Here is a 57,671-nt window from a genome sequence, read left to right on the forward strand (position 1 = left end):
TGAGCCAGGATCAAACTCTCATCTTATAGATGAAAAGCTTTTAACTAGCTCATCAAATTAATTGTTTTTTATAAGCGAATTGACTTCGCAATGTTTAATTTCTTATGATCTAAATCATAAGAATCCTTACACATCATCGATTATCAATCTTGTTCAGTTTTCAAAGATCTACTTATCAGTTAACTGCTTTCAACAAGCAGCTCTTTAATTATATCAGCTTATCAACTTAATGTCAACAACTTTTTATAATTAAATTTTTGAATTAATTTGTTGCTCTTTGTCATATCAACAACGCAACATTAATCATTATGCCATCTTAACAAGTGAAAGTCAACAACTTTTTATAATTATTTTCAATAACTAACTTGTTCTTTTCAACGACATTTATAATAATACCAAAGCTATAAAATAACGTCAATAACTTTTTACAATTATTTTGTTAAATGTTATAAACCAATAACAGCAGATATAATAATACCAATATAAACATAAAACGTCAACAAAAAAGAGCATTCACGTATTATTATGTGAATACTCTTTTTATATTACCTATTTTAATTCAGGAGCGTCTGTTTTATATAGATTTTCAGTATCATTAGTATGCAATTTATTAAGCAAGTCAGAATGCTTCTTTTGATTAGCTTCTTTTAATTGCTTCATTGCAGCAGAATACTTATAATTAAAGTCTTTTTTATCGACTGTATTAAATCCTTTTGGCTTATAAAATCTCAAAAGATCACCCAAAACAACCCTATCTGATAAGGAAAGTTCATTTGTAACATGATCTTGCATAGATTTTATTTCTTTCTTCTGATTAGTGCTAGGATTAATAATTGACCCAGTCTTAGTATTATATATGTTTCCACCAACAACAGTATATTTAGGAGAAACCAAATCACCGTTTCTAAATGCAACTACTTGATTACGATGCTTAGATAGAAGATCATTACCAAATTGGATAGTATTATTATCCTTGTAACCCAATAAGTGTAGCAATGTAGGTAACACATCAATTTCACCACCATAAGTGTGATTAATGCCACCTTTTAAGCCATTCATATGAATCATAAATGGCACTTTTTGGAATTGAGCTAAATCATAACTATTAATATTTTTCTTATGCAATAATTGAGCAATCGCAGGTCTGTGATTATTAGAAATACCATAATGATCACCATAAAGAACAATCATACTATTTTTCATCAAGCCTGTCTTATTCAAGTAGTTAACAAATTCTCCAAAAGCTTGATCTAAATAATGAGCTGTTTGAACATAAGGATCAACCGTATCATCACCAGTCTTAGTTGCTGGGAAAGATTGATTTTGCTTATCAAGTTCATATGGATAATGGTTAGTTAATGTAATTAACTTAGCATAGAATGGTTGTGGCAATTGTTGAATATACTTAGCAGAATCTTTTAGGAATATTTTATCTTTAAGTCCATACCCAACACTATATGAAGGCTTTTCAGTATAATAATCTGAATCAAAGAAATATTGATATCCCCAAGACTTATAAGTATTGTCACGATTCCAAAAACTTGGAACATCCCCATGAAATGCTGCAGTACTATACCCATTTTGAGCCAAAATTGCAGGTGCCGCTTGATAAGTGTTTTGACTACCATAGCTAACCATTGCTGAGCCTTGTGGTAATCCAAATAATGAATTTTCTAGCATCATCTCAGCATCAGAGGTTTTCCCCTGAGATACTTGATGGTAAAAGTTATCAAAAGAAAGCGTACTTTTGTTATTATAAAATTTATTTAAGTTAGGCGTAACTTCCTTACCATCCACTTTATAATTCATTAAGAATTGTTGAAAACTTTCCAAATGCAAAATAAAAACATTTTTGCCCTTAGCCTTACCAAAATATTCCATATTAGGTGAACTACGGTTATTTTTTAGATACTTAAGAACATCATTCATATCAGATGGCTTAGCTTCAGAACGAGTTTTACTTTCTTTATATGTTTGATAACCATTAAATGCAGCATATTCATTTAGTCCTAAATATTTAACAATGTAATTATTGTCAAAAGTTCTAGTTAATAGCCCAGAACGGTTAGCATTTGCAATACCAAACTCTGCAAAAATCAAAACGATAGACAAAATAGTTACCGCAAAGGCATTCTTCTTTTTAAACGGACAGTGATCAACTTTAATTACCTTAAATAACAATAGGATAATTAAGATTATTATGTCCGCAAATACAATAAAATCTAGTGGATGAATAATTTCTGCTAGACTTTTACCAAGATTATTTTGAACATCACCGGAACCTTTAATAACTCCAAAAGATAAGAAGTCAGAAAATTCTCGGTAATAAACAATATTAGCAAACAGCCATATTGATTCTATGAAATTAATAATTAACATTAACCAATATGCCAACTTACCTCTAAAATAGAGCGCTATTCCAAAAATAAGTAATGCAGCTGGTATCGGATTGATTGCTAATAAAAATTCTTGGATTCCACCCTTAGCACCTAAAGTAAAATCCATTCGATATGAAATATAAGTTTTTAACCAGAAAAGTAAAATAGTTAATACAAAGAATCCAAACTTAGTATTAATAAATCTTCTGGTATTTTTAATGTTACTGGACATTATCAATGCCTCCGAAAATAAATTTATTTTTTAGAAATTTTATCTGGTTTAATAAATAATGCTATCGCACCTAATATCATTCCTAAATAGTAAGTCAACAATCGCCAAATTATAAGTGCCAAAACTAGTTTTGTACTGTTAGTTATATAACTTTTGAACAAAGCCTCAAAACTATATTCTGCCCCACCTGCTCCACCAGGAATAGGAAACAAAGATATAATCATAAATATTAAAACATGTAAACTAACCACAACAATAATATTTACCTTACTAAATCCTAGTGACAGCATTATAAAATAAGGGATAAGATAATAAAAAGCTAGTTGGAAAAATGTAATAATAATAATCTTAAACATAAGTTTCCATTGCTTAGCTATCTTTACACTTTCTTGGTGGAAATTATCTACTTTTTCATCAATCATATTCTTAAAACTAACAAATTTATCATTACTAATGAAAAGGCGAACCGGCCTAATAACTATGTCAATCATTTTTTTGGTAAATGAGTACCAATACATAATTAATAGTAAAATCGCGATTACAAATAAGTGAATAATAAATCCAAAAATAACAAAAATAGCAAGATAATGAAGTTTTTCTTCAATATATTGAAATCCAACAATAAGACTCATTATAAAGTTTAATACAATCATCCCTTGGAATATAATAAACTTCATCAAAAGAGCAGAGCTGGCTTTACCTGCATCCACTCCTGTTTGAACCAATACATATAACTGACCTGGTTGACCGCCAGAAGAAAATGGCGTAATACCATTAAATAACTGTTCTACTAAAGGAACTCTTAGAGCATCTTTAAAAGTAAAACGCTTCGACTGTGTGTTAACGATTATTTTAGTAATAACTGCTTCTAGCCCTAAATAAAGTGCCATACACATAAATGCTACTAAAATCCACCACCAATTAATGGTGAAAAAGTCTTGAATCAAAACACTAATTTGAATGTCTCTAATAAAGTACCAAAATATAAATGCACCAAACAGAAACATAATAACAAAAGTGATTGCATTTTTTTTGACATTTTTAACCTTCTTTTGCTTGAGATATGTAAAAGTCATACCATATTGATGCTAAATGTTCCTCAGAATAATATTCAGAAGCTTTAAGCGATTTATCAGATAAAGCTTCTAATTTATTATGATTATTTTTTAATTCTTTAAGTTGAGCATCCATTTCATCAAAGTTGTCAAATGGAACATAATAGCCCTCAATAATTTTCTTGTATAAGTCAAGATGTCTTAACATAACTGGTGTACCACAAGAAAAGGCTTCAAGAACTGACATTGGAAATAGTTCATTATATGAAGGCAATAAAAATAGATCTGCAATATTATAATATTTAAATATCACATTGCGATCAACTATTCCTGGGAAATGTAGATTCTTAGGTGGATTATCAACTAATAATTTTAGTTGCTTATAACCATCAGTAATTTTGCCAAATGAAAATCCACCAGCCCAGATAAATTGAACATCTGGATTAGACTGTGCAAGTTTAGCAAAATCTAAGACACCTTTTCTTGTTTGAACTTGACCTGTACCTACTACTATAAAATCATCTCTATTAAAACCCATATTTTTTCTGATATCAGCTTTCTTTTCATCTGATAGAGGATAAAATTCCTTTTTACTAACAAAATTGGGAATATAAGTAATATCGTTTTTAGATATACCATATTTTTCTAATTTTGGAATAAAGGTTGGATTGACAACTACAATATGATCCATTCTTTTATAAAAAGCAATGACATATTTGTAAAAAATCCATTTAACTAGTTTAGGTAACTTTAAACTTCCTTCTAATGTTTCAGGTAAAAAATGAACATAACCGATTTTTCTCCCGCGTTTAGAAAGAAAAGTAGAAAAATAATAACTAAGATTAATTGTATGATAATGAGTGATTTGAGATTTACCATGCTTATTGATTTCAATATTAAATTCATTTGGAAAATGTTTTTTAAGCATTGAAATCAATTCAAGATAAGCGCTTCCCACTCCCTGACCTTTGACTTTATCAGCCGTAGAAAGCATATTGATATTTAACATAAGCCCTCCTAATCGTTTATTCTAGTCGAGTTTCTAATTTGATTATTGTATTCAATCTGTGCGTTTTTATAAAAAGCTATCACACGATCAGCAAAGTTTTGTGCAGAAATCTCATGAAGCTTCTTAGCTCTGATGTTGTTAGCATCATTTGACTTAAATTGAACTTTATTATCTAAGTACCCTAGTATATCTGAGACAAATTCATCTTCACTTGAAAATGTCATTCCTAAGGCCTTATTATCTAATAAATCATCAGTATATGGGCCAGAAGTAACAACAACTTTTACACCTGAAGCCATTGCTTCAATATAAGTTAAGCCTTGTGATTCAGAACTAGAACAAGAAACAAATAAATCAGCTAAATGGTAATAAGAACTAATCCTATCATTACTAATCTCACCAATGAACTTAACATTATTAGATAAATTCATTTTTTGTACTTGTTGTTCCAAATCTTTTTTAGCTGGTCCATCACCAACAATCATTAATTGTGTTTTTGGTTTTTCATTAATAATTTTAGGCATTATATCAATTAAGCCAGATATATTTTTTTCATATGCTAATCGGCTAACTGACAACAGTATTTGAACATCTTCTTTATAACCTAGCTCACTTTTAAGGCTCTTTTCTGGATTAACATCAAATTTATTAATATTAACTCCAGTTGGAATAATTCTAATTGGACTCTTTATTCCATATCTAACTAAAGTGTCCAATACACGTTTACTAGGCGCAATCACCCCTGACATATTATGACAAAAGGCCAAAGTTGCTTCTTTAACATGCACCGGTTTTAATAATTTCCCATTAGCAACATAATGTAGATAGTCTTCATACATAGTATGATATGTATGCAAACAGGGAATTCTTAAAAATTTAGAAACAAATTTTCCTATCATTCCCATGGAAAATTCTGTCTGTGTGTGAATTATATCTAAATTTAATTTCTTAGCTATTTGATAAGCTTGAAACATTCCCCTAACAGCTATTCTACGATCTGTAAAAGAAACAAATGGAATACTAGAAAATCTAAATATATTTTTTTCATAAGTATTTTTGGATACATGCGGATCAGTAGTAGTAAAAATATAAACTTGATGACCATTATTTTCTAATTGATCTTTTAAAGTTTTAATTGATGTTGCCACCCCACTGACTTGCGGAAAATAAGTATCAGTAAATATTCCAATGTTCAAAATACCACCACCTCCTTTTAAGCTTTCAATTTATTGTAATTATATGTTTTTGGTCTTGCCTTTGCAAACAGTCGAATAAAAAAAGAGCTAAAGAATTATATTTACAAAGCATTCTTTAGTTCAAAAAGTGATTAAATTTTTATAAATCGTTGTTCTATTTTAATAACATCCTTAACCGTACATGCATTTTTAATAATTTCTTCAGACATTTTTTGCATTAAACTATAATCTAATAAACTAAGTAAGGCCTTAACGTCTAAAGTAGAATTAATATTCATAGACAAATTTTTAAAACCCATCCCTATTAAAATAGGTAAAGCATATCGATTACATGCCATTTCACCACAAAGAGAAATATCCATCTTATATGCATTAGCAACATTAACAACTCTTTCAAGCATTCTTAATAAAGCTGGATTTAAAGGATTATCTAAAGCTGCAACCGTTGGATTTCCACGATCGGCAGCCATTACATATTGAATTAAATCATTAGTTCCAATACTCATAAAATCAACATTTTTAGCAAATTGATCAGCCATTATAGCAACAGAAGGTACTTCAACCATAATTCCTAATTTAGGATTTTTATAAGCAATGCCTCCATCATCCAATTTTCTCTTTTCTTCATTAATTATCTTTTTAACTTTATACCATTCATTTAATTCAGAAATCATTGGAAACATGATAGAAAGATTTCCATAAATAGATGCACGCAATAAAGCTCTAATTTGAGTTCTAAAAATAATTGTTTTAGACAAACTAAAACGAATCGATCGATTACCTAAAAAAGGATTTCTCTCACTACTATCATTATTATCTAAATATGGAACCTGCTTATCTCCACCAATATCTAAAGTTCTAATCACTACTGGTTTATTATTCATTGAAGAAAGAATATTTTTGTAGACATTAAATTGTTCATCTTCGGTAGGTAAAGAATAAGAATCAATGTATAAATACTCAGTTCGATATAACCCAATACCATCAATCATATAATTTTTTATCAAGTTAACTTCTTTAGGGCTAGAAATATTTGCATTAATCCCTATTTTTTTACCATCTTTTGTAAATGCATTTCGTTTTTTTAATTTATCTAGTGGCTTTTCAGTTTGATTATACTTAGTTATCTTAAGACTATATTCTTTAACCAGTTCATTACTTGGATTAACAATTACCTCGCCAGACATTCCATTAACAATAATTAAATCATCGTTAGAAACATTCTTACTAATATTATTTAAGCCAAATATGGATGGAATATTTAAAGATTTTGTCAAAATAGCGGAATGTGAAGTATTTGTACCTAAGTCAGCAATAACCCCTTTAACATTTTTATTACTTAATTGAATAATGTCATTTGGTGTTAAATCTTCTGAAACAACAATCACAGGTGACTGAATCAAAGCTAAATCAGACATGTTCTTATTTAATAAATAAGCAAGCAATCTTTTTCTGATATCATCTATGTCTTTGATCTTATCTAACACAAATTTACCATTACCAGCATTCTTAAGTTTACTAATCCTGCGCTCCAATATTTCACTTACAGCAGTTTCAGCATTAACTTTACTATCGATAATAACGCTAGAAACTTCATTAATAAAGTTTGGGCTTGAAATAAAAGTTGCTTGTAATTTAAATATTTCTGAAGAAGCCGATCCCATATTAGTAATAACTACTTCTTCAATTTTGTTTAAGTCATTGACAGCTCTTTTAATAGCATTATTTAAACGCTTAACTTGTTTACTAGGATTACCAATTTTCATTGTAGAAAAAGACAAATTGGGGTGCACTAATTTATATGCGTTAGCAATTGCATACCCCTTGCTGGCTGCAATTCCTTCATAATTAAGCATTCTTAATCAATTAAACCTTCTTTTTTAAATGATTCTGAAATTGCATTAATTGCGTCTTTTTCATCGTCACCTTCTGCTGAAACAATTATATCAGCATTTTGGCCTACTCCTAATGACATTACACCCATGATTGATTTTAAATCAACTGACTTGTCTTGATAAGTCAAGCTTAATTCAGACTTGAATTTACTTGCAGTTTGAACTAACAATGTTGCTGGACGTGCATGAATTCCTGTTGCTGAAACTATTTTAAATTGACTTTTTTCCATTTTAAAATCTCCTCTTATTTACATAATAATTTTAGAATATCAATTAATTTTATAAAATACAAGATTTGTTAATTATCAGAATTATTATCAGACAAGTAAGTATAAGTGATTATTCCATTTTCACTCGCTTTGCCAGAAACTCTTTTTCTAGTATCAAAATTCATGAATGCAACTTGAAAATCAAGAAATTCATCTGGTTTTATCACTAATTTACTAATTTCATTATTTTTTAGTTGATTTAATAATTCAGTATATTTTTGCTCATTGATAATAATATTCCTTCTTTCTTCTCTATTATATATGATTGTTTAATAATAAAACATATTAATGCGATAAATTTGTATATTAATTAAAAATTATAGGTAATTGAAAAGTAAAAATTAAACTCTCATATGTTATTATAATGTATGGGAGGGATATGCATTGTTTAAAATATTTAAAAAAATTATAAAAAATAATTTTCAAAGAAATAATTACAAAAAAACAAATTTAAATAACGAAAGCCAAAAATCAGAAAACACCCTCCCACTAAATGCAATGAAGGTACATTGTATAGATGAAAATGGTAAGAAACTAGCAAAAGATGAAATATTTTATGGTCCTAAAAATACAAGACATAGTTATATAATTCCTAGTTTCAAAAATTATGTCATCTATAATATAACCGGCAATTTAAAATATTTTGTAGATAATAATGAAGTCTTTATTGAATATCAAAAATTATATGGAAAACCAGTTAGTGTATTCTTTATAAATATCGAAAATTATTTATTACTTAAATCTCCTGAAATTAAGACTGGTAAAATAAACAGTTTATACCAAGTTAAACCTCCCAAAATAAATGGATATAAAAATATATCTCATAGTGGTAATTTAAATGGAACATTTAATAATAAAGTACAATCTGTAGTATTATATTACAAAAAATATGACTGGTTGCAATTAACTAATGTAAATTTCTATATTAAAACTAGTCAAATTACTAAGGTATTCGACAATGCTGAATTATCAAAACTCATAGGATTTATTCCACAAAATAGTACTTGGAAGATTTTTGCTAAATTACAAAAGAATGATTCCATCTGGCTAAATATTGGAAGTGATCAATGGATCATAGATAAAGAATTTACCCAAATTTATTATCCTTTTGGTAAGAAACTAACTAATACAAATAATTGGAAATTTCAAAAAATGAATGCAGCAGCATTTTTAAAAACAAAAAGGACTCAAATATTTAACTATCCTGGTGGAGAAATTATTAACGATCATGTAAAAAGCAAAAAAGTTATGATTACTCATTCGATATTAGACAATGAAAATATTCTTTGGTATGAAATTAACAATTTATACTATATAAAATCAAGTGACATACAAAAAGCCTAATCTTAAAAGATTAGGCTTTTTTCTTTATAATTTTGAAGTTAATTTAACATCTGGGTATTTATCTGCAAACCAACGTTCAGCAAATTTATTTTCAAATAAGAATAATGGTTCATCATTAGTATCTTTCACTAAAATGTTTCTAGAAGAAGACATCTTTTCATCTAGTTGTGATGGATCAATCCAACGAGCAGTTTTATGTCCCATTGGTTCCATTACTACTTCCGAATTATATTCATTTTGCATTCTAAATTGAAAAACTTCAAATTGTAATTGACCAACAGCACCAAGAATATAATCACCAGTAGTATAAGCAGTATAAAGTTGAACGGCACCTTCTTGTACTAATTGCTTAATTCCTTTATGGAATGATTTTTGCTTCATAACATTCTTTGCAGAAACCTTCATAAACATTTCAGGAGTAAATTGTGGCAACTTAGTGAATTCAATCTTTCGTTTGTCAGAATAAATGGTATCACCAATTTGAAAATTACCAGTATCATATAAACCGATAATATCACCAGCAACCGCATTTTCTACATTTTCACGAGTATTAGCCATAAATTCAGTAACATTAGATAAACGCAACTTCTTTTGATTTCTATCCAAAGTAACATCCATACCTCTTTCGAACATTCCAGAACAAACACGAACGAAAGCAATACGATCACGATGTCTAGGATTCATATTAGCTTGAATCTTAAATACAAATCCAGAAAATTGTTCATCATCTGGCTTAACATCAACATCATTTGTAGTTTCATGCTCACTTGGCTTAGGAGCAAATTTTAAATATGCATCTAAAAATGTCTTAACCCCGAAATTAACTAAAGCTGAACCAAAGAATACAGGAGTTTGTTCACCATTTCTTATTTTATCTTCATCAAATGGATTTCCAGCCTCAGTAATTAAATCCATACTTTCTTTAGCATCTTGGTAAATAGTGTCATCAGTAATTGGATCAGGTGATAATAAATTGCCATCATCATCTAGTGGTAGATAAGGCTTGTTTTCATCCTTTGGACGATATAATTCAATTCTCTTATTGTATCGATCATATAGTCCCTTCAATATTTTACCCGAACCAATAGGCCAGTTCATAGGATATCCTTCAATTCCTAAAACATCTTCCAATTGACTAATTAGTTCCATTGGATCTCTACTATCACGATCCATTTTATTCATAAATGTGAAAATAGGAATTCCACGCATCTTACAAATTTGGAATAACTTTTTAGTTTGTGGTTCAATCCCCTTAGCGGCATCAATTACCATAACAGCAGAATCAACTGCCATTAGAGTACGGTAAGTATCTTCTGAGAAATCTTGATGTCCAGGAGTATCCAAAATATTAATTCTTTTACCTGCATAATCAAACTGCATAACTGAACTAGTTACAGAAATACCACGTTTCTTTTCGATTTCCATCCAATCTGATTTGGCAAAGTTACCTGACTTTTTAGCCTTAACTGTACCAGCTTCTCTAACAATTCCCCCAAACAAAAGTAATTGTTCAGTAATTGTTGTTTTACCAGCATCCGGATGAGAAATAATCGCAAAAGTTCGTCTTTTATCTACACTTTTGTCTAAGCTTTTATTACTACTCATTTTTTTGAATCCTTCCGTATTTAAAATAATATATAATTTTAATTGTAACATATAAAAAACATCCCTAGAATATAATATCCTAAGGATGTTTCATATTATTTATTTAGCTTCCCATTTTTTATCATCATTAAGACCTAAGTCATGCTTGATTTTAGTGGTTGAGATACCTTCAGTTCTTGGTAAATAAACTACTTCACAATAATCTTTTAGAAAGTCAAACTGACCTTTCCAATCGTCACCCATGACAAAGATGTCAATATTATTATCCTGAACGTCTTTAATCTTTTGATCCCATCCCTTTTCAGGGATAACATGATCAACATATCTAATTGCTTCTAATACATATTTACGATCTTCATAAGAAGTATATGCTTTTTTACCCTTTTCAGCATTAAATTCATCAGTTGATACACATACAGTTAAATCATCACCTAATGCCTTTGCTCGTTTTAATAACCTTACATGACCCTTATGTAATAGGTCAAAGGTTCCATAAGTAATTACTTTTTTCATAAAATCTCCTGTTTCTTAGCATGTGTGCTATTCTTTTTCTCGTTGTAATAGCCATATAGAATATACGTATTGAACGATTACTTTAACAACCGCATATAATGGAATGGCTAAAATCATCCCTAACAAGCCAGAAATATTACCAGCTGCTAATAAAATAATTATAATGGTTAGTGGATGAATATTCAAAGATTTTCCAATAACATTTGGATAAACTAAATTACCATCAATTTGTTGAACAATTAAAACTACTATCACTACAGCAATTACTTTAGTGATATCTTCGGATAAGGAAACAAATAATGAAGGCATAATTCCAATATAAGGTCCAACATAAGGAATAATATTACATATTCCAGCAAAGCATCCTAATAATAAAGCATATTTTTGTCCTATTAAGATATATCCAATTGATGTAAATACTCCAACAAATAGACATTCAATCATTTGACCACCGATATAGTTAGAAATAGTATTGCTCATTTTTGTTAATAAATCTATTGTGTTGTCACGACGTTTAGGTGGTAAAACCTTTGCAATCCCTGGTAATAATTTGTGTCCATCTTTTAACATATAAAATAACATTACTGGTACTGTAATCAAAACAACCACTGTTGATGCCGCCATTGAAATTACAGAACCAATACTACTCGTTAATCCACTTAAAAATTTCTGAGCATAAGAATATATATAACTTTGAAATTTATTTACATAGTCACTTAAATATACATTCTTCATAAATCCCTTGTGTGAATAACCCTTTAGATAGTTGGTTGTATCATTAGCTAGTGATGGCAAATTATTAAATAAATTAGTCACCTGGGTAATAATTCTAGGCATAAGAGAATATGTAGTATAAAAAATTAATAAACCTAATAATACAAAAACAAGTATTATTGCCATTAGTCTAGACATATTTCTTTTACCAATATGAATTTTCATTAACAAATTAACAACTGGATTCAACATATAAAATAAAACTCCAGCGATTAATATAGGAATAAATACCGCCGAAAAGAATGTCCCAATTGGCGAGAAAATAAAATCTAATTTAGTACATATAAAGATAATACTAACTACCAACAATAACTCTATCGTCCATAAAATTAATGATGAACTTTTTATTTTATTAATCATACATAAATTAACTCCTTCTTTAGGATAAATTATAACATTTTAAAAATTATTAAGCTTGGAATCTATAAAGTGATTAATATCATCAATATTAAAGCCTTTGCGGTAAAGTGACTGCTTAGTTTTTAAGCTTCTTTTTTGATTATCGTATTTTTTATTGCGTAACCAAAATTTTTCACCTTGTTCTTCCAATAAATTTTCTTGTTGTTCATCGTCAGGTTCTAAAGCTAAAGCATCAATTGCAGATATTACGGTATCAGTACTATATCCTTTTTTTATTAAATTCACTTTAGTTTTCTGGACTCTGTTTTTAAATGCATCCCGCTTATGTTTATTAAAAATCTTTTTAGCTTGGACAATACAGTTGTCCATTGCATCTTCATCACTATAAAAATTTTCAATTGCATTTTGAATTTTATCTTCACTAACTGACTTAGATTTTAATTTAAAAAATACATTCGAGGGACCCTTATCTTGTTTTTTAACTTCAGTTCTAACATAACTATCGGCATAATTTTGATCATTAATTAAATGTTGGTCTTTTAATTGATTAATTACTGTTTCAATTTCAGAATCATCTTCAGTAAAATTGCTTAGCTTTTTTACAACTTCGTTCTCAGTTCTTAATTGATGCGACAAGAAGTCGATAGCTTTACTATATAATTTAGAAATATTATCAGCATTAATTAACTCATGCTTAAGTTTCTCATCTACCTCCATACCTTTAAATACTCGATACTTAATCATTACATTTTCACTAATTGGAAAAGCATAATGATCATCGATATATACGTTGAAACGACCTTTACGTTTTTGTGAAGAAATTTTAGTTATCTTTGGGTTCATAGTTTTTCACTTTCCTAGTATAATTATTATATGAATGTTTAAAATATTTGATTAATATTTAGAAGGGATCGATTAAAATATTGAAAGCACATGTTGTATTTGCAACCATAACTGGTAATAATGAAGATTTGGCAGACATTGTTACTGAAGGCTTAGAAGATTTAGGTGCTGAAGTCAAGGAAACTGAAATTTCACAAACTGACACAGAAGAATTATTAAATGCTGATATTTGTGTAGTTTGTGCTTATACTTATGATGAAGGTCACCTTCCTGAAGAAGGTCTGGATTTCTTTGACGATTTAGCAGATATGGATCTTTCGAATAAGGTCTTTGGTGTTGCTGGATCAGGCGATGATTTCTATGAAGATTCATACAACACATCCGTTGATAAGTTCATTGATCAATTCAAAAAGGCAAATGCTATTCAAGGATCAGAAGGCGTCAAAATTAACTTAGAGCCTGATGAAAATGATATTAAAACTCTTGATAAAATGTCCAAAGAGTTAGTAGATAAATATAATAATCTTAAAAAATAATCGTTGACTATTAATCAACGATTTTTTATTTATTTTTTCTTTGAATTAAAGACTTTAATTTAAAGCCTTGGCTTTCAATTTTGTCATTAAAACTATTTTGAAACGAAGCATTAATAACAGCACCAATTATTAAAATATTGCCTATCATATAAAGCCATAACATTAAGATGACAAAAGCACCCAAAGTTTTATAAGCATCCATACTTTTAGCAAAATAATGCAAATAGATTGAAAAGCCTTTGGAAAGAACAATCATTCCAATTGTTACAACTGTTGATCCTAGCCATACATAACGCCATTTAGTATTAACACTTGGTACAAAATAATAAAGAATTAATATTAACAAAAATATTCCTAATATGGTTAATGGCATTCTTAGTATTATAAACAGATTAGTTATAACATGCGACAAACCAATAAAGTTCGCTGAATATGTAATAATAACTTTACCAAAACCAAAGAATATTAAAAATATACCTAGAGAAACAATTAACAATAACATCCAAATAAAAGAAACAATTCTATTCATAAAACTACTAGTTTCATAAATACCATAAGCACGATTTACGGTTCTTTGAAAAGCAGCTAATGCCCGACTAGCAGACCAAATAGTCAAAATTAACCCAATTGATAGATTATTACCACTAGCCCCATTTAAAGCTGATGAAATAATTGGCGTTATCGTATGCAAAATAGTTTCTGGTAAAAGTGGTGCTAAATAGTCAACTATTTCGTATTGATTAATATTAAACAGTTTCAATAAATTACCAGCAATAATTGTAATTGGAAATAATGATAACAAAGCATAAAAGGCAATGACAATAGCAGAATCTCCAGCATTTGATTTTTTATATCGATTCATAACAATTGATATTAACCGTTTTAAATAATTTTTATACCTATTAATTTCCATTACTTTCAACACCTGATTCTTCGTTAATAAAAGTGTCTAGTGCTTTTAAAATACGATCTGAGGCTTTACCATCACCATATGGATTTTTAGCATGAGACATTTTTTTATAAATATCTTCATCATCTAATAGTTGTTCCATACTTTCTTTAATTTTTGTTGAACTAGTACCAATCAATTTAAGTGTTCCTGCTTTGACCCCTTCAGGCCTTTCAGTATGCTCTCTTAAAACTAGTACCGGTTTTCCTAGAGAAGGTGCTTCTTCTTGTACCCCACCAGAATCCGTCATTATAAAATAACTTCTAGCAGACATATTATGAAAATCAACTACATCTAAAGGATCAACAAGATGAATTCTTGAACAACCATCGAAAACTTCATGAGCCATTTTTTGCACTACTGGACTAAGGTGAACTGGGTATACTACCTCAATATCTGGGTGCTTAATGACCTCTTCTTTAATTGCAGTAAATGCACGATACATGGGCTCTCCTTGATTTTCTCGACGATGCATAGTTAACAAAATAATACGATGATTGTTATCAATATCATCTAAAACATCATGATGATAATTCTGATCAACTGTTTGTTTTAACGCATCAATCGCTGTATTTCCAGTGATATAAATTCTATTGTCGTTAAAGTTTTGTTTTAGTAAATTACTTCTACTTAATTCAGTAGGCGCAAAATAAATATCTGACAATGTATCCGTCATTTGACGATTCATTTCCTCAGGATATGGCGAATATTTATCCCAAGTTCTTAAACCTGCTTCAACATGCCCCAGTGGTATCTTATGATAAAAGGCACTTACTGAAGCTGCAAAGGTAGTAGTAGTATCACCATGAACTAAAATAACATCTGGATTAGTTTTATTAATGATATTATCTAACTTATTTATTACTGAAGTGGTAATTGAACTTAGGGTTTGCTCTTCTTTCATCACATGTAGATTATAGTCAGGTACAATGTGAAAAATATCCATCACTTGATCCAACATTTCTTTATGTTGACCGGTTAAAACCGTAATTGGTGCAAAGTTTTCTTTTTCTTCCTTCATCTTTAAAATGATTGGTGCCATTTTAATAGCTTCAGGACGTGTACCAAAAACAGTCATTACTTTAATTGGTTTTTTCAATTTAAATCCCCCGAGAAACTTGTATTCATTAATTTAATTATAACAAAATAATTTTAAAATGACGATTTTATGCTTATGTACAAAAATTTATAAATATATTATTTTTTATATACAAACATGAAAATATTATTCATTATGGTAAAATAAAATTAAATTGTTATGGAGGTTTATAAAGTGGAAACTATTGGTTTAATTGTTCCTTGTTATAATGAGGAACCTTCAATTGAGTTATTTTATAAAGAAGTAGAACGTGTTTTTAATGAAATGAAAAAAATAATTTAAATTATAATCATGAATATTGGTTTGTTAATGATGGTTCATCTGATAATACATTAAATCTTATTAAAAAATTAAATGAAAAAGATGAAAATGTGCATTATGTATCTTTTTCTAGAAATTTTGGTAAAGAATCTGCAATGGCTGCTGGGTTAGACAATGTTGGTGGTGATTACGTTGCTGTAATGGATGTTGATTTACAAGATCCACCCGCACTGCTTCCTAAAATGATTAAGTACATAAAAGATGATGATTATGATGTTGTTGGTTGTGTTCAAAAGACAAGAAAGCAAAATCCTATAAGAGCATTCCTTTCATCAATGTTTTATAAGGTAATTAATAAGATGTCGGACGTAGAAATCAAACAAAATGTACGTGATTATCGTTTAATGACTAGACAGTATGTTGATAATGTATTAAAGCTTAAAGAATACAATCGATTTACTAAGGGGATCTTTAGTTGGGTTGGCTTTAAAACTAAATACATTGAATACGATGGTGTTGAAAGAGCAGCTGGAACCTCACATTGGTCTTTATACCAATTATTGGAATATTCTTTAGAAGGAATTGTAGATTTTTCAGATGTTCCGTTAAAAATTGCTACTTGGGTTGGTGGAACATCATTCTTCTTATCTATATTAGGATTAATCTTAGTTATATTTAGAGCCATCATATTTGGTGGATCCGTTGCTGGATGGCCTTCATTAGTATCCATTATTTTATTAATTAATGGAATTCAACTATTCTGTCTAGGAATTGTAGGTAATTATATTGGTAAAATTTATTTAGAAACTAAACACCGTCCAAAATATATTGTAAAAGAGAAGAAATAAATTGAATAATCTAGTCAAATTATATAAAAAGAACAAAGAAGTTATCTCATATCTTTTTTGGGGAGTGTTAACAACACTTGTTGATTTATTAGTCGCATTTTTATTAAATCAATATACTTATATTGATAGTTTTTGGAATACAGCAATTGCTTGGTTAGCTAGTGTAATATTTGCATTTTTTACTAATCGTAAATGGGTATTTCACTCAAGTGCTAATAATATCAAACAATTTTTTACAGAAATGGGTTCTTTTACCTTTGGTAGATTTGCATCTTTAGTTTTAGAAGAAATTGTTATTTGGATTGGACAAACATTAATGCATGGCAGTTTCAATGTTGTTAAAATATTAGCACAAATAATTGTTATTCTCTTTAACTACTTTTGGTCCAAATTCGTTGTTTTTATAAATCATAATAAATAAATAAAGCTACCAATCATTTAAAATGATTGGTAGCTTTATTTTTATAATATTAATGAACAAATATACTTAAAATTAATACCATCAATAATCCAATTACAGAAATTAAGGTTTCTAAAGTTGTCCATATCTTTAAAGTTTGTTTCACATCTAAATCAAAGTATTCTTTAAACATCCAAAATCCAGCATCATTAACATGAGATGCTGCCAATGAACCGGCACCAATGGCAAGTGCCATTAATACAGGATTAACACTTAGAGAATGCATTAATGGTGTGACCAATCCAGCGGCAGTCATGCCTGCTACTGTAGCTGATCCCAATGATACACGTAATATAACCGCAATTAACCATCCTAAAATGATTGGAGATAAATTAGCATGTGACATCATATCTTGAACCGCTTTACCTACTCCACCATCAATTAAAATTTGTTTAAAAGCGGAGCCACCACCAATAACCATTAATAACATTGCAATAGATTTAATGGCTTCAGTTACCGTATTAGTAATATCTTCCATTTTTTTGCCACGATGAAAGCCCATTGACCAAATAGCAAATAACAAAGTAATTATCATCGCAATCACTGGATTTCCAATCATCGTAATAAAAGCATCAAATCCATGAGGATTAGGTTGTGCCTTTCCACCATTAAATACCATGTCATAAATAGTTGCTATGGCCATTAAGATAACTGGTAATAAGGAAGTAAATGCTGCAATTCCAAAACTAGGTGTATCTTTTAAATCATATTCTTTAATTTCGCCAAAGGCTGGTAAAGATTTCTTTACAACAAATGTTTCAGGAGCAAATTTTTTAGCTAATTTTGTGAAAATAGGACCAGCAACAATCACACCAGGAATAGCAACAATCACACCTAATAACAGCATTTGACCGATATTAGCTCCTAATGCTGATGCCACTGCAGTTGGCGCTGGTTGGGGTGGTAAAAATCCTTGTGTAGCTGATAAAGCAGCAGCCATTGGAATTCCCAAATAAACGAATGGTACATCTGCTTCTAAAGCTACAGCAAATACAATTGGCGTTAATAATACCAATCCAACTTCAAAAAATAAGGACATTCCGATAATAAACGAGGCAACTACAATTGCAAATTGCAGCTTTCTTTTACCAAACCAACTTATTAAAGTCCTTGCAATGCGATATGACCCACCAGCATCTGAAACTAGTCGCCCAATCATAGCACCAAAACCAAATACAATAACTAATTCGCCAAGTGATCCCCCAATTCCATTTTTTATGGAAGTCACAATGTCAGCAGGATTCATTCCCAATCCCAATGCAACTAAAACTGACGTAACTATTAAAGAGATAAATGTATTTAGTTTACATTTAATAATCAAAAATAATAATAATAATATTCCTAATACTAAAACTATAAATGGCATGCTTAATTACTCCCTTATGTTTTATTTTCTTGAAAGCGCTTTATATTTAATAAAAATAATAATATCATATTATCAAAAATAATGAAACCGATTTCATAGCTTATTTTACAATTTGAATTTATTATGTGTTATATTGTTATGAGAAGCATTATCATTGTGCGAATAATATTTTAATTAATTTCTATATATAATCATTTTAATTTATGATATTATTTTTAAATATCTTTAAATGGAGGAGGAAGAATTTTGAGCGCTATTGCTTTATTAGTTGGTCTAGGACCAGTTTTAGGATGGGGATTATTCCCTACTGTATCTGCCAAATTTGGTGGTAAGCCTACAAATCAAATTGTTGGTGCCACATTTGGTACTCTTATTTTTGCTTTTGTTTACTTATTAATTTCTGGTAATTCTATTCCAATGGGATCTAAATTTGTTTTATCACTAATTTCTGGTGCTGGATGGTCTTTTGGACAAATCATGTCTTTTAAGTCATTTAAGTTAATTGGATCATCTCGTGTAATGCCAATTACCACCGCTTTACAATTAATTGCTACTGCATTGTGGGGAGTTTTCGCACTAGGCGATTGGGCTGGAACAACTAGCAGAATCATTGGATTTATCGCTTTAATAGTAATTATTATTGGTGCTACTATGACTGCTTGGCAAGAACATCCCGATAAACAAGGATCAAAAGATTTAAGAAACGCAGTTGTATTATTATTAATTGGTGTTATTGGTTACTGGTTATACTCTGCTGCACCACAAGCTGCTCAAATAAATGGTAAAGAAGCATTTTTACCACAAGCTCTTGGAATGTTTATAACGGCCGTTATTTACTGCTTAATTAATATTAAAAAAGATAATGTATTTAAACAAAAAGAATCATATTTACAAATTATTTCTGGATTCTTCTTTGCTTTTGCTGCATTAACTTACTTAATTTCTGCACAACCTGATATGAACGGTTTAGCTACTGGATTTGTGCTTTCACAAACATCAGTGGTATTAGCCACATTAACTGGTGTTTACTTCTTACATGAAAGTAAAACAAGAAAAGAACTAGTCGTTACATTATTAGGTTTAATACTAATTGTTGCTGCAGCTACTGCTACTGCATTCTTATAAAAGATAAATTAAAAGGACGCCCGTAAAGGCGCCCTTTTTTATTTTCTAATTTAAAATATATCCAAATCCTCTAACCGTTTTAATAAAAACATTATTTCCAGGTAATGCCTTTAACTTATCTCTTAAATGACTAACATGCATATCAACAATCCTTGAAGATATAAATAAATCTGCATCATTCCCATCTTCTCGCCAAACACCTCTAAAAATTTGTTCTCGGCTTAGAACTTGGTCATGATGACGAACCATATAATAAAAAATATTAAATTCTTTAGGTGTTAAATCCATTTTTGTTCCCAAATATTTAACTTGAAAATGTTTTAAACTAATTTCAAAATCTTTATAAATATATTTTTTAAAATTATTAATATTCTCTGAAACTAACCTTTTATATAATTCAATTAAGTGAATAGTTCGTAGCAAAATTCTGTCTGCATTCAAAACGTTAGTAATATAGTCATCAACCTTTAAGGCAAAAAGTTTTCGCTCATCTGCTTCAATGTAATCAGAGGCACTAATAATAACGGGTTTAGAAAAGTTATCTCTAATCTTGCTAATAAATTCTAAATTTTTTTTAAAGTCATCTTTAACTGATAAATCATAAATAACAGCAGCATCTTTATCTTTTTTTAAGAATAAATCTAAATCATCCATATCTGGGTTACTCAAATTATTAACAAAGAATCCTTTATCTGCAGCTGAATGACTAATTTCAGATGACCATTTTAAATTATTAGTAATTAGTAGAATACTATTCATAGTGATGCTTCACTTCCCGTTTATTTAATATCTTTTTTAATTTCTTCCGCAATAAGATCTGGCTCTATTTTACCAGGATTGAGTTCAACTATCTTACCAGTTGAATTATAAACAATCCACTCTGATAAATTTACGATATGATCGCCAATTCTTTCAAGTAGTCGAACAACCATTAAATAGCTGCTAACTAATTCAATTTTGTTATTATCTTTTTCAATATCTGTAATAATGATATTTTTAGCTAAAACAAATTTTTTATCTATCAATAAATCTTCTTCAGCTATTAAACGGGCAGCTTGTTCATCTTCATGTACATAAGCATCTAATGATGATTCCAACATTCCTCTAATTTTTAAAGACATCTGAGAAATTGAGGCATTAACGTCAGGCATTCTATTTTCAGTCTTTAGTCTTAATGTCTCTCTAGCAATTGTGGAGGCATGATCACCAATTCTCTCCAAGTCAGAGCTAGCCTTTAATAAAGAAATAATTGCTCTAAAATTATTTGCAACTGGTTGTTTTAAAGCAATTAAATTTAAAGATTCTTTTTCTAAATCAACTTCTTCATCATTCACCTTAGTATCTTTTTCAACAATTTTTCTGGCTAATTTTTGATCGTTATCTGTAAAGGATTTAATTGATTGATATATTTGATCGCTAACCGTGATGCCCATTTTCATATAAGTACGTTGTAATTTCTTTAACTCTTTTAAAAATGAATCATTCATAATAATGAACCTCCTAACCAAATTCACCGTTCAAGTAGTCACTCGTTTTTTTGTTTGATGGATTTACAAACATTTTTTGCGTTGAATCATATTCAATTAGATCACCATTTAATAAGAATGCTGTTTTATCAGAAATTCTCGAAGCTTGTTGCATATTATGAGTAACCATAATAATTGTGAAATCTTTTTTTAGTTTAACCAATGTATTTTCAATTTTAGAACTAGATATTGGATCAAGTGCACTAGTTGGTTCATCCATTAAAATAATTTTAGGTTTGACTGCTAATACACGAGCAATACAAATTCTTTGTTGCTGACCACCTGAAAAAGATAGAGCACTTTTATTAAGATTATCTTTTACTTCATCCCATACCGCAGCTTCCTTTAAGCTTTCTTCTACAATCTTATCAATTTTATTTTTATTTTTAATACCCGCAAGTTTTAATCCATATGCTACATTATCATAAACAGAAAATGGAAATGGATTGGGTTGTTGAAACACCATGCCAATAGTTTTACGAAGTTCTGTTAAATCTATTGATGGTGAATAAATATCTTTGCCTTCAAATTTAAAGCTACCATTAATAGTTACATTGGGTCGCAAATCATTCATACGATTTAAACATCTCAAAAGTGTGGATTTACCACAACCAGAAGGCCCAATTAAAGCAGTGATTTCATTTTCATTGAAGTTTAAGTCAAACCCATGCAAAGCTTCACTTTCACCATAGTATAAATGTAAATTTTTAATTTGCAAAATACCAGTCATATTATCACCTTATCCAAAATTACCAGAAATATAATCTTCAGTTGCTTGCATTTTAGGAGTTGTAAAGATACTAGCAGTTTTATCAAATTCTAGAACATGTCCTGAATGAAAAAATGCAGTATAATCACTTACTCGAGAAGCTTGTTGCATATTATGAGTAACTATAATTACTGTATATTTAGATTTTAAGCTTTTTAAAGTTTCTTCAATTTTAACAGTTGAAATTGGATCTAAAGCACTAGCTGGTTCATCTAATAATAAAATATCAGGTTGCATAGAAATTGTTCTGGCTATACATAACCTTTGTGCTTGTCCACCAGATAGAGAAAGTGCACTGTTATCCAATTTGTCTTTTACTTCATCCCATAATGCAGCTTCTTTTAAACTGTTTTCCACCCTTCTGTTTAATTCATTTTTATCTTTAATTCCATGTTTTTTAAGCGCAAATGTAATATTATCACGAATAGTTTTTGCAAAAGGATTAGGTCTTTGAAAAACCATTCCAATTTGTTTTCTAACCTCATAAACATTAACTTTTTTACTATTAATATCAACATCACGATACATAATATTACCATCAACATTGGCAATAGAATCGTTCATTCGATTAAGACATCTTAAAAAGGTTGATTTACCAGAACCAGAAGATCCAATTAATGCTGTGATACTAAATCTAGGAAAAGCTAAATTAACATCAAAGATGGATTGATGATCACCGTAAAAAACATCAATACTATCAGTAACAATTGCTTTTTCATTATCAAATTTGGCAATAAAGTTTTCATTTAGATTATATTCTTTCATTATTAACCCTCATTTAAAAATTAGAAGTCATCTTTTTGTATAAACGATTTCCTATCCAATGTGCTAATAAATTAAATAACAATATTAAAATAATTAATACTGCTGATGATCCACTAGAAACTAGATTGGCATCTGGAGTTATCCCTTCAGAATTAACCTTCCAAATGTGAACAGCTAATGTTTCAGCTGGTCTCATTGGATTTAAAAAACTTGAAGAAGAGAAAATATTCCAATTAGTATAATCAATTATTGGAGCACTTTGACCAGCAGTATAAATTAAAGCAGCTGCTTCTCCAAAAACTCTTCCAGCACTTAAAATAATGCCCGTAATAATTCCAGGGACGGCTGCTGGTAGAATGATACCTGTAATTGTTTTCCACTGTGACAATCCTAATGACAAACCGGCTTCTCTTTGTAAGTGTGATACAGATTTTAACGAATTTTCAATATTCCTTGTCAATAAAGGTAAATTGAAAAATGTTAAAGCAATTGCACCTGACAAAATAGAAAATCCAATGTGCATTTGAACTACAAATAATAAGTAACAAAATAATCCAACCACGACTGAAGGTAGCGAACTTAAAACTTCAATTGTGGTTCTAATAACCTCTGTAATCCAATTTTTGAGTGCATATTCGGCCAAATATATTCCTGACCCTAAAGCAATAGGAAAAGAAAGACACAATGTTAAAAACAACAAGTAAACAGAATTGAATAATTGATCTCTAATTCCACCGCCAGATAAAAAAGATTGTGATTTGGAAGTTAAAAAATGCCATGAAATATGAGGTACACCTGTTACTAATATATAACCAATCAATGATACTAAAATTGCAACTACGATTGCTACGAATGTATAAATCAATCCAATCGCAATTTTATTCGTTGTTTTTGGATTCATTACTTAATACTTCCTCTCTTTCCAATCATTTTTACAATAATATTGAAAACTAATGACATTAAAAGTAAGACTAATGCTAATGACCAAAGAGCGTTGTTGCCTAAAGTCCCCATAACAGTATTACCAATTCCAGTCGTTAATTGACTAGTTAAAGTAGATGCTGGTGTAATTAAATTTTTAGGCATTAAAGTAGCATTACCAATAACCATTTGAACAGCTAATGCTTCTCCAAATGCCCTTGCCATTCCAAAAATGATTGCTGTTAAGATTCCAGGAGTTGCCGCTCTTAATATAACCTTATAAATTGTTTGCCAACGAGTTGCACCTAATGCCAAAGAAGCATCTGATAAATATTTTGGCACTGCATTTAAACTATCAACAGTTAAAGATGTAATCGTAGGTAATACCATAACGAATAATACTAATGTGGCTGATAGAATTCCAAAGCCAGTACCCCCAAATAAATGACGATTCATTGGCACAATGATAGTTAATCCCAAAAATCCATAAACTACTGATGGAATTCCCACTAGCATTTCAATAATTATTTGTAAAAATTTGCGACCTTTTTTAGGAGCAATCACTGACATATATATTCCAATCGCTATAGCAAATGGTGTCGCTAAAATTGCTGATAAAATGGTTACCCCAAATGAAGTAATTATCATAGGCAATGCTCCTACTTCAGGCTTGCCATCTTTACCAATTGAGGAAGGTGACCAATCTTGTTTGGTTAAAAAATCCCAAATATTAACATTATTTTGGGTAAATGTAGATAAACCCTTTGAAATAATAAAATATAGGATTAAAGAGACTAATAAAATAATAAATCCAATACTAAGATAACTAATACTCTTACCTAATTTATCTTGTCTAGTCTCTTTAGATGACCTTAATAGTTTTTTCTTTATTTCCATGTTTTATCCTCCATAAACGAAAATGAAGGATCAAATTTATCCAACATTTTCATCTAAAGTTTATTTAACTATTTGATTATTAGCATCTTTAGTAACCTTCATATTATGAATACTAATGTAACCTAGTTTCTTAACTAAATTATTTTGAACCTCTTTTGAATTTATATAATCTATAAATGCTTTTGTTGATTTATCAATATTTTTATTAGTGTACATATGTTCATATGACCAGATTTTCCAAGAATTGTCTTCAACATTTTTATCATTTGGTTTTACATTATCAATTGAAATTGGTTGAAGCGTATTATCATCCATAAATGAAAATGCTAAATAACTGATTGCTCCAGGCGTACTTGAAACAATCTTCTTTACAGTTCCATTGGAGTCTTGTTCTTGTGATTTAATTGCAGATTTTCCTTTTAAAACATCGGCTTCAAATGTTTTTCTAGTTCCACTTCCTTTAACCCTATTAATTACTTTAATTTGCTGATCTTTTCCACCAACTTGTTTCCAATTGGTTACTTTACCCGTGAAAATATCACTTAGCTGTTTCATAGATAAATTTTTCACACCAACAGCTTTATTAACAACTGGTGCCATTCCAATAACAGCTACCTTATGATCAATCATCTTTTTTGCATCAATGCCGTTTTGATTCTCAGCAAATACATCAGAATTACCAATTGTTACTGCCTTTGATTGTAGTTGACTTAAACCGGTTCCTGAACCACCGCCTTGAACAGTGATTGATATATTATCATTATTTTGTTGATATTCATTAGCAGTTTCTTCAACTAAGGGTTGTAAAGCTGTCGAACCTACTGCAGTTATTTTTGACTTGGAAGTATTACTACCGCAGGCTGTTAAAACAAGACCAGAAATAATCATAATAGAAATAATGGATACAAACTTTTTAACATTTAACATAATGAAGCCTCCCATATGAATCAATCTAATTTACAAACAAAGTATAGCAAGGGTTTGTAAATATAATATGGTTTTTATGTAAAATTATTGTAAATTTATTTGGAAATAAAAAAAGCTGCTCATTAAATTAATGAACAGCTTTAAAAATTAAGTTTAAAATGACCTCACTCGGACTTGAACCGAGATCAGCCGCTTAGGAGGCGGTCGCCCTATCCAGTTGTGCTATGAGGCCATTTGCAACATTTATAATTGTCGCATTTAATAAACACAAAGTAAAGACACTACTTAGAATTTTTATTATCTAAATTACGCCATTTTTTGCGCATACCTTTATTTTTTGTATGCTTATTTTTCTTCTTTCTTTTGTTTTTTAAAGTAGCTGAATTTGATTTTTTAGGGGAAGCTTTAATAGAATTAGCTTTTTTATTGGAATGCTTTGGAACATTAACTTCCTGTTTTGGCTGATTTTTCTCAGCAAGTTTCTTCATTTTTTCAGCTTTAATTACTGATTCAGGAATTTCATCGACTAATTTGTTTTTCAAGAAGTAAATTGGTTTTAAATCATATTGATAATTTTTAAGTAAATTTTTCAAATCTCTTAAATCATGATCATCACCAAAATTAATAACTAAACCATTTTCGCCCATACGACCAGTACGTCCAACACGATGAATATATTCATTTTCTTGATCAGGCAAATCATAATTAACAACAGCCGGCAATTTAGGAATATCCAGGCCACGTGCGGCTACATCAGTAGTAAACAATAGTTTTACTCGACCTAACCTAAAATCATTCATTGCTTTTTCACGCTTATTTTGATTTTGATCACTAGTTAATTTTGCTACTCCAGTATAATGATTATGCACAAAATAACTATATGTTTTATTTAAATCAACAGTTTGATTAAAAAAGACTAAAGCTTTGAAATTAGGTACATGTTGTAATCTGGCAAGCATCTTATTACGATTTTTTCTTAAAACTTGCATTAATCCATGCTTAACAACACCTTGAGTTTCATCTTCATTTCTAACATCAACTTTTTGAATGTTACGGTTCCCAAACCAGTGGTCCAATTCTTCTAAAATTTCAGTTTCAGTTGCAGAGAAAAATTCTAATTGAACATCAGACATCATATTATCAACAATTTCACGAACAGTTGTTAAAGTTTCCCCTTGTAACAAATCATCAGCTTCATCAATAATAACTGTTTTAAATAAGTGGGTTTTTAATTTTTTATCATCAATTAAATTTTTTAATCTACCAGCTGTGCCCACAATTACTTCAGGATGTTTTTTCAAGCGTTCAATTTGGCGCTTTATATTAGCTCCACCAGTCAAAGCTAAAACTTTTAGTCCTAACAAATTAGCCCAATTTCTAGCAACACGTGCAGTTTGAATTGCAAGTTCTTGCGATGGTTCAATAATCATTAATTGACTACCTTCACCTAAATTTAAATTTAATAAACTGGGCATTAAAAATGCGACTGTTTTCCCTGAACCGGTTGGTGATAATCCCAAAACACTTTTATTTTGTTCAATTAGTGGATAAACTTTTGACTGAATTAAAGTAGGTTTGTCATAGCCCAACTTTTTAAAATATCTTTCGAATTTTTCTAACATTTACTTCACCTATATTTTCTTATTAATACTTAATTTTATCAAAAACCATAAATTATTTCATAAATATTTTAACGATTGCGACTTTTTAATAGATAGCGTTCCCAATCTGTATTTTTACCATTAAAGGCTACCTGATTCAATGATATATTAGATCCATCAAGGTTTATAGAATGATTATCAATTGAAACAAAAGTAGCTTTTGAATCATTTAGATTATTACTTAATAAGCTAATATATGGATTCTTTTTATGCAAATAATTAAATATATCATTATTACAGTTAATAACTAAGTTTGTATTGTAATAGCGATGTATCATATAAACAAATTTAGATAATTGATCCTTTTGTAAATTATTAAGGTTAGAATTCACAAATACCATTGGTGGAATAGAACCATAATTAGGTCCTACTTCCCTAGTAAAATTCAATAATTGACTTTTAATTTTACTTTGGGTACTAAAAACATGATAAACACCTATTTGCATCCCAGAACCTTGGCTTCGATTAAAATTATTCGAAAAATTATTATCAGTATAAGTCGATCCTTGGCTAGCTTTAATATAAACAAATTTTTGATCATTATTAGCTAAAGAAACAAAATCGATGTATCCATCCGATTGACTAACTAAAACTCCACGAACACTATACTTATTAATTAAATAACTATTATATTGTTTAATTCCAAAATATATAATGAGAAAAACAAAAAGTACTGAAATAATGACAATAAATAATTTATAATTTTTAGGTTTATTTTTATTGCTATATAAATCAACTCTACTTTTAATCGATAATCACCTTACTTTATAAACAAGGTTACTACATATTTTCTTATAAAACTAGATAAATAGCTTGAATGGAGCTGTTTTTTCAATATAATGAAAGCGGTAAACAATAACTTAATAATGACTTTTATTTAAAACTTCACTTTATAAATGTTAAATTTAATTTATATTAGTTAGTAAATAAACGATTCTATTCTGTTAATATTGAAAGGAAGTTTAGCAAATGAACTACATCATTGGTGTAGATATTGGTACCACTAGTGTTAAGACACTTTTATATAATACTAATGGACAAGTAGAAGGATATGCAAATAATGGTTATCCTTTATATCAAGATACCCCAGATATGGCTGAAGAAGACCCAGAAGAAATTTTTTCTGCGATGGCTTCTGGAATTACTTCAGTACTAAGAAAAGCTGATTTAAAAAATGGTACATTAAAAGGTGTTTCCTTTTCATGCGCTATGCATAGTTTAATACTATTAGATAAAAATCATAAACCACTTACACGTGCTATTACTTGGGCTGATAATCGTTCAGTTGATTATGCAGATCAATTAAAAGCATCTGGTAAAGCTAAAGAATTATATGAAAGAACTGGTACCCCAGTTCACCCAATGACTCCTTTAACCAAAATTATGTGGTTAAAAGATAATAAAAAAGACTTATATGACAAAACTAGATGGTTTGTCGGTATAAAAGAATATATTTTATATAAATTGTTTGGTGAATTAAAAGAAGATTATTCAATCGCTAATGCAACTGGTATGTTTAATATATTTAATATGGATTGGGATGAAGAAGCGCTAAAACTAACTGGCGTTTCTCGTGACCAATTACCAGAACTAGTAGATACAACTTACCAATTAAAGGGCATGAATAAAGCATATGCTAAGGTAATGGGAATCGATGAAGATGTACCATTTGTAATTGGTGCTTCTGATGGTCCTTTAGCTAATCTAGGTGTAGACGCTATTCAACCTGGCGTTGTAGCTGTCACTATCGGTACATCTGGTGCTGTACGTGTTGTTACTGATAAACCTAAAATTGATCCTAAAGGACGTGTATTTTGTTATTACTTATCACCTGGTAAATGGGTTGTAGGTGGACCTGTTAACAATGGTGGAATTGTGTTCCGTTGGGTAAAAGATCAATTGTGTGCTCCTGAAAAAGTTACTGCTGAACAAATGCACATGGATCCTTATGACTTGTTGACTAAGATTGCAGCCCAAGTTCCAGCTGGATCAGATGGATTAATTTTCCATCCATACTTAGGTGGTGAAAGAGCTCCTATTTGGGACGCAAATGCTCGTGGATCATTCTTTGGACTAACTAGAATTCATACAAGAGCACACATGATTCGTGCTGCACTTGAAGGAATCGTATATAATTTATATACCGTAAGTTTAGCCTTGGAAGAAGTTGTTGGTAAGCCAACAAGTATTCAAGCTACTGGTGGTTTTGCACGTTCAGAATTATGGCGTCAAATGTTAGCTGATATTTTTGAACAAAACGTTAACATTCCTGAAAGTTTTGAAGGAACTGCCCTAGGTGCAGCAACTCTTGGTATGTATAGTTTAGGAATCATTGACGATTTAGCTAAAGTTAAAGATTTTGTTGGTGTAACTAATGCTCACAAACCAAACCCTGATAATTATGAAGCATATCGTGAATTAGTTCCAATATACATTCGTTTAAGTCGTCAATTACAAAGTGAATATAAAAATATCGCTGAATTCCAGCGTAAACATGATATTGCAAAAGATAAATAATTAAAATTGGTTAGGCTAATTAATGCCTGACCTTTTTTATCAAAAGTTATTGGAGGAAGAAAATTGCAGGAAAATGAATTAAAACGTGGTATTGGGATGATGGCATCCCTTGCCACAGTCATGGGAACAGTTATTGGTGGTGGTGTATTCTTCAAAACCGCCAGTGTTGTACAAAGCACCCATTCTTTTACATTAACTATATTAGCGTGGATTATTGGTGGATTATTGACAATTTGTGCTGGTTTGACTGTATCAGAATTAGCAGCCGCAATTCCTAAAACTGGTGGTGCAATTAAATATTTAGATTATACTTACGGACCCTTAACTGGTTTTTCAATGGGATGGGCGCAAATACTAGTTTATTATCCAGCTAATATTGCAGCTGAATCGATTGTTTTTTCAACACAAATTATTAATTTATTCCACCTAAATGGTGGCCTATTAAATCCAATTGCTATTGGATGTGCTCTAAGTATACTTATAATTAATTTACTTGGATCAAAGGTAAGTGGAAATGTTCAAACTATTGCATTAGTTTTTAAATTAATTCCTATTTTTATTATTGCTATTATTGGACTATTTATTCCAGGAGAAGTTAATGTATCATTATTCCCAATTTCCCCTATTAATCATGATAGTTTATGGACAGCATTTGGTGCCGGTTTATTAGCTACTATGTTTGCTTATGATGGATGGATTGGCGTTTGTGATGTTGCTGGAGAAATTAAAAATCCTAAAAAGAATTTACCCAAAGCCATTATATTAGGACTAAGCTTCATTACAATTATTTATACATTAATTAATGTGGTATTTCTTAAAACATTGCCAATTGACCAAATTGCAGGTAATCAAAATACTGCATCAGAAGCAGCCATTAAATTATTTGGTGAATTGGGAGGAAAATTAGTTACTATTGGAATTTTAGTATCTGTTTATGGATCCTTAAATGGATATACGTTAAGTGGTATGAGAATCCCTTATGCAATGGGTAAAAGCAAATCATTACCTTTTAGTAATGCATTTACAAAGTTAACCAAAAAAACATTAGTTCCATATGTAGCTGGACTTTTCCAACTATTTATTGCTATTTTAATGATATTCGCAGGTAGTTTCGATTTACTAACTGATATGTTGGTATTTGTTATGTGGATATTTAACTGTCTATTATTCATCGCTGTATTTAGATTACGTCGAAAAGAGCCAGAGATGATTAGACCATATAAAGTTCCTTGGTACCCAATTATCCCAATTATTGCACTGGTTGGTGGAATCTTCATATTATTTGAAACCATCATATCTCAAACCGGTTTAGCATTAGTTGGTATATTACTAACGGTATTAGGAATCCCAGTTTATTATTTACAACAAAGACATTTAAAAAATAATAGTTAAATAAAAAAGCTTGAAGAAAATTATTCTTCAAGCTTTTTTATTTATTTCTTTTCAAAAACTGTTACTGATTCAATATGAACGGTTTGTGGAAATTGATCCACTGGTTGAATTGGTTGATTAATTTCATATCCGTATTCAGACAGTCTTCTTGCATCACGTACCAAAGTTGATGGATTACATGATACATAAACAATTCTCTTTGGTGCAACTTTAACTGCACTTTCTATAAATGATGATGCAAGTCCCTTACGTGGTGGATCAACAACAATAACATCTGATTTTAGCCCTTGTGATTGCCATTTTTCCGTCTGTTCTTCAGCTTTACCAGTAACAAATTTAGCATTGTTTATATGATTCTTTTGAGCATTAATTTTAGCGTCTTCAATTGCATCTTTAACAATTTCTACACCATATACTTTTTTTGCTTTTTTAGCCATTGCTAATGAAATTGTACCAATTCCACAATAAGCATCAATAACGTTTTGTTTACCATCCAATTGTGCTTTTTCTACCGCTAATGAGTATAATTTTTCAGTTTGTGTTGGATTAACTTGATAGAAAGAAGTTAATGAAATGTAGAATTTCAATCCTAATAATTGATCTTCAATGTGAGAACTACCATATAAACAAATGGTTTTCTTCCCCATTAAAGCATTACCATCTGTTAGGTTAATATTTTGCATGATACTTTTTACTTCTGGTAATGCTTTAGCAATTTCACTAGTAATCATATCTACCATTGGTAATTTTTTAGTACGAGTAATCAAACCAATCATCATCTCATGGCTATAATGTCCACGTCTAACCATAATATTTCTGATAACACCACTATGATTAATTTCATCATAAGGAGCAACATGATATTTTCTAAGTATGTCCCTTACGACAACAATTGCTTTATCAATTTCTGGATCTTGAATATAGAAATCTTCAATAGGAACTAAATCATGTGAGTGTTTACGATAAAAACCGGTTTCCAATTTACCATTAATTTTCTTAACTGGAATTTGAGCTTTATTACGATAATGACTAGGTTTGTCTATACCAATTGTAGGTAATACCTCAACATTCATTTTAGCTTTATTAAATAGTTCTTGAATCTGACTTTGTTTAAATTTTAATTGTGCGTCATATTTTAAATGCTGAAGAGGTGCAATTCCTGTGCGAGTATAATCTTTATCAACACTTTCAACACGATCTTTAGACTTAGTAATCAGTTTAACTAATTTTCCAAATCCAAAATTCTTATTAATTTTAATAACTTTAATTGTAGCTTCTTCACCTGGTAATGTATCTTCAATAAAAATTGAAAAGTCATTGATTTTAGCTACACCCATACCTTGATAAGTAAGGTCGATGATTTTAACATCGTACATTTCATTTTTTTCAACTGGTGCTGTAATTTTCATATTTTCCCCTTAATAAATAAAAAAGTTCTGTTGTACCTTCATAATATAATACAACAAAACTTTTAATTTTTAAAATTAATTAAGATAATTTATCAACTTTATCAACAAATTGTTTTTCAGCTTTAACTTCATCATAACTAATGGATTTAGTAGGAATTTCATCCATGTTTGCATAAAATTCAATATGTTGTTTTAGATTCTTAAAGGTCATAGGAGCATCGCCACCATACTCACCGTCTAAATTAATTTGCATTTTGTCCTTAATTGGATTAGCTATTAATTTATTTGTTTTTTTATAGATTATTCTTGGATCATGTATATGACGACCACCACTAATAACTTTTGCCAACAATTGAACGATTTCTACAATATTACTAGTTTTTACAATAATCATTGTAAAATTGCCATCGTCTAATCTAGCATCAGGAACAATTTGTTCTAAACCACCAATAGAATTAGTCATCGCTAACAAAAACATTGATGCTTTTCCTTTAAAATGACCACCATCATATTCTAAATCCATATCAATAGGTTTAATACGTGGCAACAATTCAGCTCCTCTAACTAAATATGCTAAATAACCAAAAATAGTTTTTAATTCAGATGGAACATCATAAGTTAATTCGGTTAACAAACCACCACCAGCAATATTTATAAAATATTTGTTAGCAGCTTTACCAATATCCATCTTAAAACTTTGATGTTTTAAAACAACTTTAGCAGCAGCGACAGGATTTTCTCTAGGAATATGCAATGCTCTAGCAAAATCATTAGTTGTGCCAGCAGGAATAATTGCTAGTTTAGGTCGCTTCTCAAGTGGTGCAATCCCATTAATAACCTCATTAATAGTTCCATCACCACCTGCAGCAACTACCAAATCAAAACCATCTAAACTAGCTCGCTTAGCTTCTTCTCTGGCTGAAAAAGGTTTAGGAGTTGTTGCGTATGCACTAGTTTCAAAACCAGCTTTTTCAAAAACACCGAGAATATCAATCATATTCTGTTTTAAAGCTTCCCGCCCAGATGTTGGATTGTATATTACACGTGCTCGCTTTCGCATTATAATTCCCCTAATCTTATTTATTCATTGAAGCCATTAATAATTTATTTACCACTTGTGGATTGGCTTTACCACGAGTTTGTTTCATAATTTGACCCACTAAGAAACCAATTGCACGATCCTTTCCATTATGGAAGTCTTCAATTGATTGTGGGTTATTAGATAATACTTCGTCAATAATTGGTTGTAGTTTCTTTGGATCTGACAGTTGAACCATTCCATTATCATTAACAAATTTTTCAGGTTCCTTACCTTCAGTAATAGCCTTGAATACTTTCTTAGCCATTTTACTAGAGATAGTACTATTTTCAATTAACTTAATCATAGTAGTCAAGTTTTCTGGAGTAATTTCAGTTTGAGATAAATCAACCTGTTTGTCATTTAGATAAGCATTTACATTACCTTGTAGATAATTAGAAGCCATTTTAGAATCAGCACCTAATTCTATCATTTTATCAAAGAAATCAGACATTTCCTTTGTTTGCGTTAGCACCATTGCATCATAATCAGTTAGTCCTAATTCATTAATATAACGATTACGACGACTGGTTGGCATCTCAGGCATCTTAGAATTGATATCATCAATCCATTTATTTGAGATATCTAATGATGGTAAGTCTGGTTCTGGGAAGTATCTATAATCATCGGATCCTTCCTTAACACGCATCAAAATAGTAGTCCCATTATTTTCATCAAAACGTCTAGTTTGTTGTTGGATCTTACCACCAGACATTAAAATTTGACGTTGACGTTTTTCTTCATATGCTAAACCTTTTCTCACATAATTGAATGAGTTAAGGTTTTTTAATTCTACTTTAGTACCAAATTCTTTTTGACCATATGGTCTAATTGAAATGTTAACGTCAACACGCATAGAACCTTCTTCCATCTTAACATCAGAAATCCCAGTAAATAGAATTCTTTGTCTTAATGCTTCAAGATATGCATAAGCTTCATCAGGTGAAGCAATATCAGGTTTTGAAACGATTTCGATTAAAGGAGTTCCCTGACGGTTTAAATCAACATAAGAATAATTCTTACCATGACTATTTTTACCAGCATCTTCTTCAATATGCATTTCTTCGATACCAATTTTTTTCTTTTTGCCATCAACATCAATTTCTATCCAACCATCTGTAGCATCTGGTGTATCTTGTTGAGTTATTTGATAGGCTTTAGGATTATCAGGATAAAAATAGTTTTTACGATCAAAATGAGGGTGTTGGTTAACATTAGCATGTAAAGCTAAAGCAGCAATAATTCCATCTTTAACAACACCCTTGTTAGTAGTTGGCAATACTCCAGGATATCCCCAATCAATAACATTAGTGTTTAAATTAGATTCTGCACCATAACCAACAGGAGAAGGACTAAAGATTTTAGAATTTGTTTTTAATTCAACGTGAACTTCTAGTCCAATAGTAGTTTCAAAATTCATTATTTGTCTCCTCCAATCTTAGGGGTTTGTTTATGAAAATCTGTATTTTGTTCAAAGGCATATGCGGCTTTATACATAGTAGTTTCATCAAAGGGTTTACCAATCAATTGCATTCCGATTGGAAGACCATTTGAAAAACCAGCTGGTAATGACATACCAGGTAAGCCAGCCATATTAACAGGAATAGTTAATATATCATTCATATACATAGTTAATGGATCTTTTTCTTCATCTAAACCAAATGCAGGAGTTGGTGTTGTTGGTGTAAGAATTAAATCATAATTTTGGAATACATTTTGGAAATCTTTGTTAATTAAAGTTCTAACTTCAGCAGCTTTCTTAAAGTAAGCATCAAAGAACCCAGCAGATAGTGAATAAGTTCCTAACATAATACGACGTTTTACTTCATCACCAAAGCCTTCAGATCTACTTTTAACATATAATTGATCAAGGTTTTTAGCACTTTCTGAACGATATCCATAACGAATACCATCAAATCTTTGTAAGTTAGATGATGCTTCAGAAGGAGCAATAATATAGTAAGCAGCCACTCCATATTTACTATGTGGTAATGATACTTCTTCCACATCAGCACCCATTTCACGATATTTATCAGCAGCTGATTTAATGGCTTCACGCACATCATCACTAACACCTTCGCCAAGATATTCCTTAGGCAAACCAATCTTCATGCCCTTTACACCAGAATCAATTTTACTAGTAAAATCAGGAACTTCTTTGTCCGAACTAGTTAAATCATGTTCATCATGACCAGCAATATGATTTAAAACAAGTGCATTATCATAAACATTTTTAGTTAAGGGACCAATTTGATCAAAACTAGATGCAAAAGCAATTAATCCCCATCTAGATACACGACCATATGTAGGTTTCATCCCCACAATGCCATTAAAAGCAGCTGGTTGTCTTATTGATCCACCAGTATCAGATCCTAAAGCAGCCAGTACATCTCCTGATGCAACTGAAGCAGCAGAACCACCAGATGATCCACCTGGAACTTTATCTAAGTTCCATGGATTATGAGTTCTGCCATAATATGATGTTTCTGTAGAACTACCCATTGCAAATTCATCCATATTGGTTTTACCAATACTAATAGTATCAGCATCTAACATTTTATTAACAGCAGTCCCACTAATAATAGGTTTAAAATTAGATAACATTTTAGAACCGGCAGATGTTAAAACACCCTTTGTTAACATGTTATCTTTCATTGCAACTGGAATTCCAGATAATAAGTTATCAGGATTAATTCCTCGTTTATCAATTTCTTGAGCTCGTTTAATTGCATTTTCTTCATCAATTGTAATAAATGCGTTAATATCTTTTTCATTATTTTTAGCATTTTCAATTGCTTCTTTTGTTAATTGTTCAGCAGTAATGTCACCATTAACTAAACTTTGATGAATACTAGTGATATCTTTATTCAAAAAATTCATTTAATTAATCCCCACTTTCATCAATAATTGTTGGTGTTCTAATTAGACCATCAGCAACATCGGGAGCGTTTTGTAATAATTGATCTCTTTCTCCCCAGTTATCAGCAACGTCTTCTCTCATAACGTTAATTTGATCGGTTACGCTAAATGTTGGTTCAACATCATTAGTATCAACTTCATTCAAGGAATCAAATATTCCCATAATATTTCCTAATTGATCAGTAAAGTAAGGCAATTGTTTATCAGTTAATTCTAACTTAGCCAATGAAGAAACATGACTTACTGTATCTTTACTTATTTTTTCAGACATTGAATAGCTCCCTCTTTCTTTATTGAATATATCTTACATTCACTTATAAAATATTTTAACACAATAATTTAATTAATTTTAATAACTAGTGAAAACGTGCGTATAGAAATTCTTATCGCCAGTTTTTCTCGATAAGAAACTTTGCATGCCTTCAGTTGAACTCACTTGAATATCAATTGGGATATTGTTTGGTAAGTACTTTTCAGCCATATTTTCTACATATTGAGTAAAACTAATGATCTCACTTTGTCCATAAAATTGAGTAGTAATATTGATATGCATACCCCGTAAGCTATTATCAACATAGTGAGCTTGAGCAGTAACACCGCTTAAATTAGGGAAAAACTTTTGAATTTGATTTTTAAAGTTTTCAAAAGAGTCTTCATCATTATTATTCACACCCTTAGTAGATTCAGCAGGTAGAACATAGTTTTTAATGTTTAACGATTTCCAATCTGAACTCTTAATAGAACTACCGTTATTCACAGAAGAAGCAAAGAAGTTACCGCCAACTAGACTATCATTAGGTGCTTGCTTATATAATGCAAAAACAATTGGAATATTCTTTAATTGTTTATTTTTTCTTAAACGTTGAAGAATCTTATTTGCAATGTCTTTTCCTTGTTTAATAATATCTGAATCGTTTAATTTCTTTTGATAAACTGCCCCATAAGCTTCTTTACGATAATAGTAAATGGAATTAAGGCCTAATCCTATAGTCATCCCTTTAATTTTAAGTGCATTATGATCTTCAGTCATAAAGTCTTGTTCATCCATTTGTTGAAGATACAATGGTTCCTTAGTGTCCTTACCAGCAGGATTTAATCCATCTGGATTATTTTTACTTTTACGTCCTAACCAATCTTCTACAGTATCAGTATTAATATATTGACCTTCTTGTAGAATATAGTCATCAGTTGGAAAATGTTGTTTAGATATTCCTAGCAATCCATTTTCAAAACCTTTTAAATTCAATTGATTATCATTTTGTTGAACAGAAACACCACGTGACTTACTGGTCAAATAATGTCCATCTTTAATTACTCCTTGGTAATAATTACTATTTGTTTGTGAAATAACTTGAGTTCCGGAAGAATTACTTGAACTATTTTCGTTATTATTTCCACAAGCAACTAATAAAACTGAACTAAACATTACCAAGAACAAAACTTTTAGCTTATTCAATCTGCTTGCCTCCACAAATTATTAATTATTATTCATTTCATCAATGAACTGATCTTCATTCCAAATTGATACATTATATTTTTCAGCTTTGGATAATTTACTTCCAGCGTCTTTACCAGCAATTAAAATATCTGTACTTTTAGATACCCTACCAGTAACTTTAGCACCATGATTTTCTAACCATTCTGATGCTTTAGGTCGACTCATCTTAGATAATTTTCCGGTTAAAACAATTGTTTTATTATTAAATACAGAATTTTGAACAACATCAGAAGCAACCTGATTACCATTGTAGTTCATGTTAACTCCCAATGATTTTAATTCTTCAATAAGCTGTTTAGCTTCTGGATTATTAAAATAAGTAACTATACTTTGCGCAATAGTATCTCCAATTGAATTAATTGATGAAATATCGTCAACACTAGAAACTATTAATGCATGCATGTTTTCAAAATGTTCCGATATTAACTTAGCTGCTTTCGAACCTACATGGCGAATACCTAATCCAAAAAGTAACCTTTCCATTGAATTACTACGACTATTATCTATGGCTGTTAATAAATTAGTAGCAGATTTGGTTCCAAACTTGTCCAAGGTTTCTAATTGTTCACGATTCAAATTATATAAACTAGCAATATCATTAAGCAACCCTTTATCAAATAATTGTTGAACTATTTTAGGACCTAAACCATCAATATTCATAGCATTTCTTGAAGCAAAATGATTAATCTGTTCCGTCAATTGAGCTGGACATTTGGGGTTAATACAACGTAATGCTACTTCATCATCTAAGTGTACTAACTTATCACCACATGAAGGACAGTTAGTTGGTATCTTATATGGTTTGCTATCACTTGGACGTTTACTTGCAATATATTCAGATATTTCTGGAATAATATCACCGGCTTTGTGTAGCTTAACTGTATCTCCAAGTCTTACTGCCTTTTCATTCAAATAGTCAGGATTATGCAGTGATGCTTTAGAGACTGTTGTTCCTGCTAATTTAACTGTATCCATAATAGCAGTTGGAGTAACTACTCCGGTTCTACCAACCGTCCACTCAATATCATTAAGCTTAGTTTCAACTTCTTCTGGAGGAAATTTAAAAGCAATTGCCCATTTAGGAACTTTTACTGTATTACCAATGTCTTTTTGCAACGATAAATTATTTTCTTTAATGACAATGCCATCAATTCCATAACTCAAACCATCGCGTTTATTAGTATACTTGTCGATATATTTATCAACATCAGACATATTTTTAACAACTTCATAAGTTGGGTTAATTTTAAAGCCTAAAGATTTTAATTCATTTAACAATTCTGACTGAGTATTAGCTTTTAAATCATTATAATCAGCAACATTATACATAAATGTACTCAAATTACGACTAGCAGTAACACTTGAATCTAGTTGTCTTAAACTACCGGCAGCTGCATTCCTAGGATTAGCAAATGTTGAATTTCCATCATGTTCACGTTTTGCATTTAAATTGGCAAAAGATTCCTTAGGCATATAGCATTCCCCTCTTACTTCAATGTCGATTGGGCGATTTAATTTGTGGGGAATACTTTTAATAGTCTTTAGATTTTCAGTGATATCTTCTCCTATAAAACCATTACCTCTAGTAGATCCTTGAACCAAATTACCATTTTTATATAGTAAAGAAATAGCAAGTCCATCAATCTTTAATTCACAATTATATTCATCAATTGAAGGATAATTATTATCCAAATTATCCATGAATTCTGATAATTCTTCTTTAGAAAATACATCACCTAATGACAACATCGGTACATCATGTCTAACTTTATCAAAGCCAGGTAAAGTTTTAGAACCAACATTTTGAGTAGGTGAATCAGAAGTAATCAAATCGGGGTATTTATTTTCAATGTCTTGTAACATTCTATAATTTTGATCGTATATGTGATCCTCAACACTGGGCTGATCTTCATAATAGTATTGACGGCTCCATAATTTTAATTGATTTTTAAGTTTCTCATATGTTTTTTCTACTTCTGATTCATTCATTTCATTTATAGTTTTATCTGACATTTATTTCACCTCAATTTTCAATCAATCATTTTTCAATTTTTTGAATTGGTGCAAATGCAGCAAGCAATCTCTTTAATCCTTGATCTGGAAAAGCAATATCTAGTTCTGTATCTTCGCCAGTTCCATTAACCTTGACAACAGTACCTGTTCCCCAAGCCTTATGTTGAACTTTATCTCCAACATTCCATGACTTCTTATCAGCACCACTACCTTTAGGTTTTTGCACTTTTTGAGTTGGTTGGTGATAAGATCTTTGGGTTGCAAAATTCTGTGATCTACGACTTCTAGCTGAATCGAAAGGTGTTCTTAATGAATTGTTCTTAGAAAAATCATTTTCAGAATGAATTAAATTATCAGATATTTCATCAATAAAACGAGATTCTGGATTGGTCTGTCTTCTACCATAAAGCATTCTGGAAAATGCATTAGTAATATACAGTTTTTTTTGTGCTCTAGTAATACCAACATATGCTAATCTACGTTCTTCTTCTAATTCATCTTCTTTTTCTAAAGAACGACTTAATGGAAAAATACCTTCTTCCATCCCCATTAAAAATATTACTGGAAATTCTAGCCCCTTAGCAGCATGCAATGTCATTAGTGTAACTTGTGGGGTTTGTTCATCAACATCATCTTGAGCAGATACTAAAGCTAAGTCTGCAAGAAAATCAGTTAATGATTCATCTCCATCATTATCATCATGGTTATTATCAAATTGTTGAGTAACAGAAATGAATTCTTCAATATTCTCAATTCTAGCTTTAGACTCTAGAGATTTTGATTGTTTTAAATTATCCAAATACCCACTATCATCTAGAATATGTTGAGTAACATCTGTTACTTTATTTTCCATAGCAATTTTTTGGAGTCCAGTCATTAATCGACCAAATTGATCAATAGCAGTTCGAGCACGATTTGATAAAGTGTTATTAAGTTCAATATTTTTTGTAGCTTCTAACATGCTCCAATTGTTTTCTTGAGCAAAAACTCTTAATTTTTCAATACTAGATGCGCCAATGCCACGTTTAGGTTCATTGATAATTCTTTCTAAGCTCATAGAATCGCTAGGATTAGCAATTAAAGTTAAATAAGCTAAAATATCTTGAATTTCTTTACGATCATAAAACTTATGTCCACCAACAATCGAATATGGAATATTAGATTTCAAAAAAGTTTCTTCAATGATACGTGATTGAGCATTTGTACGATAAAGAATAGCAAAATCATTATATGAATAGTTCTTTTCTTCAATGACTTTTTTGATTTGAGTAACCACAAAATGAGCTTCATCTACTTCACTTTGACCACGATAATATGAAATCTTATCTCCTTCATCATTATCAGTCCAAAGATTTTTTTCTTTTCTAGAAACATTATTCTTAATTACATCATTAGCTGCACTTAAAATATTTTTAGTAGAACGATAATTTTGTTCAAGCATTACTGTGTTAGCATTTTTATAATCATTTTGGAAATTTAAGATATTATTCATGTTAGCTCCACGCCAACCATAAATACTTTGGTCAGCATCACCAACAACACAAATATTTTTATATTTTTTAGCTAACATCGTTACTAGCTTATATTGAGCTTCATTCGTATCTTGATATTCATCAACATGGATATAATGAAATTTATTTTGATAATAATCTAAAACTTCAGGAACTTCTTCGAATAGTTGAATAGTCATCATGATTAAATCATCAAAGTCTAATGCTTGATTATTATGTAATCTTTTTTGATATTCGGTATAAACTTGGCCCACTACTTCTTCAAAAGGACTAGTATGATTTAAGCTTTCATTAAATTCAGCGGGAGTTTTTAAATCATTTTTAGCATTTGAAATGGTTGATAAAATTGCTCTAGGATCATTCTTTTTAGGATCAATATTCAAATCTTTTAAGATCCTTTTAACAAGTGTTCTTTGTTCACTACTGCCTGCAATTGTAAATGCACGATTATATCCAATCTTATCAATATGACTTCTTAAAATTCTTACACACAATGCATGGAAAGTTGAAACCCATACTTCATTACCACCATAGTCTAAAAGACTAGCTACACGTTCTTTCATTTCTCTAGCTGCTTTATTGGTAAAAGTAATTGCTAAAATATTCCATGGAAGAACTTGTTTTTCTTCAATTAAATATACAATTCTATGGGTTAAAACACGAGTTTTACCACTACCAGCACCGGCCATAATTAATAGAGGACCTTCAGTGCATAATACTGCTTCTTTTTGTTTATTATTCATTCCGGAAATTACATCATTTACTGGCAAAATAACACAATCCTCTCAATTTATTTGTATATCAATTATATCATAGCTATACTTATTTTCATTTCATTGTAAAATAAAAGTCGGTAAAATCACCGACTTTTATTATCTATTCAAAAGTAACTTTTCCATCGTTCAATGATGCTATTCTAGCCAGTGATTCTAATTTAATACCTTTTTGTGTAATTAATTCATGACCCTTTTGGAAACTTTTTTCAATTACAATACCAACATTTTTAGCATTAGCACCAGCTTGGTTAGCGATATCTAAAAGGCCAAGTACAGCTTGTCCATTAGCCAAGAAATCATCAATGATTAATACATTGTCATTTTCGTCAATATATCTTTTATTAATACTAATCTTATTGTTAGTTTGTTTAGTATATGAATAAACATCACTAGAATATATGTTGTCATTAAGTGTTAGACTTTTATGCTTTCTAGCAAAAACAACTGGCACATTCATTTGTAAGCCTGTAAGTACGGCCGGTGCAATTCCAGAAGATTCTACAGTTAAAATCTTAGTAATATTTTCATTTTTAAAGAGTTTGGCGAATTCTTTTCCTATTTCATTCATAAAAATTGGATCAATTTGATGATTTAAAAAATTATCTACTTTTAAAATGTCTCCTGATAAAACTCGACCTTCGTTGTTGATTTTTTCTTCTAATGCTTTCATAGTAACTCTCCTTATTTGTTGACTTTATCATACTGATTTAGATGATATTTTTTTATTATTTCAATTATTTTATTAGTGTATTTAGGATCAGTAGCATATCCATCAATTTGTAAATTATGAGCTGCTTCTATATAATTATCTGAATTTATGACATCTTGATATTGATATTGATTCCAACTAGTTCCATTGGCTAATAGTTTAGCATGACTTTGTACAGAATCATCCCAACTTTTGTATACTCTAAAGTATCCTTTAATATTTATGAAATTCCCATTTACAAATTCATTCGTGGATAATTTAACTGAAGGTTGTTTATTATATGCCTTTACACCAAATAGATTATTATAATTAGTGGCCAGTTTACTACTACCCCAATTAGATTCTAATATTGCCTGAGACAAACTGATACTAGCTAAAATATTATATTTCCTTTGTGCATCAGTAACTGATGGTAATAATCTATTAATAAAATTACGATGATTTTTTATTACATTTTTTTGATTATAGATATTATACATATAATTATTTTCGTAATAATAATAGCCTACTGAGAAAATAATAAATACTAAAGTTAAAATTAAAATCAACCAACCAATGTTAATGGTAAATTTATTTTTTCTTTTTTTAATCATTATCATCTCTATTCATATTTATTTATAATTCTAAACTATTTAACACAAAAATAGCAATATCATAGCTAAAAATTGACAAATCAAATTTTTTTAGTTACTTTTAAGATATAGGTTAGGAGATGTATATCTTTGGTAAAGGATAAATTAACAAGTAATGACAAGTCACCATTTGATATTGGAGATAAAGTATCATTTAAACTTGAAAAAAATGTTTTTAATGGAACAATTGAGAAAGCATATAACAATGCTTATCTAATCGCATTTAAATCAAATGATCCAGTATTAGAAGATAAGTATCATGATAAAGTCGTAGTTAGCAATAAAAAGTTAACGATGGTTAAAATGAGTGATCATAACAGTAAAGAAGCTAAGAAAAAAGAAGATAATAAAGACGAAAAAAAGTAGTGATATAAAAAATCACTACTTTTTTATTTTTTGTAATGGAACAGCAATAAGTGGAACAAATATCCCAGATAAAACAGCTTCTATTAATCCGTTAGTTCCAGCAATTCCCAATAAATATGGTAAAAGTTCATTGGTATTAATATGATAAATATTAAATGAATCATTTTTATAAAAAATATAAATTAAAAATAATACAAGAATCGTATTGATCAAGGATCCAATAATTCCTGATAATGACATTAATAACTTATTATTAATCTTATACTTTACCAATTTATGGTAAAACAAACCAGAAACTAAGCCAACAAGTATTCTAGGTAATACAGAAATTATAGGATTAATCAGAACAAAAACAGCCAGTGGACTAGTTGGCCACCAAAAAGCCCTAATAAATGTTATTATTCCCCATACACCACCAAGGATTGCACCATTTTTGCTGCCTAATAAGATTGAAGCAACAATAATAGTAATAGGAATAATAGTAATACTCAAAGGACCAATTGGAATATTACCAATTCCTGGAATAGTAGTTTGGATTAGAATAATTGCTATAAACATCGTTAAAATATTTATATTATAATTTTTATTATTAATAATTACATCTCCTTTTTGTAAAATAGACTTTATTGATTATTATACAAAAATGATATATCAATGTGTATTAAAGTAATCTTTAATAAAATAAAAAGGTACTTTTCAATAAATGAAAAGTACCTTGAAAGTTTAATATTAAAATAAATATTAACGTTTTGAGAATTGACCAGCCTTACGAGCTTTCTTAAGACCTGGTTTCTTACGTTCTTTCATACGAGCATCACGAGTTAATAAACCAGCGCTCTTTAATGGAGCACGGAAATCAGGATCTACTTCTAGTAATGCACGAGCAACCCCATGACGAGCTGCACCAGCTTGTCCTGAGAATCCTCCACCATTAACATTGATTAAAGCATCATAGTTACCTAAAGTTTCAGTAACATTGAATGGTTGCATAACCACTGCTCTTAGGTTAGGGAATGGAATGTAATCTTCAATAGCTTTTTTGTTCATAACTACTTTACCAGTTCCTGGTACTAAAAGTACTCTAGCAACTGAGTCTTTACGACGGCCTGTGCCGCGATATTGTACTTGAGCCAATTAAGTTTCCTCCTTAAATTAGGTTATTAATGTCTAATACTTCAGGGTTTTGAGCTTCATGACCATGATTGCCATCAGCATGTACATGTAAATGTAACAATTGCTTATGAGCTAATGATCCATCAGGCATCATACCTTTAACTGATGTTTCAATTAATTTTTCTGGAGTATCTTCTAACATTTGACCAGCAGTTTTTTGTTTAAGACCACCTAAATAACCTGTGTGGTGGGAGTATACTTTACGACTAGCTTTACGACCTGTTAATGCAACTTTAGAAGCATTAATAACAATAACGTGATCACCAGTATCTACATTAGGTGTAAATGTTGGTTTATTTTTTCCTCGTAAAATAGAAGCAACTGTAGAAGTTAAACGACCCAAACTGATATCAGTTGCATCGATAATGTACCACTTGCGTTCTACTTCACCTGGTTTTGCCATATATGTTGTACGCACTTTAATATTCCTCCATGTTTCTGTGTTTGTTCGACACCAATATAAGTTTCCGGGGCTTATCGTGGGGCAAACAATACCATAACTAATGATACAAAGTTCGCTCTAAAAAGTCAACCATAAAAATTATCTTTGGTGATATGGTAATTTAGTTGGATGATCAGGATCGTCACCTTCATAGTAAACGTGCTTTAGATATAATCCGCTTGCTGGTACAGTTCTTCGAGCTTCATTTCTATCTTTTATTTTATAAAGTCTTAAAATATCATGCTCGTTACGCTTACCAGCACCAATTTCTAAAACAACTCCAACTAAAATTCTAACCATGTTGTATAAAAATCCATTACCATAGAATTCAAAAATTATTTCACTTTTATCAGAATTAAAATTACATTTAGCCTCATAAATTGTACGAACATTAGTCTTTGCACTTGATCCAGATGCAACAAAACTTGTAAAATCATGTTCCCCTATTAAATCATTCAATGCAATGTTAATTTTACTAATATCAACTGGAAATTTCCATTGAGCTGTATAAAACCTTTTAAATGGATCTTTAAATTCTCCCAGATACATACGATACATATATTTTTTACCTGAAACATCATATCTAGCATGAAAATTAGAGCTAACTATTTTAACATCTAAGATTTTAATATCTAATGGTAACATGCTATTAAGACCTTTCAACATATTAATTTCTTTTAAATCATAAGGAAAATCAAAATGAGCAACTTGACCTAGAGCATGCACCCCAGCATCAGTTCTACCAGAACCATAAACTGATATATGTTCTTTGGGGCTTTTGGCCATTTTATTAACTACTTTAGTTAAAGTTCCTTCTATAGTTCTCTCATTAGGTTGACGTTGAAACCCAGAAAAGTTAGTACCATCATATGCCATTATTATTTTATAACGTTGACTCAAATTTTTACCCCCCTACTTTCTTAATATAAAGATAATCATAGAAATGAACACTGCTAAAAATAATGATAATGTATCAAAATTAGACCAACCATAATTATTATAATGAGTCCTTCTATTATTTATTCGATAACCTCTAGATTCCATGGCTATGCTTAAATTATCAGCATGTTTAAAAGCACTAACAAACAGTGGTATTAATAATGGAATAAATGATTTTACTCTTTTAACTAAACCACCACTGCCGAAATCAACTCCCCTGGATCTTTGAGCATCCATAATGGTTTTTGTTTCATCAGTTAAGGTGGGAACGAATCTTAATGCAATAGAAATCATAAGAGAAAATGTTTCAACAGGAAATTTCAATTTTTTCAAAGGCCTTAACAAAATACTAATTCCACTAGATATTTCTAATGGATCAGTAGTAATAGTTAAAATTGTAGAAAGAGAAATGATTAATATAAATCTCATAAAAAGAAATATTGCATTTTTTATACCAAATGTAGTTATATTAATTATACCAATTTTGTAAATCATCTCTCCGCCAGAACTAAATAATATTTGTATAGCAATTGTAAACAATATTATCCATATTAAAGGCATTATTCCTTTAAAAAACATTTTAATAGGACTCTTAGATAAAAATATTAAAACAATTACAAATAAGCACATTGCAGAGTAGCTCAATAAACTATTAGCAAAAAAAACTAATATAACAAAATAAAAACATAAAAATATTTTAGCCGCTGGATTCATTTTATGAATAATTGAATCCATTGGTAAATATCGACCAAATATAAAATTGTCCATAGGCAACTAACATTCCTTTAATTTATTTATAATAGCATTAATCAAATCATCTTCATCTAAATGTAAATCATTTAATTTAAATCCTCTTTCATTGAGCATCAAATTAATTTTTACACTAACAGGCATCTGTAAATCATATTTTTTTAACAAATTAGTATTAGCGAATAATTCATCTGGATAACATTGTTTAACTAAGTTACCATCTTGCATAACAATAACTTCATCTGAATATTTTGCAACATCATCCATCTGATGACTAACTAAAATAATTGTAATGTCCTGATTCTTATTAAGATCATTAATTAAATTCATAATGAATTTTTTACCCTCAGGATCTAATCCAGCAGTTGGTTCATCTAATATCAATATTTCTGGGTTAGTGGCTAACACATCTGCGATTGCTACTCTACGTTGTTGCCCACCTGATAGTTCAAAAGGAGATTTATTAAGTAAATCTTTATCAATACCAACAATTTTAGAAACATGTTCTACAATATTAGGAATCTTGTTCTCTTCGTATCCAAAATTTAATGGACCAAAAGCAATATCTTCTTTAACCGTATTAGCAAATAATTGTTGTTCAGGAAATTGAAACACCATACCTACTTTTCTTCTTAATTTTTTTAGATTTTTATTATTAGTCTTAGAATTAATGGTAAAATTCCCAACATTAATTGTTCCTGAATTAGGTTTTAATAGTGCATTAATATGTTTAACTAATGTTGATTTCCCACTTCCAGTCTTGCCTACAATTGAAACAAAAGAACCCGCTTTTATTTTTAAATTTATATTATTAAGTGCAGTATGCTGAAAAGGAGTATTCATTTGATATTTATAAATTACATTTTTGAATAATACTGAGTTATCCATTTTACAATCTCCTCATCATTAATATAATTGTTTCCTATATTGAATCCATTTTTTTTCAATTGTAATCTAAGTTTCTCTGAAAAAGGAATTTCTAATCCATAATTTTCAACATCATCTAATTCATTAAATAATTTTAAAGGAGAAATATTTTTTATAAGATTACCATCTTTTAATAAAAGAACCCTATCAGAATATTGAATTTCATTCATATCATGAGTTATAGATAAAACTGTTAATTTATTCTTTATTCTTAATTTATTAATTAAATTTATTATTATTTTTTTTGCTTTAGGATCCAACATACTAGTAGATTCGTCTAAGATTATTATTTTTGGTAATATAGCTATTACACCTGCTAGAGCAACTCTTTGCTGCTGACCTCCAGAAAGTTTTGATGGGTTGCTATCTTTATATTTAAGCATATCAACTTCTTTCAAAGCATTATCAACTATTTTATGCATTTTTGAAATATCGTATTGTCTGTTTTCTAAGCCAAATGCAACATCTTCTTTTACTGTAGATGCAACGAATTGATTTTCAGGGTTTTGAAATACTATTCCTATTTTATCTCTAATATTGTCTAAATTTTTATTATCTATTTTTAAATTATCTACTATAATATCACCATTATTAGATTTAATTAAACCATCAAGTAAATTAATTAGAGTAGTTTTACCACTACCATTTTTACCAATTATGGATACCCATTCACCCTCATCAATAGAAAAAGATAAATCGTTAATGGCATTCTTATTTGCATCACCATATTTAAAACTTATATTTCTAACATCAATAATATTATTTGCCATAGATATCCCTCTAAATAAATAATTTTATGTATAAAAAAATCACTATAAGTATATCAGTGCAAAGTATTTTATACTCCATTCAAGCTAGACTTGGACAAACCATCATCATAACGCTCTATACTAATATACCTAGTGATTTATTGTTGCTATTTAAATGTTTATTTTTAATTAATAATTAATCAACTAATTGTAAAATAACCATTGATGCACCGTCACCACGACGAGGCATTGTTTTCATAATACGTGTGTAACCACCGTTACGTTCTGCATATTTAGGAGCAATTTCATCAAAAAGCTTTTGTAATGCAGTAGTAACAGTTACATCATCACCATCTTCTTTTGCATCAGCAACAACATTTTGTAAAAATGCAGCAGCTTGACGACGAGCATGAAGATCGCCACGTTTACCAAGAGTGATCATTTTTTCAGCAGTTGAACGTACTTCTTTAGCACGAGCTTCTGTAGTCTTAATTTCACCGTTAACTAATAAATCAGTAGTTAGGTTACGTAATAATGAACGACGATGTGCACTGGTACGTTGTAATTTACGGTAACTCATAAATGGATATCCTCCTTTATACTAATCTTCTTTACGCAATGATAATCCAAGGTCTTCTAACTTATGTTTTACTTCAACAAGTGACTTACGTCCTAAGTTTCTAACCTTCATCATATCAGCTTCACTTTTGTCAGTTAATTCTTGAACAGTGTTGATTCCAGCACGCTTCAAACAATTGTATGAACGAACAGATAAGTCTAATTCTTCAATTGTCATTTCTAACATTTTTTCCTTGTGTGTTTCTTCTTTTTCAACCATAACTTCAGCATTTTTAGCTTCATCGGTTAAATCAACAAACATTTCAAGGTGTTCGGTTAAAATCTTGGCAGCTAAACTTACAGCTTCACTTGGAGTGATAGAACCATCAGTCCAAACGTCTAAGGTAAGTTTATCGTAATCAGATCTTTGACCAACACGTGCATTTTCAACTTGATAATTAACACGTTCGATTGGGGTATAAATGGAATCAACTGGTAAGACACCGATTGGCATTCCATCATTACGAGCCTTATTCTCATCTGCAGAAACATATCCACGACCCTTATTGGCAGTCATTCTCATATGGAATGTAGCGCCGTCGGCAACAGTGGCAATGTGTAATTCTGGATTTAATACAGTTACATCACTATCAGCTTGGATATCACCAGCAGTTACTTGTGCAGGTCCAGTAACATTGATTTCCATTGACTTTTCTTCATCGTCAGATGATTCAAGTTTTAATGAAAGCTTTTTAATATTTAAAATGATTTGTGTTACATCTTCCACTACACCAGGTACAGTAGAAAATTCATGTAAAACATTATCAATTTGAATACTTGTTACCGCAGCACCAGGTAAAGATGAAAGTAAAATTCTACGCAACGAGTTTCCAAGAGTTGTTCCATATCCACGTTCTAGTGGTTCAACAACAACTTCTCCATAATTATCAGTTTCATCAATCTTATGAATATTAGGTTTTTCAAATTCAATCATTCTTATCTTCTACCCCTTTCAAAACGCTATGAGTTAATATTAATTATTTCCATCTAAAATGATGAACATAAATTAAACTCTACGACGCTTTGGAGGACGAGATCCATTATGTGGAACTGGAGTAACATCACGAATAGCAGCAACTTCTAAACCAGTTGATTGAAGAGCACGGATAGCTGATTCACGACCTGAACCAGGACCTTTAACTGCAACTTCTACAGATTTCATACCATGTTCCATTGATGATTTAGCAGCAGCTTCTGCAGCCATTTGAGCAGCAAATGGAGTAGATTTACGACTACCACGGAAACCTAAAGAACCAGCAGATGACCATGCAATAGCATTTCCTTGCATATCAGTAATCATAACTAATGTGTTATTAAAAGTAGAATGAATATGAGCAACACCAGCTTCGATATTCTTCTTTGCTCTACGTTTACGTGAACCTTTCTTTTGAACCATGATTTACTAACCTCCTTTATTAATTATTTTTTACCAGCGATGGTAGCTGTCTTTTTACCCTTACGAGTACGAGCATTATTTTTAGTATGTTGACCTCTAAGTGGTAATCCACGACGATGACGCATTCCACGGTAAGAACCAATTTCTTGAAGTTTCTTGATATTCATTCTTACTTCACGACGTAAGTCACCTTCGATTTTGTAACCGTCAACAACTTCACGAATCTTTTCTTCTTGTTCAGAACTTAAGTCACGAACACGAATATCTTCAGAAACGCCAGCTTTTGAAAGAATTTCAGCAGCTCTACTTTGACCAATTCCAAAGATACTAGTTAAACCAATAACAATACGCTTGTCACGTGGTAAATCAATTCCGGCGATACGAGCCATTAAAATACACCTCCTGTGATATTAAATAAATTACTTGCCTTGTCTTTGTTTATGTTTAGGATTAGAACAAATAACCATAACACGGCCTTTTCTTCTAATAACTTTACAGTTTTCACACATTGGTTTTACTGATGGTCTTACCTTCATTATAATAACCCTCCTATATTTAAAGACAGTACTACTTATTTATAACGGTAAGTAATACGTCCCTTGCTTAAATCATATGGTGACATTTCAACAGTGACACGATCACCAGGTAATATTCTAATGTAATGCATTCTAATTTTACCTGATACGTGAGCTAAAATTTCATGTCCATTTTCCAATTCAACACGAAACATAGCATTAGGTAAAGTTTCAGTTACTTTACCTTCAATTTCAATAACATTATCTTTAGACAAAGAATTTCCTCCTCGAAACTACGATTCTTTATAAACTTTGGGTACACATTAAAATATTAAATTAAGTAGTATTAATCCCGAAATCGTTAATAAAACCGCAAATACACATGAGTTAGTTTATCATATAAACCAACTTACGGCAACATTCTAAAATTTTAATAAATTATAGGTTCTTGAGTATTTTGTCAATGTCTTCAGTAACATTATCAATATTTTGACTACCATCAACGGTATACAATAAGTCAAGACCTTTGTAAAAATCAATTAATGGTGTATTCATTTTAATGTTTACATCTAAACGATTTTTAACAGTTTCAGGTTTGTCATCACTACGTTGATAAAATTCATGACCACCACAAATATCACAAGTATTATCAACCTTAGGTTTTTTATATAGTTTATGGTAAGTTGCTCCACAATTTTTACATATAAATCTACCAGAAAGTCGATCAATAAGAATTTTAGGGTCAACATCAATATTTATAACAGCATCCAATGGACGATCTAAATCACTACTAATCTTTTGTAAAGCATTAGCTTGATCAAGAGTTCTAGGAAAACCATCTAACATATATCCTTTTTTAGTATCATCTTGTGCAAGACGATCTTTAACAATTCCACATGTTACATCATCAGGAACCAAATTCCCTTTGTCAATATATTGTTTGGCCTTTATTCCCATTTCAGTCTGATTTTTTATAGCGGCCCTAAAGATATCTCCAGTAGAGATATGTGGGATTCCATAATTTTTAATAATAGTTTCAGCCTGAGTACCTTTACCAGCACCAGGTAAACCCATTAAAATCAAATTCATTGTCATATTATTTTTCCTCCTTACACAAAATTTTATAAATCTTTAGGTCTAGGATCTTGAATGAATCCAACATATTCTTGCTTCATCATTAATCCACGAATTTGACTAATTGTTTGGATAGCAACTCCAACAACAATTAGTAAACTTGTACCTCCAAGTCCAATTGACTCATCAAGATTCCATAAATTTTGTGCAATTAAAGGAATAAGAGCAACAATTCCTAAGAATAAGGCACCAACAACACTAAGTCTCATAAGCAACTTAGAAACATAGGTTTGTGTTCCATTACCTGGCCAAACACCAGAAATGTAACTACCTTGTTTTTGTAAATTCTTAGACAACTTTTCAGGGTTAACCTGAACGAACGCATAAAAGAATGTAAATAAAACAATTAAGAATGTATACAAAGTAGCACCAGATAGAGTTTGCATATTAAAAATATCACTCAAAATCTTGTACCAACCGTCACCAGAATGTTTACTTGCAAAAAACATCAAAATAGCTTGAGGTGTTGAAATAAACGAACTGGCAAAAATTACAGGTATAACACCAGCAACATTCACTTTTAAAGGCAAGTAACTGTTATCTGATGCTCCAGTTTCTCTTCTTGTATATTGAATTGGAATTCTGCGTTCAGCTTGTTGAACCCAAGTAACAAATGTAACAATTATTAGAACTATTATGAACAATAGAATTATAAATATAATTGATTGCCATAATTGAGAAGAAGTATCTCCAACAATATATTCTTTATATAATTGTTGAATTCCAACAGGAATTCTAGCGATAATCCCAGCAAAGATTATCATTGAAACACCTTGACCGATTCCTCGATCAGTAATCATGTCACCCATCCAAGTAGTTAACATTGATCCACCGGTTAAAATTAAACCAATACTTATATAAGTAGAAGGACCTGGATGTTGAACAAGGTTCAAACTACTTAAAGTATTAAATCCAGCTGTTATTCCAATAGACTGTACAAATGCAAGAACTACTGTTAAAACTCTAGTAACTTGATTTAATTTTTTACGTCCAACTTCACCTTGTTTACTCCATTCAACAAAGCGAGGAACAATATCCATTTGTAAAAGCTGAACAATAATTTGTGCAGTAATATATGGTGAAACACCCATAGCGAATAGTGAATAATTAGTTAATCCACCACCACTAAAGGTGTTTAAAATGCTAACCAAACCAGATGAAGCAACGCTTTGGAGTGCTTTGGCGTTTATTCCAGGAACAGTAATATATGCTCCAAGTCTAAATACAATCAAAACTCCTAAGGTAAAAAGAATCTTATTTCTAATACTCTTTACTTTAAAAGCGTTTTTCAAGGTTGATAGCATTTAGATCACCTCAATCTTACCGCCAGCGTTTCAATTGCTGACTTAGCAGCATTTGAAAATTTACTTGCTTTTACAGTTAACTTTTTGCTGATTTCACCATTACCAAGAACTTTAACACCGCTCTTAGCATTTTTAATGGCTCCAGATTCTTTAAGAGTTTCTGGAGTAACTTCAGCACCATCATCAAATTGATCTAAAACAGATAAGTTAACAATAGCATATTCTTTACGGTTAATATTAGTGAAACCACGTTTTGGCATTCTACGGTAGAAAGGCATTTGACCACCTTCAAAGCCTAGACGGGTCTTACTACGAGCTTTTTGACCTTTTTGTCCACGACCAGAAGTCTTACCTTTACTTCCTAATCCACGACCAAGACGTTGTCTTGATGAACGTGAACCTTCAGCAGCTTTTAATTCATGTAATTTCATTATAAAAGTGCACCTCCTTGTTATTTATTAATCAACTTGTTCAACTTTAACTAAGTGTGCAATATGGAATAGAGCTCCACGAGTTGCTTCGTTATCAGGCTTAACAACAGTACTATTAATGCGACCTAATCCTAGTGCACTAACGATTTTACGTTGTTTGGGGAGACGGTGAGTTGCACTATGAGTTAAAGTAATCTTTAATTGAGCCATCTTATAAACCCCTCCTTATTCTGCTAAATGTTGAGCAGAAACGCCACGTAAAGTAGCAACTTTTTCTGCACTCTTCAATGATTTTAATCCGGCAAAAGTTGCACGAATTGCATTGATTGGAGTATCTGAACCTAAACGCTTACTTGTAACATCGCCGATACCAGCTAATTCCATAACTGAACGAACAGCTCCACCAGCAGCAACTCCAGAACCTTCTTCAGCAGGTTTTAACATGATCTTACCGCCACCGAATGTACCGATAATTTCATGAGGAATAGTTGTACCAACTCTTGAAACAGTAATTAAGTTCTTACGACCATCATCAACAGCCTTACGAATTGCATCTGGAACTTCTTGAGCTTTACCAGTTCCAAATCCAACATGTCCATTTCTATCACCAACAACAACTAAAGCTGCAAAACGTAGACGACGTCCACCTTTAACTACCTTAGTAATACGGTTAATTGAAACGACAGTATCTTCAAGTTCTAACTTATTTGGATCAATAAATTCTGCCATTTGTGGTTATTCCTCCTTTTTTAAAATTCTAATCCGTTTTCACGTGCAGCATCAGCTAATGCTTGAACACGTCCATGGTATAAGTATCCACCACGATCGAAAACAACATTTTTGATATTTTTTTCAACAGCGCGTTTTGCAATTAAAGCACCAACAGAACTTGCTTGTTCTGTTTTGTTTGCACCATTTACGTCTTTACTTAAAGTTGAGGCACTAGCAAGCGTAACACCCTCTACGTCATCAATAACTTGAGCGTAGATGTTTTGGTTAGAACGATATACGTTCAAACGTGGGCACACAGCAGTACCAGAGATCTTGTTACGGACACGCAAGTGACGACGTTGACGTGTCTTATTTTTATCTGGTTTGTTAATCAAAATAGTCACCTCTTAATTGAATTTGTAAAATTGACTAAATAACAAGCAAATACTTATTATTTACCAGTCTTACCTTCCTTACGACGAACAACTTCGCCTTCATAACGAATACCTTTACCTTTATATGGTTCAGGTGAACGTACAGCACGAACTTTAGCAGCAAAGTCACCAACATGTTCTTTGTTGATACCACTAACATTAATAGTTAAACTATCTGGGGTTTCAACTTTTAGATCATCATTGATTTGAATTTCAACAGGGTTTGAGTAACCAACATTTACTTCCAATACTGATCCCTTAGCTTGAGCACGGTAACCAACACCGACTAATTTAAGGGTTTTCTTAAAGCCATTAGTTACACCTTCAACCATGTTATTTAAGTTAGCACGCATAGTACCGTGCATAGCACGTACCTTATTGCTATATCTCACAGCAGGTTCAAATGTTACGATATTATCTTTAACATTCATTTTAATGTTTGGTGAAAATTCACGAGTTAAAGAACCCTTTTCACCCTTAACAGTTACATTGTTACCTTCAGTAGTTAATTCAACACTTTCTGGTAAAACAATTTTTCTATAACCAATACGACTCATTTATTACACCTCCAGTTCAAGAGAAAAGTATTACCAAATGTATGCTAATACTTCTCCACCAATTTTTTTAGCACGAGCTTCTTTATCGGTGATAACACCTTCAGAAGTTGAAATAACTGCAACACCTAAACCATTTAATACTTTAGGAATTGAATCAGATTTTACATATGAACGTAGACCTGGCTTTGAAATACGTTTCAAACCAGAAATAACATGTTCATTGTTTTTACCATATTTAAGGAATACACGAATAACACCTTGTTTGTCATCATCCATATATTCAACATCGCGAACAAAACCTTCACGTTTTAAAATTTCAGCAATGCTTTTTTTAATTTTTGAAGCTGGAACTTCAACAGATTCGTGACGAGCCATATTAGCGTTACGAACTCTTGTTAAAAAGTCAGCGATTGGATCTGTCATGGACATTAACGTAACCTCCTTTTTACTAAGTTAATTTTACCAACTTGCCTTCTTCATACCAGGAATTTGGCCCTTATGAGCAAGATCTCTGATACATAGACGGCATAAATGAAATTTTTTGTAAACTGAATGAGGTCTTCCACAACGTTCACAACGAGTGTAATTTCTAGTTGAAAACTTAGCAGGACGTTCACTCTTTACAATAAGTGCTTTTCTAGCCATATTTATACCCTCCTATTATTTTGCAAATGGCATACCGAATTGAGTCAATAATTCTTTTGATTCTTCATCAGTATTTGCAGTAGTTACAACAACGATATCTAAACCACGAACGCGATTAACGTTATCATAATTAATTTCAGGGAAAATTAATTGTTCACGAACACCTAATGTGTAGTTACCACGGCCATCGAATGAACGATTATTAACACCATGGAAATCACGAACACGAGGTAGTGAAACATTAACTAATTTGTCTAAGAAATCATACATACGTTCACCACGTAAAGTAACTTTAGCACCAATTGACATACCTTCACGTAAACGGAAACCAGCAATTGATTTTTTAGCCTTAGTTACTAAAGGTTTTTGTCCAGAAATTTGAGTTAATTCTGAAACAGCTTCGTCTAAATTCTTAGCATTAGTAACAGCGTCACCAACACCCATATTTAGAACAATTTTATCAAGCTTAGGTGCTTGCATAATTGATGAGTAGTTAAACTTATCAACTAATGATTTTGAAATTTCATCTTTGTATTTGTCTTG

Annotated in this window: 62 protein-coding genes, 1 tRNA gene and 2 pseudogenes (1 of these 65 running past the window's edge); 8 read left to right on the forward strand and 57 right to left on the reverse strand. The window is 30.6% G+C overall.

All coding sequences use genetic code 11. The features are described from left to right. Positions 1 to 549: 549 nt before the first annotated feature. From C7N41_RS00005 to C7N41_RS00035, 7 genes are all read right to left on the reverse strand, one after another. Positions 550 to 2,610: an LTA synthase family protein gene (locus C7N41_RS00005; RefSeq protein ID WP_105963728.1), complete on the reverse strand. Its 2,061-nt coding sequence runs from the start codon at positions 2,608 to 2,610 to the stop codon at positions 550 to 552. Between the two features lie 23 nt (positions 2,611 to 2,633). Further along, complete coding sequence (locus tag C7N41_RS00010; protein ID WP_167390218.1) at positions 2,634 to 3,686, reverse strand: lysylphosphatidylglycerol synthase transmembrane domain-containing protein; 1,053 nt, start codon at positions 3,684 to 3,686, stop codon at positions 2,634 to 2,636. Then, positions 3,652 to 4,674, reverse strand: a complete 1,023-nt coding sequence (locus tag C7N41_RS00015) for a glycosyltransferase family 4 protein (protein WP_105963729.1) — start codon at positions 4,672 to 4,674, stop codon at positions 3,652 to 3,654. The genes C7N41_RS00010 and C7N41_RS00015 overlap by 35 nt, the downstream gene beginning before the upstream one ends. An 8-nt stretch (positions 4,675 to 4,682) precedes the next feature. Then, a complete protein-coding gene (locus C7N41_RS00020; protein ID WP_105963730.1) occupies positions 4,683 to 5,870 on the reverse strand; it encodes a glycosyltransferase family 4 protein in 1,188 nt (395 codons plus the stop codon). Between the two features lie 131 nt (positions 5,871 to 6,001). Then, positions 6,002 to 7,726, reverse strand: a complete 1,725-nt coding sequence (ptsP, locus tag C7N41_RS00025) for a phosphoenolpyruvate--protein phosphotransferase (protein ID WP_105963731.1) — start codon at positions 7,724 to 7,726, stop codon at positions 6,002 to 6,004. 2 nt (positions 7,727 to 7,728) lie between these two features. Further along, the gene (locus C7N41_RS00030; protein WP_105963732.1) at positions 7,729 to 7,995 is read right to left on the reverse strand and encodes a phosphocarrier protein HPr; all 267 of its coding nucleotides are present in this window, start codon (positions 7,993 to 7,995) and stop codon (positions 7,729 to 7,731) included. Positions 7,996 to 8,063: 68 nt separating this feature from the next. Beyond that, positions 8,064 to 8,201 (reverse strand): hypothetical protein, encoded by a 138-nt coding sequence (locus tag C7N41_RS00035; protein ID WP_306418666.1) that lies wholly within the window; start codon positions 8,199 to 8,201, stop codon positions 8,064 to 8,066. A gap of 217 nt (positions 8,202 to 8,418) precedes the next feature. On the opposite strand from C7N41_RS00035, the gene C7N41_RS00040 reads away from it, so the two are divergent. Continuing rightward, a complete protein-coding gene (locus C7N41_RS00040; RefSeq protein ID WP_105963734.1) occupies positions 8,419 to 9,378 on the forward strand; it encodes a MucBP domain-containing protein in 960 nt (319 codons plus the stop codon). 24 nt (positions 9,379 to 9,402) lie between these two features. On the opposite strand, the gene C7N41_RS00045 is transcribed toward C7N41_RS00040, so the two are convergent. The 4 genes from C7N41_RS00045 to recX form a co-directional block, all read right to left on the reverse strand. Then, positions 9,403 to 10,983 carry a peptide chain release factor 3 gene (locus tag C7N41_RS00045; RefSeq protein ID WP_105964061.1) on the reverse strand — a complete coding sequence of 527 codons (1,581 nt, stop codon included), beginning with the start codon at positions 10,981 to 10,983 and terminating at the stop codon, positions 9,403 to 9,405. A gap of 99 nt (positions 10,984 to 11,082) precedes the next feature. After that, positions 11,083 to 11,496 (reverse strand): glycerol-3-phosphate cytidylyltransferase, encoded by a 414-nt coding sequence (tagD, locus tag C7N41_RS00050; protein ID WP_105963735.1) that lies wholly within the window; start codon positions 11,494 to 11,496, stop codon positions 11,083 to 11,085. Between the two features lie 27 nt (positions 11,497 to 11,523). Next, a complete protein-coding gene (locus tag C7N41_RS00055) occupies positions 11,524 to 12,630 on the reverse strand; it encodes an AI-2E family transporter (protein ID WP_105963736.1) in 1,107 nt (368 codons plus the stop codon). 39 nt (positions 12,631 to 12,669) lie between these two features. After that, positions 12,670 to 13,473 carry a recombination regulator RecX gene (gene recX, locus C7N41_RS00060; protein WP_105963737.1) on the reverse strand — a complete coding sequence of 268 codons (804 nt, stop codon included), beginning with the start codon at positions 13,471 to 13,473 and terminating at the stop codon, positions 12,670 to 12,672. A 77-nt stretch (positions 13,474 to 13,550) separates the two neighbouring features. Between recX and C7N41_RS00065 the strand changes: the two genes are divergently transcribed. Beyond that, the gene (locus C7N41_RS00065; protein ID WP_105963738.1) at positions 13,551 to 14,009 is read left to right on the forward strand and encodes a flavodoxin; all 459 of its coding nucleotides are present in this window, start codon (positions 13,551 to 13,553) and stop codon (positions 14,007 to 14,009) included. 25 nt (positions 14,010 to 14,034) lie between these two features. Here C7N41_RS00065 and C7N41_RS00070 read toward each other — a convergent pair whose 3' ends face one another. After that, positions 14,035 to 14,922 carry a YihY/virulence factor BrkB family protein gene (locus C7N41_RS00070; protein WP_105963739.1) on the reverse strand — a complete coding sequence of 296 codons (888 nt, stop codon included), beginning with the start codon at positions 14,920 to 14,922 and terminating at the stop codon, positions 14,035 to 14,037. Beyond that, complete coding sequence (wecB, locus tag C7N41_RS00075) at positions 14,912 to 16,036, reverse strand: non-hydrolyzing UDP-N-acetylglucosamine 2-epimerase (RefSeq protein WP_105964062.1); 1,125 nt, start codon at positions 16,034 to 16,036, stop codon at positions 14,912 to 14,914. The genes C7N41_RS00070 and wecB overlap by 11 nt, the downstream gene beginning before the upstream one ends. 195 nt (positions 16,037 to 16,231) lie before the next feature. Between wecB and C7N41_RS00080 the strand changes: the two are divergent. Beyond that, positions 16,232 to 17,166 (forward strand): annotated as a pseudogene (locus C7N41_RS00080) (glycosyltransferase family 2 protein). A gap of 1 nt (position 17,167) precedes the next feature. Further along, on the forward strand, positions 17,168 to 17,587 hold the full coding sequence (locus C7N41_RS00085; RefSeq protein ID WP_105963740.1) for a GtrA family protein: 420 nt from the start codon (positions 17,168 to 17,170) through the stop codon (positions 17,585 to 17,587). A gap of 49 nt (positions 17,588 to 17,636) precedes the next feature. Here the strand turns inward: C7N41_RS00085 and C7N41_RS00090 are convergent, their stop codons facing one another. Further along, positions 17,637 to 18,992 (reverse strand): gluconate:H+ symporter, encoded by a 1,356-nt coding sequence (locus C7N41_RS00090; protein WP_105963741.1) that lies wholly within the window; start codon positions 18,990 to 18,992, stop codon positions 17,637 to 17,639. A 246-nt stretch (positions 18,993 to 19,238) separates the two neighbouring features. On the opposite strand from C7N41_RS00090, the gene rbsU reads away from it, so the two are divergent. Beyond that, a complete protein-coding gene (rbsU, locus tag C7N41_RS00095) occupies positions 19,239 to 20,117 on the forward strand; it encodes a ribose/proton symporter RbsU (protein WP_105963742.1) in 879 nt (292 codons plus the stop codon). 45 nt (positions 20,118 to 20,162) lie between these two features. On the opposite strand, the gene C7N41_RS00100 is transcribed toward rbsU, so the two are convergent. The 10 genes from C7N41_RS00100 to C7N41_RS00145 form a co-directional block, all read right to left on the reverse strand. Next, positions 20,163 to 20,876, reverse strand: a complete 714-nt coding sequence (locus C7N41_RS00100) for a response regulator transcription factor (RefSeq protein ID WP_105963743.1) — start codon at positions 20,874 to 20,876, stop codon at positions 20,163 to 20,165. 20 nt (positions 20,877 to 20,896) lie between these two features. Further along, positions 20,897 to 21,604 (reverse strand): phosphate signaling complex protein PhoU, encoded by a 708-nt coding sequence (phoU, locus tag C7N41_RS00105; protein WP_105963744.1) that lies wholly within the window; start codon positions 21,602 to 21,604, stop codon positions 20,897 to 20,899. Positions 21,605 to 21,617: 13 nt separating this feature from the next. Next, positions 21,618 to 22,373, reverse strand: a complete 756-nt coding sequence (gene pstB / locus C7N41_RS00110) for a phosphate ABC transporter ATP-binding protein PstB (RefSeq protein ID WP_105963745.1) — start codon at positions 22,371 to 22,373, stop codon at positions 21,618 to 21,620. A 9-nt stretch (positions 22,374 to 22,382) separates the two neighbouring features. Continuing rightward, positions 22,383 to 23,177, reverse strand: coding sequence for a phosphate ABC transporter ATP-binding protein PstB (gene pstB, locus C7N41_RS00115; protein ID WP_105963746.1), 795 nt, complete (start codon positions 23,175 to 23,177; stop codon positions 22,383 to 22,385). A 13-nt stretch (positions 23,178 to 23,190) separates the two neighbouring features. After that, complete coding sequence (pstA, locus tag C7N41_RS00120; protein WP_105963747.1) at positions 23,191 to 24,078, reverse strand: phosphate ABC transporter permease PstA; 888 nt, start codon at positions 24,076 to 24,078, stop codon at positions 23,191 to 23,193. Then, positions 24,078 to 24,995 (reverse strand): phosphate ABC transporter permease subunit PstC, encoded by a 918-nt coding sequence (gene pstC / locus C7N41_RS00125; protein ID WP_105963748.1) that lies wholly within the window; start codon positions 24,993 to 24,995, stop codon positions 24,078 to 24,080. The genes pstA and pstC overlap by 1 nt, the downstream gene beginning before the upstream one ends. 60 nt (positions 24,996 to 25,055) lie before the next feature. After that, a complete protein-coding gene (locus tag C7N41_RS00130) occupies positions 25,056 to 25,922 on the reverse strand; it encodes a phosphate ABC transporter substrate-binding protein PstS family protein (RefSeq protein ID WP_105963749.1) in 867 nt (288 codons plus the stop codon). Positions 25,923 to 26,081: 159 nt separating this feature from the next. Continuing rightward, positions 26,082 to 26,154: transfer RNA gene (locus tag C7N41_RS00135), tRNA-Arg, on the reverse strand. A 49-nt stretch (positions 26,155 to 26,203) separates the two neighbouring features. After that, positions 26,204 to 27,544 carry a DEAD/DEAH box helicase gene (locus tag C7N41_RS00140; RefSeq protein ID WP_105963750.1) on the reverse strand — a complete coding sequence of 447 codons (1,341 nt, stop codon included), beginning with the start codon at positions 27,542 to 27,544 and terminating at the stop codon, positions 26,204 to 26,206. Positions 27,545 to 27,612: 68 nt separating this feature from the next. After that, on the reverse strand, positions 27,613 to 28,332 hold the full coding sequence (locus tag C7N41_RS00145; protein ID WP_105963751.1) for a GH25 family lysozyme: 720 nt from the start codon (positions 28,330 to 28,332) through the stop codon (positions 27,613 to 27,615). Between the two features lie 220 nt (positions 28,333 to 28,552). Here C7N41_RS00145 and gntK point away from each other — a divergent pair, with 220 nt between their 5' ends. Both gntK and C7N41_RS00155 read left to right on the forward strand, forming a co-directional pair. Beyond that, on the forward strand, positions 28,553 to 30,100 hold the full coding sequence (gntK, locus tag C7N41_RS00150; protein ID WP_105963752.1) for a gluconokinase: 1,548 nt from the start codon (positions 28,553 to 28,555) through the stop codon (positions 30,098 to 30,100). A gap of 63 nt (positions 30,101 to 30,163) precedes the next feature. Beyond that, the gene (locus tag C7N41_RS00155) at positions 30,164 to 31,492 is read left to right on the forward strand and encodes an APC family permease (protein WP_105963753.1); all 1,329 of its coding nucleotides are present in this window, start codon (positions 30,164 to 30,166) and stop codon (positions 31,490 to 31,492) included. 41 nt (positions 31,493 to 31,533) lie between these two features. On the opposite strand, the gene rlmD is transcribed toward C7N41_RS00155, so the two are convergent. The 10 genes from rlmD to C7N41_RS00205 form a co-directional block, all read right to left on the reverse strand. After that, complete coding sequence (rlmD, locus tag C7N41_RS00160) at positions 31,534 to 32,901, reverse strand: 23S rRNA (uracil(1939)-C(5))-methyltransferase RlmD (protein ID WP_105963754.1); 1,368 nt, start codon at positions 32,899 to 32,901, stop codon at positions 31,534 to 31,536. A 79-nt stretch (positions 32,902 to 32,980) separates the two neighbouring features. Further along, the gene (locus C7N41_RS00165; RefSeq protein WP_105963755.1) at positions 32,981 to 33,961 is read right to left on the reverse strand and encodes a diacylglycerol kinase; all 981 of its coding nucleotides are present in this window, start codon (positions 33,959 to 33,961) and stop codon (positions 32,981 to 32,983) included. A gap of 16 nt (positions 33,962 to 33,977) precedes the next feature. Next, positions 33,978 to 35,399, reverse strand: a complete 1,422-nt coding sequence (gene gatB / locus C7N41_RS00170) for an Asp-tRNA(Asn)/Glu-tRNA(Gln) amidotransferase subunit GatB (protein WP_105963756.1) — start codon at positions 35,397 to 35,399, stop codon at positions 33,978 to 33,980. Beyond that, positions 35,399 to 36,859, reverse strand: coding sequence for an Asp-tRNA(Asn)/Glu-tRNA(Gln) amidotransferase subunit GatA (gene gatA, locus C7N41_RS00175; RefSeq protein WP_105963757.1), 1,461 nt, complete (start codon positions 36,857 to 36,859; stop codon positions 35,399 to 35,401). Before gatA ends, gatB begins: the two co-directional genes overlap by 1 nt. Before the next feature lie 4 nt (positions 36,860 to 36,863). After that, on the reverse strand, positions 36,864 to 37,169 hold the full coding sequence (gene gatC / locus C7N41_RS00180; RefSeq protein ID WP_105963758.1) for an Asp-tRNA(Asn)/Glu-tRNA(Gln) amidotransferase subunit GatC: 306 nt from the start codon (positions 37,167 to 37,169) through the stop codon (positions 36,864 to 36,866). Between the two features lie 78 nt (positions 37,170 to 37,247). Beyond that, positions 37,248 to 38,324, reverse strand: a complete 1,077-nt coding sequence (locus C7N41_RS00185) for a CamS family sex pheromone protein (protein ID WP_105964063.1) — start codon at positions 38,322 to 38,324, stop codon at positions 37,248 to 37,250. A 51-nt stretch (positions 38,325 to 38,375) separates the two neighbouring features. Beyond that, positions 38,376 to 40,409 (reverse strand): NAD-dependent DNA ligase LigA, encoded by a 2,034-nt coding sequence (gene ligA, locus C7N41_RS00190; RefSeq protein WP_225362824.1) that lies wholly within the window; start codon positions 40,407 to 40,409, stop codon positions 38,376 to 38,378. Between the two features lie 25 nt (positions 40,410 to 40,434). Next, positions 40,435 to 42,690 (reverse strand): DNA helicase PcrA, encoded by a 2,256-nt coding sequence (gene pcrA, locus C7N41_RS00195; protein WP_105963759.1) that lies wholly within the window; start codon positions 42,688 to 42,690, stop codon positions 40,435 to 40,437. Positions 42,691 to 42,796: 106 nt separating this feature from the next. Beyond that, a complete protein-coding gene (locus C7N41_RS00200) occupies positions 42,797 to 43,366 on the reverse strand; it encodes a xanthine phosphoribosyltransferase (RefSeq protein WP_105963760.1) in 570 nt (189 codons plus the stop codon). An 11-nt stretch (positions 43,367 to 43,377) separates the two neighbouring features. After that, complete coding sequence (locus tag C7N41_RS00205; RefSeq protein ID WP_225362825.1) at positions 43,378 to 43,998, reverse strand: glycoside hydrolase family 73 protein; 621 nt, start codon at positions 43,996 to 43,998, stop codon at positions 43,378 to 43,380. 129 nt (positions 43,999 to 44,127) lie between these two features. On the opposite strand from C7N41_RS00205, the gene C7N41_RS00210 reads away from it, so the two are divergent. Then, positions 44,128 to 44,403, forward strand: coding sequence for a DUF2187 domain-containing protein (locus tag C7N41_RS00210; RefSeq protein WP_225361848.1), 276 nt, complete (start codon positions 44,128 to 44,130; stop codon positions 44,401 to 44,403). Positions 44,404 to 44,418: 15 nt separating this feature from the next. On the opposite strand, the gene C7N41_RS00215 is transcribed toward C7N41_RS00210, so the two are convergent. The 23 genes and pseudogenes from C7N41_RS00215 to rplE form a co-directional block, all read right to left on the reverse strand. Further along, positions 44,419 to 44,961 (reverse strand): ECF transporter S component, encoded by a 543-nt coding sequence (locus C7N41_RS00215; RefSeq protein ID WP_105963763.1) that lies wholly within the window; start codon positions 44,959 to 44,961, stop codon positions 44,419 to 44,421. Between the two features lie 183 nt (positions 44,962 to 45,144). After that, positions 45,145 to 45,537: a 30S ribosomal protein S9 gene (gene rpsI, locus C7N41_RS00220; RefSeq protein WP_105956349.1), complete on the reverse strand. Its 393-nt coding sequence runs from the start codon at positions 45,535 to 45,537 to the stop codon at positions 45,145 to 45,147. Positions 45,538 to 45,550: 13 nt separating this feature from the next. Further along, positions 45,551 to 45,994, reverse strand: a complete 444-nt coding sequence (rplM, locus tag C7N41_RS00225) for a 50S ribosomal protein L13 (protein ID WP_165807736.1) — start codon at positions 45,992 to 45,994, stop codon at positions 45,551 to 45,553. 123 nt (positions 45,995 to 46,117) lie between these two features. Beyond that, on the reverse strand, positions 46,118 to 46,894 hold the full coding sequence (truA, locus tag C7N41_RS00230; RefSeq protein ID WP_105964065.1) for a tRNA pseudouridine(38-40) synthase TruA: 777 nt from the start codon (positions 46,892 to 46,894) through the stop codon (positions 46,118 to 46,120). A 36-nt stretch (positions 46,895 to 46,930) separates the two neighbouring features. After that, the gene (locus tag C7N41_RS00235; RefSeq protein WP_105964066.1) at positions 46,931 to 47,725 is read right to left on the reverse strand and encodes an energy-coupling factor transporter transmembrane component T family protein; all 795 of its coding nucleotides are present in this window, start codon (positions 47,723 to 47,725) and stop codon (positions 46,931 to 46,933) included. Positions 47,726 to 47,731: 6 nt separating this feature from the next. Continuing rightward, on the reverse strand, positions 47,732 to 48,595 hold the full coding sequence (locus C7N41_RS00240) for an energy-coupling factor transporter ATPase (protein ID WP_105963765.1): 864 nt from the start codon (positions 48,593 to 48,595) through the stop codon (positions 47,732 to 47,734). Then, the gene (locus tag C7N41_RS00245) at positions 48,565 to 49,404 is read right to left on the reverse strand and encodes an energy-coupling factor transporter ATPase (protein WP_105963766.1); all 840 of its coding nucleotides are present in this window, start codon (positions 49,402 to 49,404) and stop codon (positions 48,565 to 48,567) included. The genes C7N41_RS00240 and C7N41_RS00245 overlap by 31 nt, the downstream gene beginning before the upstream one ends. Before the next feature lie 175 nt (positions 49,405 to 49,579). Then, positions 49,580 to 49,963, reverse strand: a complete 384-nt coding sequence (gene rplQ, locus C7N41_RS00250; RefSeq protein WP_105956353.1) for a 50S ribosomal protein L17 — start codon at positions 49,961 to 49,963, stop codon at positions 49,580 to 49,582. A 21-nt stretch (positions 49,964 to 49,984) separates the two neighbouring features. Beyond that, positions 49,985 to 50,935: a DNA-directed RNA polymerase subunit alpha gene (locus tag C7N41_RS00255; RefSeq protein ID WP_105963767.1), complete on the reverse strand. Its 951-nt coding sequence runs from the start codon at positions 50,933 to 50,935 to the stop codon at positions 49,985 to 49,987. Between the two features lie 72 nt (positions 50,936 to 51,007). Continuing rightward, a complete protein-coding gene (gene rpsK, locus C7N41_RS00260; protein ID WP_105956355.1) occupies positions 51,008 to 51,397 on the reverse strand; it encodes a 30S ribosomal protein S11 in 390 nt (129 codons plus the stop codon). A 23-nt stretch (positions 51,398 to 51,420) separates the two neighbouring features. After that, positions 51,421 to 51,786: a 30S ribosomal protein S13 gene (gene rpsM, locus C7N41_RS00265; RefSeq protein ID WP_105963768.1), complete on the reverse strand. Its 366-nt coding sequence runs from the start codon at positions 51,784 to 51,786 to the stop codon at positions 51,421 to 51,423. A gap of 30 nt (positions 51,787 to 51,816) precedes the next feature. Continuing rightward, entirely contained in the window at positions 51,817 to 51,933 is a 117-nt protein-coding gene (rpmJ, locus tag C7N41_RS00270) for a 50S ribosomal protein L36 (RefSeq protein WP_105956357.1), read from the reverse strand. 35 nt (positions 51,934 to 51,968) lie between these two features. Beyond that, complete coding sequence (infA, locus tag C7N41_RS00275) at positions 51,969 to 52,187, reverse strand: translation initiation factor IF-1 (protein ID WP_105956358.1); 219 nt, start codon at positions 52,185 to 52,187, stop codon at positions 51,969 to 51,971. Positions 52,188 to 52,350: 163 nt separating this feature from the next. After that, the gene (locus C7N41_RS00280) at positions 52,351 to 53,001 is read right to left on the reverse strand and encodes an adenylate kinase (protein ID WP_280176695.1); all 651 of its coding nucleotides are present in this window, start codon (positions 52,999 to 53,001) and stop codon (positions 52,351 to 52,353) included. Between the two features lie 32 nt (positions 53,002 to 53,033). Beyond that, the gene (gene secY, locus C7N41_RS00285) at positions 53,034 to 54,350 is read right to left on the reverse strand and encodes a preprotein translocase subunit SecY (protein ID WP_105963770.1); all 1,317 of its coding nucleotides are present in this window, start codon (positions 54,348 to 54,350) and stop codon (positions 53,034 to 53,036) included. Next, positions 54,351 to 54,781: pseudogene (gene rplO / locus C7N41_RS00290) on the reverse strand (50S ribosomal protein L15). Between the two features lie 27 nt (positions 54,782 to 54,808). Next, entirely contained in the window at positions 54,809 to 54,991 is a 183-nt protein-coding gene (rpmD, locus tag C7N41_RS00295; RefSeq protein WP_105956362.1) for a 50S ribosomal protein L30, read from the reverse strand. A 15-nt stretch (positions 54,992 to 55,006) separates the two neighbouring features. After that, positions 55,007 to 55,510 (reverse strand): 30S ribosomal protein S5, encoded by a 504-nt coding sequence (rpsE, locus tag C7N41_RS00300; protein ID WP_105956363.1) that lies wholly within the window; start codon positions 55,508 to 55,510, stop codon positions 55,007 to 55,009. Between the two features lie 20 nt (positions 55,511 to 55,530). After that, positions 55,531 to 55,887 carry a 50S ribosomal protein L18 gene (gene rplR / locus C7N41_RS00305; protein ID WP_105956364.1) on the reverse strand — a complete coding sequence of 119 codons (357 nt, stop codon included), beginning with the start codon at positions 55,885 to 55,887 and terminating at the stop codon, positions 55,531 to 55,533. Positions 55,888 to 55,943: 56 nt separating this feature from the next. Beyond that, on the reverse strand, positions 55,944 to 56,483 hold the full coding sequence (gene rplF / locus C7N41_RS00310) for a 50S ribosomal protein L6 (protein ID WP_105956365.1): 540 nt from the start codon (positions 56,481 to 56,483) through the stop codon (positions 55,944 to 55,946). Between the two features lie 30 nt (positions 56,484 to 56,513). Beyond that, positions 56,514 to 56,912: a 30S ribosomal protein S8 gene (rpsH, locus tag C7N41_RS00315; protein ID WP_105963771.1), complete on the reverse strand. Its 399-nt coding sequence runs from the start codon at positions 56,910 to 56,912 to the stop codon at positions 56,514 to 56,516. 30 nt (positions 56,913 to 56,942) lie between these two features. Next, positions 56,943 to 57,128, reverse strand: a complete 186-nt coding sequence (locus C7N41_RS00320; RefSeq protein WP_105956367.1) for a type Z 30S ribosomal protein S14 — start codon at positions 57,126 to 57,128, stop codon at positions 56,943 to 56,945. A 15-nt stretch (positions 57,129 to 57,143) separates the two neighbouring features. Beyond that, positions 57,144 to 57,671: the 3' portion of a 50S ribosomal protein L5 gene (gene rplE / locus C7N41_RS00325; RefSeq protein ID WP_105956368.1), read on the reverse strand. 15 nt of this gene lie beyond the right edge of the window; 528 of the gene's 543 nt are visible here — the last part of the coding sequence; the start codon falls outside the window, past its right edge; its stop codon occupies positions 57,144 to 57,146.

Origin of the sequence: Apilactobacillus micheneri (assembly GCF_002993975.1) — a bacterium.
Lineage (GTDB): Bacteria > Bacillota > Bacilli > Lactobacillales > Lactobacillaceae > Apilactobacillus > Apilactobacillus micheneri.

Bases quoted from the DNA above. Each gene is read 5' to 3' on its own strand.
- C7N41_RS00235 (WP_105964066.1), bottom strand. From the start codon at position 47,725: ATGGACAATTTTATATTTGGTCGATATTTACCAATGGATTCAATTATT.
- rpsH (WP_105963771.1), bottom strand. From the start codon at position 56,912: ATGTCCATGACAGATCCAATCGCTGACTTTTTAACAAGAGTTCGTAAC.
- gatC (WP_105963758.1), bottom strand. From the start codon at position 37,169: ATGTCTGAAAAAATAAGTAAAGATACAGTAAGTCATGTTTCTTCATTG.
- C7N41_RS00100 (WP_105963743.1), bottom strand. From the start codon at position 20,876: ATGAATAGTATTCTACTAATTACTAATAATTTAAAATGGTCATCTGAA.
- rpmD (WP_105956362.1), bottom strand. From the start codon at position 54,991: ATGGCTCAATTAAAGATTACTTTAACTCATAGTGCAACTCACCGTCTC.
- C7N41_RS00200 (WP_105963760.1), bottom strand. From the start codon at position 43,366: ATGAAAGCATTAGAAGAAAAAATCAACAACGAAGGTCGAGTTTTATCA.
- secY (WP_105963770.1), bottom strand. From the start codon at position 54,350: ATGCTATCAACCTTGAAAAACGCTTTTAAAGTAAAGAGTATTAGAAAT.
- C7N41_RS00005 (WP_105963728.1), bottom strand. From the start codon at position 2,610: ATGTCCAGTAACATTAAAAATACCAGAAGATTTATTAATACTAAGTTT.
- rpmJ (WP_105956357.1), bottom strand. From the start codon at position 51,933: ATGAAGGTAAGACCATCAGTAAAACCAATGTGTGAAAACTGTAAAGTT.
- truA (WP_105964065.1), bottom strand. From the start codon at position 46,894: ATGGCATATGATGGTACTAACTTTTCTGGGTTTCAACGTCAACCTAAT.
- gatA (WP_105963757.1), bottom strand. From the start codon at position 36,859: ATGAATTTTTTGAATAAAGATATCACTAGTATTCATCAAAGTTTAGTT.
- rplQ (WP_105956353.1), bottom strand. From the start codon at position 49,963: ATGAGTTACCGTAAATTACAACGTACCAGTGCACATCGTCGTTCATTA.
- C7N41_RS00280 (WP_280176695.1), bottom strand. From the start codon at position 53,001: ATGAATTTGATTTTAATGGGTTTACCTGGTGCTGGTAAAGGTACTCAG.
- C7N41_RS00045 (WP_105964061.1), bottom strand. From the start codon at position 10,983: ATGAGTAGTAATAAAAGCTTAGACAAAAGTGTAGATAAAAGACGAACT.
- pstC (WP_105963748.1), bottom strand. From the start codon at position 24,995: ATGGAAATAAAGAAAAAACTATTAAGGTCATCTAAAGAGACTAGACAA.
- wecB (WP_105964062.1), bottom strand. From the start codon at position 16,036: ATGACTGTTTTTGGTACACGTCCTGAAGCTATTAAAATGGCACCAATC.
- C7N41_RS00030 (WP_105963732.1), bottom strand. From the start codon at position 7,995: ATGGAAAAAAGTCAATTTAAAATAGTTTCAGCAACAGGAATTCATGCA.
- ptsP (WP_105963731.1), bottom strand. From the start codon at position 7,726: ATGCTTAATTATGAAGGAATTGCAGCCAGCAAGGGGTATGCAATTGCT.
- C7N41_RS00015 (WP_105963729.1), bottom strand. From the start codon at position 4,674: ATGTTAAATATCAATATGCTTTCTACGGCTGATAAAGTCAAAGGTCAG.
- pstA (WP_105963747.1), bottom strand. From the start codon at position 24,078: ATGAATCCAAAAACAACGAATAAAATTGCGATTGGATTGATTTATACA.
- gntK (WP_105963752.1), top strand. From the start codon at position 28,553: ATGAACTACATCATTGGTGTAGATATTGGTACCACTAGTGTTAAGACA.
- tagD (WP_105963735.1), bottom strand. From the start codon at position 11,496: ATGAAAAAAGTAATTACTTATGGAACCTTTGACCTATTACATAAGGGT.
- rlmD (WP_105963754.1), bottom strand. From the start codon at position 32,901: ATGAAAATTACAGCACCAGTTGAAAAAAATGAAATGTACGATGTTAAA.
- C7N41_RS00055 (WP_105963736.1), bottom strand. From the start codon at position 12,630: ATGATTAATAAAATAAAAAGTTCATCATTAATTTTATGGACGATAGAG.
- pstB (WP_105963745.1), bottom strand. From the start codon at position 22,373: ATGACTGGTATTTTGCAAATTAAAAATTTACATTTATACTATGGTGAA.
- pstB (WP_105963746.1), bottom strand. From the start codon at position 23,177: ATGAAAGAATATAATCTAAATGAAAACTTTATTGCCAAATTTGATAAT.
- gatB (WP_105963756.1), bottom strand. From the start codon at position 35,399: ATGAATTTTGAAACTACTATTGGACTAGAAGTTCACGTTGAATTAAAA.
- C7N41_RS00245 (WP_105963766.1), bottom strand. From the start codon at position 49,404: ATGGCAAATAATATTATTGATGTTAGAAATATAAGTTTTAAATATGGT.
- rplF (WP_105956365.1), bottom strand. From the start codon at position 56,483: ATGAGTCGTATTGGTTATAGAAAAATTGTTTTACCAGAAAGTGTTGAA.
- C7N41_RS00165 (WP_105963755.1), bottom strand. From the start codon at position 33,961: ATGCGAAAGCGAGCACGTGTAATATACAATCCAACATCTGGGCGGGAA.
- C7N41_RS00240 (WP_105963765.1), bottom strand. From the start codon at position 48,595: ATGGATAACTCAGTATTATTCAAAAATGTAATTTATAAATATCAAATG.
- C7N41_RS00070 (WP_105963739.1), bottom strand. From the start codon at position 14,922: ATGGAAATTAATAGGTATAAAAATTATTTAAAACGGTTAATATCAATT.
- C7N41_RS00130 (WP_105963749.1), bottom strand. From the start codon at position 25,922: ATGTTAAATGTTAAAAAGTTTGTATCCATTATTTCTATTATGATTATT.
- recX (WP_105963737.1), bottom strand. From the start codon at position 13,473: ATGAACCCAAAGATAACTAAAATTTCTTCACAAAAACGTAAAGGTCGT.
- C7N41_RS00140 (WP_105963750.1), bottom strand. From the start codon at position 27,544: ATGTTAGAAAAATTCGAAAGATATTTTAAAAAGTTGGGCTATGACAAA.
- C7N41_RS00255 (WP_105963767.1), bottom strand. From the start codon at position 50,935: ATGATTGAATTTGAAAAACCTAATATTCATAAGATTGATGAAACTGAT.
- C7N41_RS00185 (WP_105964063.1), bottom strand. From the start codon at position 38,324: ATGTTTAGTTCAGTTTTATTAGTTGCTTGTGGAAATAATAACGAAAAT.
- C7N41_RS00205 (WP_225362825.1), bottom strand. From the start codon at position 43,998: ATGATTAAAAAAAGAAAAAATAAATTTACCATTAACATTGGTTGGTTG.
- rpsM (WP_105963768.1), bottom strand. From the start codon at position 51,786: ATGGCTCGTATCGCCGGAATTGATTTACCACGTGACAAGCGTATTGTT.
- rpsE (WP_105956363.1), bottom strand. From the start codon at position 55,510: ATGGCAGAATTTATTGATCCAAATAAGTTAGAACTTGAAGATACTGTC.
- C7N41_RS00090 (WP_105963741.1), bottom strand. From the start codon at position 18,992: ATGCCATTTATAGTTTTAGTATTAGGAATATTATTATTATTATTTTTG.
- C7N41_RS00320 (WP_105956367.1), bottom strand. From the start codon at position 57,128: ATGGCTAGAAAAGCACTTATTGTAAAGAGTGAACGTCCTGCTAAGTTT.
- ligA (WP_225362824.1), bottom strand. From the start codon at position 40,409: ATGTCAGATAAAACTATAAATGAAATGAATGAATCAGAAGTAGAAAAA.
- C7N41_RS00010 (WP_167390218.1), bottom strand. From the start codon at position 3,686: ATGACTTTTACATATCTCAAGCAAAAGAAGGTTAAAAATGTCAAAAAA.
- C7N41_RS00215 (WP_105963763.1), bottom strand. From the start codon at position 44,961: ATGTTTATAGCAATTATTCTAATCCAAACTACTATTCCAGGAATTGGT.
- rpsK (WP_105956355.1), bottom strand. From the start codon at position 51,397: ATGGTTCAAAAGAAAGGTTCACGTAAACGTAGAGCAAAGAAGAATATC.
- phoU (WP_105963744.1), bottom strand. From the start codon at position 21,604: ATGAATGATTCATTTTTAAAAGAGTTAAAGAAATTACAACGTACTTAT.